The 45255-nt window shown below is 65.2% G+C and carries 38 protein-coding genes and 2 pseudogenes; 30 read left to right on the plus strand and 10 right to left on the minus strand.

What is annotated here, in order from left to right; genetic code table 11:
- Positions 1–131: 131 nt before the first annotated feature.
- The 3 genes from EJ903_RS22945 to EJ903_RS22955 all read right to left on the minus strand — a co-directional run bounded on the left by EJ903_RS22945 (position 132) and on the right by EJ903_RS22955 (position 3428).
- Positions 132–1301: a DegT/DnrJ/EryC1/StrS family aminotransferase gene (locus tag EJ903_RS22945; RefSeq protein WP_126619848.1), complete on the minus strand. Its 1170-nt coding sequence runs from the start codon at positions 1299–1301 to the stop codon at positions 132–134.
- Positions 1302–1414: 113 nt separating this feature from the next.
- Positions 1415–2485 carry an alpha-ketoacid dehydrogenase subunit beta gene (locus EJ903_RS22950; RefSeq protein WP_126619850.1) on the minus strand — a complete coding sequence of 357 codons (1071 nt, stop codon included), beginning with the start codon at positions 2483–2485 and terminating at the stop codon, positions 1415–1417.
- Positions 2472–3428 (minus strand): thiamine pyrophosphate-dependent dehydrogenase E1 component subunit alpha, encoded by a 957-nt coding sequence (locus EJ903_RS22955; protein ID WP_126619852.1) that lies wholly within the window; start codon positions 3426–3428, stop codon positions 2472–2474. Before EJ903_RS22955 ends, EJ903_RS22950 begins: the two co-directional genes overlap by 14 nt.
- 349 nt (positions 3429–3777) lie before the next feature.
- Between EJ903_RS22955 and EJ903_RS27075 the strand changes: the two genes are divergently transcribed.
- A complete protein-coding gene (locus tag EJ903_RS27075; protein WP_158627991.1) occupies positions 3778–3927 on the plus strand; it encodes a hypothetical protein in 150 nt (49 codons plus the stop codon).
- Here EJ903_RS27075 and EJ903_RS22960 read toward each other — a convergent pair.
- On the minus strand, positions 3909–4856 hold the full coding sequence (locus EJ903_RS22960) for an NAD-dependent epimerase/dehydratase family protein (protein WP_174237352.1): 948 nt from the start codon (positions 4854–4856) through the stop codon (positions 3909–3911). The two genes, EJ903_RS27075 and EJ903_RS22960, sit on opposite strands and share 19 nt — an antisense overlap.
- Before the next feature lie 297 nt (positions 4857–5153).
- Between EJ903_RS22960 and EJ903_RS22965 the strand changes: the two genes are divergently transcribed.
- A complete protein-coding gene (locus EJ903_RS22965; protein ID WP_126619854.1) occupies positions 5154–6431 on the plus strand; it encodes an HAD-IIIA family hydrolase in 1278 nt (425 codons plus the stop codon).
- Between the two features lie 22 nt (positions 6432–6453).
- On the opposite strand, the gene EJ903_RS22970 is transcribed toward EJ903_RS22965, so the two are convergent.
- The 4 genes from EJ903_RS22970 to mobI all read right to left on the minus strand — a co-directional run bounded on the left by EJ903_RS22970 (position 6454) and on the right by mobI (position 11620).
- Positions 6454–8439 (minus strand): O-linked N-acetylglucosamine transferase, SPINDLY family protein, encoded by a 1986-nt coding sequence (locus EJ903_RS22970; protein ID WP_126619856.1) that lies wholly within the window; start codon positions 8437–8439, stop codon positions 6454–6456.
- Positions 8440–8464: 25 nt separating this feature from the next.
- Positions 8465–9967 carry a tetratricopeptide repeat protein gene (locus EJ903_RS22975; protein WP_126619858.1) on the minus strand — a complete coding sequence of 501 codons (1503 nt, stop codon included), beginning with the start codon at positions 9965–9967 and terminating at the stop codon, positions 8465–8467.
- Between the two features lie 86 nt (positions 9968–10053).
- Positions 10054–10914, minus strand: a complete 861-nt coding sequence (locus EJ903_RS22980; protein ID WP_126619860.1) for a class I SAM-dependent methyltransferase — start codon at positions 10912–10914, stop codon at positions 10054–10056.
- Positions 10915–11068: 154 nt separating this feature from the next.
- Positions 11069–11620: a conjugative transfer protein MobI(A/C) gene (gene mobI / locus EJ903_RS22985; protein ID WP_126619862.1), complete on the minus strand. Its 552-nt coding sequence runs from the start codon at positions 11618–11620 to the stop codon at positions 11069–11071.
- A 570-nt stretch (positions 11621–12190) separates the two neighbouring features.
- Between mobI and EJ903_RS22990 the strand changes: the two genes are divergently transcribed.
- The 8 genes and pseudogenes from EJ903_RS22990 (at position 12191) to EJ903_RS23025 (ending at position 18637) form a co-directional block, all read left to right on the plus strand.
- On the plus strand, positions 12191–12661 hold the full coding sequence (locus EJ903_RS22990; protein ID WP_126619864.1) for a hypothetical protein: 471 nt from the start codon (positions 12191–12193) through the stop codon (positions 12659–12661).
- Between the two features lie 53 nt (positions 12662–12714).
- Positions 12715–12933 (plus strand): annotated as a pseudogene (locus EJ903_RS22995) (IS3 family transposase); the annotation flags it as partial.
- 92 nt (positions 12934–13025) lie between these two features.
- Positions 13026–13783, plus strand: a pseudogene (locus tag EJ903_RS23000) (IS5 family transposase).
- A gap of 191 nt (positions 13784–13974) precedes the next feature.
- Complete coding sequence (locus tag EJ903_RS23005) at positions 13975–14631, plus strand: PI-PLC domain-containing protein (protein ID WP_126619868.1); 657 nt, start codon at positions 13975–13977, stop codon at positions 14629–14631.
- Positions 14621–15271, plus strand: a complete 651-nt coding sequence (locus EJ903_RS23010; protein ID WP_126619870.1) for an HAD family hydrolase — start codon at positions 14621–14623, stop codon at positions 15269–15271. Before EJ903_RS23005 ends, EJ903_RS23010 begins: the two co-directional genes overlap by 11 nt.
- A complete protein-coding gene (locus tag EJ903_RS23015) occupies positions 15268–16779 on the plus strand; it encodes a glycosyltransferase family 2 protein (protein ID WP_126619872.1) in 1512 nt (503 codons plus the stop codon). Before EJ903_RS23010 ends, EJ903_RS23015 begins: the two co-directional genes overlap by 4 nt.
- Positions 16776–17522 carry a glycosyltransferase family protein gene (locus EJ903_RS23020; RefSeq protein ID WP_126619874.1) on the plus strand — a complete coding sequence of 249 codons (747 nt, stop codon included), beginning with the start codon at positions 16776–16778 and terminating at the stop codon, positions 17520–17522. The genes EJ903_RS23015 and EJ903_RS23020 overlap by 4 nt, the downstream gene beginning before the upstream one ends.
- Positions 17519–18637, plus strand: a complete 1119-nt coding sequence (locus EJ903_RS23025; protein WP_126619876.1) for a WavE lipopolysaccharide synthesis family protein — start codon at positions 17519–17521, stop codon at positions 18635–18637. The genes EJ903_RS23020 and EJ903_RS23025 overlap by 4 nt, the downstream gene beginning before the upstream one ends.
- A 30-nt stretch (positions 18638–18667) precedes the next feature.
- On the opposite strand, the gene EJ903_RS23030 is transcribed toward EJ903_RS23025, so the two are convergent.
- Together EJ903_RS23030 and EJ903_RS23035 are read right to left on the minus strand one after the other, a co-directional pair.
- Positions 18668–20365, minus strand: a complete 1698-nt coding sequence (locus EJ903_RS23030; RefSeq protein WP_126619878.1) for an O-linked N-acetylglucosamine transferase, SPINDLY family protein — start codon at positions 20363–20365, stop codon at positions 18668–18670.
- Positions 20365–20952: a D-sedoheptulose-7-phosphate isomerase gene (locus EJ903_RS23035; protein ID WP_126619879.1), complete on the minus strand. Its 588-nt coding sequence runs from the start codon at positions 20950–20952 to the stop codon at positions 20365–20367. Before EJ903_RS23035 ends, EJ903_RS23030 begins: the two co-directional genes overlap by 1 nt.
- 201 nt (positions 20953–21153) lie before the next feature.
- On the opposite strand from EJ903_RS23035, the gene EJ903_RS23040 reads away from it, so the two are divergent.
- The 20 genes from EJ903_RS23040 to EJ903_RS23135 all read left to right on the plus strand — a co-directional run bounded on the left by EJ903_RS23040 (position 21154) and on the right by EJ903_RS23135 (position 45102).
- Positions 21154–21702 carry a hypothetical protein gene (locus tag EJ903_RS23040; protein WP_246015868.1) on the plus strand — a complete coding sequence of 183 codons (549 nt, stop codon included), beginning with the start codon at positions 21154–21156 and terminating at the stop codon, positions 21700–21702.
- Between the two features lie 43 nt (positions 21703–21745).
- The gene (locus EJ903_RS23045; RefSeq protein WP_126619881.1) at positions 21746–23344 is read left to right on the plus strand and encodes a tetratricopeptide repeat protein; all 1599 of its coding nucleotides are present in this window, start codon (positions 21746–21748) and stop codon (positions 23342–23344) included.
- Positions 23345–23425: 81 nt separating this feature from the next.
- Positions 23426–26416, plus strand: coding sequence for a glycosyltransferase family protein (locus tag EJ903_RS23050; protein ID WP_126619883.1), 2991 nt, complete (start codon positions 23426–23428; stop codon positions 26414–26416).
- Positions 26417–26636: 220 nt separating this feature from the next.
- Positions 26637–29522 carry a M10 family metallopeptidase C-terminal domain-containing protein gene (locus EJ903_RS23055; protein ID WP_246015870.1) on the plus strand — a complete coding sequence of 962 codons (2886 nt, stop codon included), beginning with the start codon at positions 26637–26639 and terminating at the stop codon, positions 29520–29522.
- Positions 29523–29992: 470 nt separating this feature from the next.
- Positions 29993–30973 (plus strand): thiamine pyrophosphate-dependent dehydrogenase E1 component subunit alpha, encoded by a 981-nt coding sequence (locus tag EJ903_RS23060; protein WP_210211527.1) that lies wholly within the window; start codon positions 29993–29995, stop codon positions 30971–30973.
- A gap of 16 nt (positions 30974–30989) precedes the next feature.
- Entirely contained in the window at positions 30990–32069 is a 1080-nt protein-coding gene (locus tag EJ903_RS23065; protein WP_158627992.1) for an alpha-ketoacid dehydrogenase subunit beta, read from the plus strand.
- A gap of 55 nt (positions 32070–32124) precedes the next feature.
- Positions 32125–33228, plus strand: a complete 1104-nt coding sequence (locus tag EJ903_RS23070) for a DegT/DnrJ/EryC1/StrS family aminotransferase (RefSeq protein ID WP_126619889.1) — start codon at positions 32125–32127, stop codon at positions 33226–33228.
- 4 nt (positions 33229–33232) lie between these two features.
- Positions 33233–34342 carry a DegT/DnrJ/EryC1/StrS family aminotransferase gene (locus EJ903_RS23075; RefSeq protein WP_126619891.1) on the plus strand — a complete coding sequence of 370 codons (1110 nt, stop codon included), beginning with the start codon at positions 33233–33235 and terminating at the stop codon, positions 34340–34342.
- The gene (locus tag EJ903_RS23080) at positions 34332–35045 is read left to right on the plus strand and encodes a PIG-L deacetylase family protein (RefSeq protein ID WP_126619893.1); all 714 of its coding nucleotides are present in this window, start codon (positions 34332–34334) and stop codon (positions 35043–35045) included. Before EJ903_RS23075 ends, EJ903_RS23080 begins: the two co-directional genes overlap by 11 nt.
- A 181-nt stretch (positions 35046–35226) precedes the next feature.
- Positions 35227–35844 (plus strand): SIS domain-containing protein, encoded by a 618-nt coding sequence (locus tag EJ903_RS23085; protein WP_126619895.1) that lies wholly within the window; start codon positions 35227–35229, stop codon positions 35842–35844.
- Positions 35841–36395, plus strand: a complete 555-nt coding sequence (locus EJ903_RS23090) for a D-glycero-alpha-D-manno-heptose-1,7-bisphosphate 7-phosphatase (protein WP_126619897.1) — start codon at positions 35841–35843, stop codon at positions 36393–36395. Before EJ903_RS23085 ends, EJ903_RS23090 begins: the two co-directional genes overlap by 4 nt.
- Positions 36392–37135, plus strand: a complete 744-nt coding sequence (locus EJ903_RS23095; protein WP_126619899.1) for a transaldolase — start codon at positions 36392–36394, stop codon at positions 37133–37135. The genes EJ903_RS23090 and EJ903_RS23095 overlap by 4 nt, the downstream gene beginning before the upstream one ends.
- Positions 37136–37170: 35 nt before the next feature.
- Complete coding sequence (locus tag EJ903_RS23100) at positions 37171–38169, plus strand: NAD-dependent epimerase/dehydratase family protein (RefSeq protein WP_126619902.1); 999 nt, start codon at positions 37171–37173, stop codon at positions 38167–38169.
- A 2-nt stretch (positions 38170–38171) separates the two neighbouring features.
- Complete coding sequence (locus EJ903_RS23105; protein ID WP_210211528.1) at positions 38172–39170, plus strand: NAD-dependent epimerase/dehydratase family protein; 999 nt, start codon at positions 38172–38174, stop codon at positions 39168–39170.
- Entirely contained in the window at positions 39167–40717 is a 1551-nt protein-coding gene (locus EJ903_RS23110; protein ID WP_210211529.1) for a PfkB family carbohydrate kinase, read from the plus strand. Before EJ903_RS23105 ends, EJ903_RS23110 begins: the two co-directional genes overlap by 4 nt.
- Entirely contained in the window at positions 40714–41676 is a 963-nt protein-coding gene (locus EJ903_RS23115; protein WP_210211530.1) for a Gfo/Idh/MocA family protein, read from the plus strand. The genes EJ903_RS23110 and EJ903_RS23115 overlap by 4 nt, the downstream gene beginning before the upstream one ends.
- 10 nt (positions 41677–41686) lie before the next feature.
- Positions 41687–43000: a nucleotide sugar dehydrogenase gene (locus EJ903_RS23120; protein ID WP_126619906.1), complete on the plus strand. Its 1314-nt coding sequence runs from the start codon at positions 41687–41689 to the stop codon at positions 42998–43000.
- Positions 43001–43039: 39 nt separating this feature from the next.
- Positions 43040–43924, plus strand: a complete 885-nt coding sequence (locus EJ903_RS23125; protein WP_126619908.1) for an NAD-dependent epimerase/dehydratase family protein — start codon at positions 43040–43042, stop codon at positions 43922–43924.
- Positions 43921–44409 carry an NUDIX domain-containing protein gene (locus tag EJ903_RS23130; RefSeq protein WP_126619910.1) on the plus strand — a complete coding sequence of 163 codons (489 nt, stop codon included), beginning with the start codon at positions 43921–43923 and terminating at the stop codon, positions 44407–44409. The genes EJ903_RS23125 and EJ903_RS23130 overlap by 4 nt, the downstream gene beginning before the upstream one ends.
- A gap of 15 nt (positions 44410–44424) precedes the next feature.
- Positions 44425–45102, plus strand: a complete 678-nt coding sequence (locus tag EJ903_RS23135) for a class I SAM-dependent methyltransferase (RefSeq protein ID WP_126619912.1) — start codon at positions 44425–44427, stop codon at positions 45100–45102.
- The last annotated feature ends 153 nt before the right edge of the window (positions 45103–45255 follow it).

Below are 45255 nucleotides of genomic sequence, written 5' to 3' on the forward strand. Positions count from 1 at the left end.
CGGGTCTGCTTCACGTACTGCTCCTGTGGTCGCGCTACTTATAGGAGCAGGACCCTCGCTTCGCCACCTGTCTCAAATTCCGGGGCCACCTCACCCCCGCTCTGAACAGAGTGGGGGTGTTTGGGTTGGCTTCAGCGGCAGACGGTGTTGAGAACCTGATGCAGGCGGGTGATCTGTTCGTCGAGCGGGAACGGGTGATTGCCGACGAAGAAACCCTGGTCATGGGCGAGGTTGGCGTTTTCAACCCCACCGACCACCTCATAGTCGTAATGCCTGATCACATCGTGCCGCAGGAAGCAGCCGCCGGTGATGATGCGGAAGCCGATGTCGGCCTCGGTCAGGGCGGCGAACACCGCCTTGCGGTCCTGCGGTCGCTTCGGATTCAGGATGATGGTGAAGCTGAAGCAGGAGCTTTTGCCGTTTTCGCGCTGGATGATGAAACGCTCGTCCCCCGCGAACAGCGACTGGAACAGGGCCAGGTTCTTGCGGCGCGCTTCGGTGAAGCCGGGCAGCTTTTTCAACTGCTCCAGGCCGACGGCACCCTCCATCTCCAGCGGACGGACGTTGTAGCCGGGCAGGATGAAGCGATAGGCCTCGAAATGGTCGTTGGTGCCGCGTTCGTACAACGGGGTGTCGTGCGGCAGATCGCGCGTCCAGCCATGGGCGCGCATCGCCTTGACCAGATGATACAGCTCCAGATCGTCGGTCAGCACCATCCCGCCTTCCATGGTCGAGATGTGATGCGAGAAGAAGAAGCTGAAGGTGTTCAGATCACCGAAGGTGCCGGTCTTCTTGCCAGCCAGCTCGGCATCCATCGATTCGCAGTTGTCTTCAATGAAATACAGGCCATGGGCGTCGGCAAAGCGGCGCATCACGTCGAGCGCTGCCGGGTTGCCCAGGATCGACACCGCCATGATCGCGCGGGTGCGCGGGGTCAGCGCCTGTTCCAGCTTCGACACGTCCATGTTCAGCGTGTCGAGTTCGACATCGATGAACTTCAGCTTCAGGCCGTATTGTTGCAGGGGGTGGTAGGTGGTGGCCCAGGAGATGGCCGGAACGATCACCTCGTCACCGCGCTGGAGGGGACGTTCCTTTTTGTAGAACAGGGCGGCGACAGCGACCAGATTGGCCGATGAGCCGGAATTGACCATCACGGCGTGCTTGGCACCGAAGTAGCTGGCAAAGGCCGCTTCAAAAGCGGCCACATTTTCGCCCATGGTGAAGCGCCCGCTTTGCACCACGCGCTGGATCGCCTCGATTTCCTCCTCACCCCAGGTCGGCGCGGCAAGTTCATAAAACATGGATCATCCCCGGATGGTTTGGACGGCAGGGCACCCATCCCCGCGCGCCGCAGACGTGATTGGAAGGGGGGAGGACGCGAAGGTCGACGCGACCATCCCCCGGAAAAGGCTGTTCAGAACGGTCCCTTGAACTGCGCCTGGTAGGCCAGCTTGGCGTGTTCGGGATCGGGACGCCAGGACGCGCCGTTCGGGCGTGCCATGGCATAGGCCGCTTCGGCGATGGTCGAGGGGTTGGGGTAGAAAAGCTGTTCCAGCGCCGGGGTGGTCGGGCAGGTGGTGGGCGCGAATCCCATGCGGCGGACCTGAAGCGGCCCGGAGCCGCCCAAACGCTCCGTCACCTGCGAGGCGATCTCGGCACTGGCTCCGCATGAGGTCCAACTGTTGTCGACCACCAGAAGCTTGCGGGTGCGGGCCACCGATTGGGCGATGGTGTCGATGTCCAACGGGACCAGGGAGATCGGGTCGATCAGATCGACGCTGACATCCACCTCGCGCAGCAGCTCGGCGGCGCGCAGGCATTCGACCGCCATGTTCGACACACCGACGACGGTGATGTTGTCCCCCTCCAGCATGCGCCGTGCCCGACCGAATTCGACGGTGTAGGGGTCTTCCGGGACCGGTGCCTCGGTCGAATAGAGCAGGCGGTGTTCCATGAAGATGACCGGGTTGTCATCGCGGATCGCCGCCATCATGCATCCCTTGGCGTCATAGGCGTTGGACGGGGCCACCACCTTCAGACCGGGCACATGCATGAACATCGAGTGCAGGCCCTGCGAATGCTGCGCGCCCTGACCCCAGGATTTGCCGATCATCGACCGCACGACCATCGGCACCTTCACCGCACCGCCATACATGTAATGGGCCTTCGCCGCCATGTTGACGATCTGGTTCATGCACAGCAGCAGGAAGTCCATGCGGATGTGGACATGGATCGGGCGCATTCCCGCCATGGCGGCCCCGATCGCAACGCCGGTCATCGCGTCTTCGGACAGGGGGGTGGTGAAGATGCGCTCCGGTCCGAAGCGGTCGAGGAGACCACGGGTCGAACCTTGGATCGATTTGTGATCGTCCACATCGAGGCCGAAGACAAAGACGCTGTCGTCCCGCGCCATTTCCTGGGACACGGCTTCGGCCAGGGCGTCGACGTAGCGGAGTTGGCGCGTCGCGGCGTTAGGCGAAGACATGGCGGTACAGCTCCTCGGGGGCGGGGAAGGGGCTTTGTTCGGCGAAGACGACGGCGGCTTCGATGGCGACCTCGGCCTCGGCCTCGATGGCGGCGCGTTCGGCCTCGGGCAACAGGGCGGCGATGCGCGGCACTTCGTCGCGGGCCTCCCACGGCTCCATTTCCGAACGCGGGCGATAGCCCTGGTCGTAATCCTCGTTCGGGCCGACATGTTCGCGCCAGCGGTAGGCGTGGCATTCGATCAGCGCCGGTCCTTCGCCCCGACGCAGCTTGTCCACCAGTTCTGCGGTCGTGTCGCGCACCTCGAACAGATCGCCGGAGGTGATCTTGCGGGTTTCGATGCCGAAGGTCGCCACCCGTTCACAGAAACGATCCGTGGCCCAGCGCTTCGATTGCGGTTCGTGAATGGCGTAGAAATTGTTCTCGCACACGAACAGGATCGGCAACTTGTGCAGCGCCGCGAAGTTCAGCGTCTCGTAAAAGCACCCTTCTTCCGATGCGCCATCGCCAAAGAAGGCGGCCACGACCCGGTCGGTCTTTTGCCGCTTGAGCGCAAGCGCATAACCGGCGGCGATCGGGATGGTCGTGCCGACGACGGCGGACGCACCCAGCACATTCGCCTTGGTGTCGATCAGATGCATCGACCCGCCGCGCCCGGCGGCGGAACCGGTCACTTTGCCATACATTTCGGCCATCATCGCGGCCGGGTCGCCACCCTTGGCCAGATAGGCCGCATGGCCGCGATAGGTGCCCGACACCGCGTCGTCCGACCGCAAGGCGTCACAGACACCGACCGATATGAATTCCTGGCCGATGGAAAGATGAACCGGGCTTTTGATCTTGTCGGAAGGGTAGATCGCCGCCACCCGTTCTTCAAAACGACGGATGAAGTACAGGGAGCGATACAGCCGAGCGACGATCTCCGGGGTATACTGGGATGTCATTTGCGCGGATCTCGCGAAGAGATGAAGAGAAGGCCCGATCTAGTCGCGACTATGGAATCTCGTGCAAATATCTTTGAGACATCGAAAGCACGACACCGCATCTCACGCCACATCGAACAGCATACGCCAAAGGCCCCACGCTTTTAGCCTGTTATTCGGCAATAAAGCAAGATCTGCCATGTGGGCGGGATTTGTCCACCCAGGTCCCCATTCTGAGGTCGGAGACGTTCGGTTTTGGCAACATCTGAATTGTTACGATATCGTAATGAAAAAAGCATCGAAACGATCAACCGGTCTCTGTGGACTCGGGTGTTCTGCATTTCATACCGGAACCAAAACGGTGCGCTGTATGGCGTTCAAACCCCACACCGATTCCGCGCGATCATGTGGCCGCATCACCGCCACCGCCACCGCCACCGCCATCACCGGCGAGCGCTTGCAACGGTCTGTTCAAGCGCTCGCCGGGATCAAACGGCTGGATCAGACCACGTTGCCGTAAACGGCGTTGCGGACCATGCGGTAGCCCTTGATCAGCTCACGGATGCCGTCATCCAACGAGAAGGCGGGCTTGTAGCCGGTCGCTTCGATCCGTTCGTTCGACACGATGTAGTCGCGCTTGTCCGGATCCTCGCCGATCGGAGCCTCCAGGAAGACGAACTTCGGCAGATGGCTGTGAATGCGTTGGCACAGCTCCCACTTCGACAGGTTCGCGTCGGAAAGGCCGACGTTGTAGGGGCGGCCCTGCATCGTCTCGAAATGCTCCAGCCCATGCAGGAAAGCGCGGGCGACGTCGCGGACATGGATGTAATTGCGCTTGAAGTGTGGTTCGAACAGAACCACCGCGCGGTCGTTGACGGCGCGATAGACGAAGTCATTCACCAGCAGGTCGATGCGCATGCGCGGGGCCATGCCAAACACGGTGGCCAACCGGAAGCTGATCGAATTGCCGCGATCCAGCACCGCCTTTTCCGCATCGACCTTGGTGCGGCCATAGAGCGAAATCGGGTTCAGCGGGCTGTCCTCGGTGCAGAACTTGCCCTGTTCCCCCACGCCGTAGCCCGAGTTGGTGACGGGCATCACCAGCCGCTGCGACGGCGACAGGATCTTGGTCAGGGTGATGACCGCCTCGCGGTTGATCGTTTCGGCTCCGATCTTATCCGCGTCGCACAACGGCGCACCGACCAGAGCCGCCAACGGGATGACCACGTCGGCGTTCTTCACCAGGGGGCGGAGCGTTGCCTCGTCGCGCGCATCGCCACGGGCCAGATCAAATTTCGGGTGGGCGCAGACATGGCTCAGAGACGCCTGACGGAACATGAAATTGTCGAGCACCGTGACCGAATGGCCGGCGTCGAGCAGCGCCGGCACCATGACCGACCCGAGATAACCGGCGCCGCCGGTGACGAGGATGTTCAGGGACTGTGACATTGAGAAAACCTCTACCGACAAGACAGAACGATCACCATCGGCGCAGCGCGGCAGAGCCTGTGCGGCGGGGCGGGGTTTGGCCGGTCGAACATCGGTCAAACCGCTGTGGACGCGGAGGACATAGGTAGTCCGGCAATCATCCAAGGCGCAAGAACTGTGTGGGATTCTGCGGCCCGAACCATTGCGTGTGTTTGATCCGATCCGGTCTGCGTGACGGTGTGGGGCCTGGACGGATGGAAAGACGTCATGATAGGTCCATCGTCCTCATCGCCTTCGGCACAGGACCCGAACCGTCCCATGAACACGCTTCCCTCCAGCACCGTTTCCGCCCCGGCCATGCCCGCCCGTCAATGCGTGATCCTGGTTGGAGGTCTTGGCACCCGGCTGGGGGAGCGCACCCGCCTGACGCCCAAGCCGTTGCTGGAGGTGGCGGGCAAGCCGTTCCTGGATCATCTGATCGGCAATCTGGCCCGGTTCGGCTTTGAGCAGGTGTTGCTGTTGGGCGGCTACCGGGGCGAGGTGCTGCGTGACTATTGCGCGGCGGCCAGCAGCGACGATGGCCGGTCCAGCCGTTTCGGGGTTGCGTTGTCCTGTGTGATCGAGGCGGAACCGGCTGGCACCGGAGGAGCGCTGATCCAGGCGCGCGCGGCGCTGGATCCGCAGTTTCTGCTGCTCAATGGAGATTCTTTTTTTGATATCAATGTGTTGGATTTGACGGCTCCGCTCGGTGATGGTGTGTTGGCGCGTGTGGCGCTGCGCCGGGTTGAGGATGCAACGCGTTACGGTGCCGTGCGGGTGGAGGGCGATCGGATCCAGGCTTTTGCCGAACGTCCGGATCAGGCGGGCGCGGGGCTGATCAATGGTGGTCTTTATTGGATGGATCGCCGCATCCTTGACCATATTCCCGCCGGTCCCTGCTCGTTGGAGCGCGATGTCCTGCCGGGTTTGGCCGCGCAAGGGGCATTGGCCGGGCGCTGTTACGATGGGGCCTTCATTGACATTGGCGTTCCCGAGGATCTGGCCCGTGCGGATGGTTTGTTGAGCGATTGGCTGCGCCGACCCGCCGCCTTTCTGGACCGCGACGGGGTGCTCAACCTTGATCATGGCTACGTTCACCGGCCCGATCAGTTCGTGTGGGTCGAGGGGGCCATCGCGGCGATCCGGTTGTTGAACGAACGGGGGTACTACGTCTTCCTCATCACCAACCAGGCGGGCGTTGCCCATGGTTACTATGATGAGGCGGCCATCCACGCGCTGCACGGCTGGGTGCAGGAGGAGTTGCGCCGCAACGGTGCCCATCTCGATGACATCCGGTATTGCCCCTATCATCCGACCGGTGCGGTGGAGCGTTACCGCCGCCTGTCCGATTGGCGCAAGCCGGAGCCGGGCATGCTGCGCGACCTGATGGCGCGATGGCCGGTTCGCATGGCCGGAAGCTTCGTCATCGGCGACCGTGACACCGACATGGCGGCGGCGCAGGCGGCTGGTCTGCCCGGCCATCTCTTCACCGGGGGCAATCTGCTCGACCATGTCCGGGCGGTGCTCGATGCGGATGGCGACCGCCGCGCGCCGTGATCGGCGCGGGCGGTCGCAAGCGTCATTCCGATGGCAGAATGAATCCCTGTGGCGGACGTCCTGCCTTGTGCAACGCCCACATCGTCTGATAGGCGCGCTCCAGGTTGCGGGTGAAACGGTGGCTGTCGAACAGCGGCACCGTCATCCGGCCATCCTCCAACCGGCGGCGCAAAACCGCGCGGCGGTCGGCGTCGGTGGCAAGCGCCACGGCCAAGCCCTCATACTCTTCCAGCGACCGGGTGATGGTGTCGGGCATCGCCGCCGCGCTCAGCAGGCTGGCGGCCACCCGTGAGGCGAAGGTGTCGCCCAGGCAGGTGACAACCGGGCAGCCGGCCCACAGCGCGTCGCTGGTGGTGGTGTGGCCGGTGTAAGGCAGGGTGTCGAGCGCCAGGTCGGCAACGCGGTAGCGGGCGATGTGATCGGCCAGCGGGCGCGACGGTGCGAAGACCAACCGGTGCGCGCCCACACCAGTGGCGTCGGCGGCCGCACGCAGATGCGCACCGGCCAACGGGTTGGCTTCGAACAGCCACAGCACCGATCCAGGAACCCGCTTCAGGATGCGCATCCACAGCGCGAACATCGTCGGGCTGATTTTGTAAGCGGTGTTGAAGGCGGCAAAGACCACCCCCTCTTCCGGCAGGCCGCATTCGGTGCGCGACGGGATCCGGTCGGGCAAAGGGCGGTGGCGGTCGTTGATCTGATAGGCGTCGGGCAGGATGGCGAGCCGCTCGGCGTAGAAGGGCTGGTGCTCCGGCGGGGTGACGAAGCGGTCGCCGATCACATAATCCATGTGCGGGCACCCGATGGTCCCGGGATAGCCCAGATAGCTGACCTGGATCGGCGCGAGCCGACGCGAGAGCATGTCAAGGCGGGCCTGCTTCGTGTAGCCCTTCAGATCGACCAGGATGTCGACACCATCGTCGACCATCCGCTGGGCGACGCTGTCCAACGGCACGCTCCGGATGTCGTGGAAGCGGTCGAAGGCCCGGACCAACCGCTGGCGCATCGCGCTGCCATCGTCTGGACCATAGGAATAGGCCAGAATTTCGAACCGGTTGCGGTCATGCAGCTCGAACAGTTCGGCGGCCAGATAGGCGGTGGCGTGTTCGTGCAGGTCGGCCGAGGCGTAGGCCACGCGCAGGCGCGCGCCAGGCGACGCCGGACGGGCGGGCAGGGTGGGGGCGTCGCCACGGCGGACCATCCGGTCGAAGAGCAACCGGGCGGAGCGGTCCTGCTGCGCCGCGCTGGTGTTGATCGACAGGGTGGCCAGCGGAATGACGACACCGGCGTCGCGGTCGATGATGTCCAACACCCGCGCGCACAGACCGTCATAATCGTCCCAGTCGCACAGCGTCTGTTTCAGGAAGAGCTGGTAGCACAGCGCTTCGGTGCGGGCCGGAGCCTGGGCCACCGCGCGGGCGTAGGCGGTCTGCGCGTCCCCCAACTGCCCCAATTCGCGCAGGACGTGGGCAAGCGCAAGCATCGCCTCGGCGTGGCCGGGGTCGACCACCAACGCGCGCCGCAGCGCGCGTTCCGCCTCCACCATCCGCCGCCCCTCGCGCAGGGCCGTTCCCAGGTTGGTGGCGGCCAGGGCGTCGAGGGGACGCAGACGCAGCGCGGTGGCGAAATCCTCCACCGCACCGTTGCGATCGCCGAAGGCCAGACGGGCGGACCCCCGGTTGATCCAGCCTTCCGGCGTGTCGGGGGACAGGCGGACGCAACGGTCATGCGCCCGCAGCGAGTCCGCCATCCGCCCCAGCGACTGCATGAGGGTCCCAAGGTTGCCATGGCAGTCGGCCAGATTGGGCCGCATGGTGATGGCCTTGCGCAGGACCTCCATCGCGTCCTGCGGGCGGTTCTGGCCCATCAGCGCCACGCCCAGAAGCTGGGCGATCTCTCCGGTGTCCGGGAGCGCGTGCAGAATGGCCCGGCACACCCGCTCGACCTCCGTCATGCGTCCGGCGCGGAAATGCGCAAGCGCGAGCTGCGCGGCCTCATTCAGCGTCATCGCCCGATCCTCACCCCTGCCGCCTTTACCGTGTCATCGCGCCGGTCGCGAGCGCAGCGACCTGCGTCGTCACCCGGCCCATCACCTCCGCCCAATCATTCGCGCGGGCCTGACGGAACAGGCGCATGGTCGGGTACCAGGGGCTGTCCAACCGATGCTGCATCCAACGCCAGTCGGCGAACCATTTCAGGACCACCCAGGTCGGTCGACCCATGGCCCCGGCCAGATGGCAAACCGATGTGTCGCAGGTGATGATCAAATCCATGCTGGTGATCACGGCGGCGGTGTCGACGAAGGCATCCGGGCCGCTGTCGAAATCCGCCCCCAGTTCGGTCACGCGGACCCGGTCGCGCAGCTGCTCCAACTGGTTCAGGCCCGAGACCTTCTGCAGGCTGTACAGCCGAACGTCAGGCAGGCGGCCCATGGCTTCGAAGCATTCCAGCGGGATCGATTTGCCGGTTTCGTTGCCGTGCCAATTGATCCCGACGCGCAGGCGCGGGCGTTCCCCACCTTCCAGCCGGTTCAGCCGGTCGGCCCAGTCGGCGACCCGTTCCGGTTCGGCGCGCAGATACGGAACCCCGCCGGGGGCGGTGTCCGGCGTCGTGCCCAGCCGGTGCATCAGGCTCATCAGGGAAACATAATAATCATAGGGCGGCAGCGCTTCGCCAAACGCGAACAGCCCATCCAGATCGGGCGCTGTGGACAGCACCCGCTTCAGGGCGGGTTGGCATTCGTAGATCACGCGCGCGCCCATCCGCCGCAACACGCTGGCGTAGCGGATGTATTGGAAGGAATCTCCCAGGCCCTGTTCGAAATGCACGAGCAGGGTTTTCCCGGCCAACGGCTGGTCCTGCCACAGGACGCCGGGCATGTTGCGCTTGCGCCAGACCCCTTGCTCCAGCCGCCCTTCATAAGCGGCGGTCCCGTTGGGATAGTCCCCGGCCATCATCAGGCAGGTGCCCAGGTTTTTCCGATACTCCGGTCGACCGACATCAATGACCAGAGCGCGGCGGTAGTGATGGGCCGCCTCCGCCGGATCGCCCAGGCTGAGGCAGACGGCCCCCAGATTGTTGTGGTTGGTGGCGATCTCCGGCTCGACCAGGATGGCGCGCCGGTAGGCTTCCCGCGCCCGGTTCGCGTCGCCGGTGAACATGTACAGATTGCCCAAGGCCAGCAGGGCCGACGGGTAATCCGGTTTCATCCGGACCAGTTCCTGATAGGCCAGCAGCGCGTGATCCAGATTGCGCTGATCCAACAGGATGCCCCCCAGCGCGTTCAGCGCGTCGGGGTAATCGTTGCGCAACCGCAACGCTTGGCGCAGCGGCTCCAGCGCCTCGTCCGGTCGTCCGGCGGCGCGCAACGACAAACCGAGATTGCCGTGCAGATTGGGAATCTCAGGACGTTCGTTGGCAAGCCGACGGAACACGTCCGCCGCTTCGGTGAAGCGACCAGCCTGGAAATGGGCCGCACCGCTGTTGAAGGCCTCAATGAAGGCCGGCGAAAACTCGGAAATGGCACTTCCCCCCAACGCGTCGCCGCGTGCATGAACCCATCACGCGGATCCCGGCGCTTCTTACCCCAGGACCCCCGGTGTCAGCAACAAAAGGGCAGGCATCACGCGTCGGCCTTGGTCCCGATGGCGGCCCAGGAAATTTCGTTGACCCAGGCCAACCGCACATCCACCAACCCGGCGTTCGTCATCAGCGCCTCGACCTCGTCACGCCGCCAGTAATGGGCGATCTTGGGCAGCATCTGATCGAAGACGATGGAGCGCAGGTGCGCGAAGTCGAAACGGCGGATCAAGCGGAAATATTCCAGGCGATCCAGCCCCAACCGCAAGGCCAGCCACAGGGCGGCGGTCGGCAGCGCCGACAGCGTGTGCACGAACCCGATCGGCAGGCGGCTGAACAGCGCCTTGCGCAGGGGGTCGGCGAACCGGACGATCCAGCCGTTGTTCTCGCGGCCATAGACCCAAATCATCACCCGTCCGCCTGGCTTCACCGCGCGGACCATGTTGGCGAGCGCCAGTTCGGGATGCGCCAGATGGTGAATGACGCCAATGGAGAAGGCGAGATCGAAACGGGCCGTTTCGTTCAGGTCGTACGCGCTCTGGCGGCGAACCTCCATCGCCGGGTGCGGGGCCAGGGTCGCCCGCGCCGACGTCAGGCTGCGTTCGTCGATGTCGATGGCCAGCCCACCGGCAGCCCCATAGCTCATCGGCCAGTGGCTGTTGCGCCCCATGCCGCAGCCGACATCGACGAAGGTCAGGCCGCGCCAGTCCGCTGGTGTCAGAAACGGGGTCCAGCGGCGGAACTGCTCCTCATAGATGCCCTTCAACTCGGCGTACCGGCCCCATTCATAACCGAACCGATCCGCCGAACCGCTGTGGATGGCCGACTCGGTGTCGGGCGTGGAAAGGCCCGCAGGGGATGCCGGAGGAGCCGCAGAAGAGGGGGGATGCGGCGCTTCGCTCATCGCGGCGGTTCCGTCTGGTGAAAGGGGAGAAGGGATCGAAGCGGTTATCGGTAGAAGCCGAGGGGCGGTCTTGTCAAGAAAACCGCTCCGCTCCCACAGGGCAACTCCAGGGAGTTTATCAGAGGTGTCCACTGATTCGGGGTAGGATCAAGCTCTACTCCCCCTGCTCTGGCTCACATTGAAGTCTGCTCGGCGGCACCCAGTCATCGAGCACGCTGCGGTAGCCCTCGGCCTCTGTGTTTATGGCGGCAGTGCGGCCCTCGGCTTTTCCGGCGAGGCGCACCCCCTCCGTTGCCGCAGCCCCTTTCGTCACCTGCACGATCTTCGCCAGAAACGCGGTCCGTCGCCGCACCCGCTCAAAGACTTCTTCCGCCTTCTCTATCGCCTCGACCTCCCACGCTTTCGCGTCTGGGAACTGCGCTGGGGTGTACCGCCATTTCGCTTTGCGACCGAACTCCTTGAGCCGCACCTGTCGCTTCGTCTGCGGACCGTGAAAGGTCATGATGCCCCATAAGCACCCTATTCCCGCCGCCCTCATCCGGAGGTACGGCATGTAGGTCCCCCATTCCTTCCAATGGAGTTGGCTGCGCGCTCGAAAGTGCGCTTCGCGGAACTCATGTTCTGCTCCCTTTGCGGCGGTCAGAAGCCGCTCTTGTTCGACCCTGACGACCGCGAGCAGATCGCGATAGACTGCACTCTCGATCATGGTTGAGGCCCCTCAGAGCAACGCAGGCATTTACCCCTACTCGCGGCACATATCTAAATGTATGTCGTAAGGGGGTATCCCACCATACAAGAAACATACTTCCTGCCGCCGCTCGAAGCGCACGTCAAGACGTGGTGTCACCGACCCCTCGACCCGATCTAGCGGCAATGCGTCCGACTCACGTCCCACACCGCATCCTTGATGCGTTCCACCTGCCGTTTCAGCTGTAATTCCAGGCGCAATGCCTGCTGCCGCCGCACCGCATTTCCGTCCCACGAGGAGGCGCGGGTTCCGGAGCATTCTGGCGTAAGTCACCTTGAGCGCCCACCGCGATCTGCGACGCCTGCCCACAAGGCCACCGACCATTTTGCAACCCGTCGCTTGTCTGTAACACTGCCGCGCCGCGTTGCGCGTCCCATTGACCGGCGATCAAACGCCACCCGCCGGTGACGGCGGCTTCCCACACCACGAGCGAAATGTTCGCTGTCGGGCCATCTAGCCGGGGGAGACTTACCGTGCGGTGGTGCCCTAGTTTCCGCACCAGGCGATCATTAGCGCGGTACAGAAAACATGCCCGAAGCCGTGAAGATTTCCGTCTTGGAGGAGGCCGCGAAGCGGCTCACCGAGCTTGATCCAAAGGTGCCTGAGGCCATTCCCATCCGTGAGGCCGTGCAGCGTCTCCAGCCACAAATCAAAGCGTCCCTCGACAAGGGCTACAGCTATGACGACATTCTTACGCTGCTCTCCAAGATCGATGCCGCGTTCGGTTCCGTCGCAGCGTCCACGTTGCGGAAGTACCTTGCGCCGCCCCGCGAGAAGTCAGCGTCCGGGAGGGCGCGCACCGCTCAGCGCCGGACTGGTCCCGAGCGGGACCGCTCCGTTTCCGCCTGCAAGCAGCGCCCCTCGCCCCCTCCCCATCCGTCGGGCGTTCCGCCGGAGGCATCGGCCCCACGGCTGCCTGTGGCAACGCCTGCACCGTCGCCTGTGCGGAATGCATCCCAGCCCGCGTCCGACAATGCAGCATTTCGAGAGGATATGTGAATGACAAAGACACTCGTACTTGTCGTCAGCGACAAAGATGAACTGAGGTTCAGTACCAACCGGATCACCATCATGCCGGGATCAGCCTGATGACCCCAGATCAGGTTCATTACGGGCAAGCCGACGCCGTCCATGCCGCCCGCCAGGAAACCCTCGACCGCGCATTTCGCCTCAACCCACAGCGATTCGTCCGAAAAGTGCCCGAACCACCCGCAAAGCCCATCGAAGCCTGGATCAATCCGCCGACAAAACCGGAAAGCATCCAAGCCTAATTCATCGCTCGGGCTGTCTCGGGTCCGGACCCATAAAGAGCCTTTCCGCCAGAGAGCCGTTGTGATTCAACGCCCTTGAAAGGGGCTATGCGATGAACGACGGTCAGTTCTGGTTGACTGTGGAGCAGTTCGGACGGCTTGAGCCGCACCTTCCGCGCGACACCTGCGGCAAGCCGCGTGTGGATGATCGTCGTGTGATCAGCGGAATCGTCCATGTGCTGAAGTCGGGTGGGCGCTGGGCGGATGCTCCGCCGGTCTACGGCCCCCGCAAGACGCTCTACAACCGCTTCGTCCGTTGGGCGGCCAAGGGCGTGTGGGAGGACATCTTCCATGCGTTGGCAGCGGCAGGTGGCCCACCGGCCCAGGTGATGATCGACTCCACGGCGATCCGCGCCCATCGTTCGGCGAGCGGCGGGAAAGGGGGGAGCGCGCTCAGGCCATCGGACGGTCCCGTGGCGGACGAACCACCAAAATCCATGCCCTGAGCGATCCGCGTGGGCGGTCGCTTGCCTTCCTGCTGACAGGCGGTCAGGTTGCCGATTGCACCGCCGCCGACCGTCTGCTCGACCGGATGCCCGCCACCGATCTCCTGCACGGCGACAAGGGGTACGACAGTGCCGCTGTTCGCCGGAAGATCGAAGAGGCGGGAGCCGCGCCTAACATCCCGCCACGCGCCAACAAGCGCTGGAAAAACTGCTTCTCTCCCTACCTCTACCGGAACCGCAACGTCATCGAGCGCATGTTCGGACGTCTCAAGGACTTCCGGCGCATCGCCACCCGTTACGACCGCTCCGCAACCGACTTCATGGCCGCCGTCCACATCGTGGCGACCGTCGCATACTGGTTATGAGTCCGGACCCTCACAATCGTTGGCACGTTCCGTATCCCCGTCCGGTCGCCGATGCGTTGCCGCCCTCCTCATGGCGCGCTGTCCGCTTGTCGCCGCCCGCCGGTTTGTGCCAAACAGGGGGGCGCGTCGGCGGCCTCGGCTGTCCGGCATCGCCGCCACAGGTTCCCACAGTCCATCAGGGTTCGAGCGAGATGATCGCGATATTGGCGCACCGGGGCTTTTGGACGGAACCGGCCGAGAAGAACAGCCCGGCGGCGCTCGAACGGGCGTTCCGCGACGGCTATGGTATCGAAACCGACATCCGTGACCATGACGGCACCCTCGTCGTCAGCCATGACCCGCCGACCGGCGGCGGGCTGATGAGCGTCGATGCGTTGCTGGAGCTGTACGGACGTCACGCCCCGCGCGCGGGTGGCCGGGCAGGCCCCCTGGCGCTGAACATCAAGGCCGACGGCTTGCAGGCTCCCTTGCTCGCCGCCCTGTCCCGCCATGGGGTGGAGGATTGGTTTGTGTTCGACATGGCGGTGCCCGATGGCGTCCTGTATCTGCGGCGAGGAGCCATCGCGTACACCCGGCAGAGCGAGTATGAGCGGGTACCGTCCTTCTACGAGCGGGCGGCGGGGGTCTGGCTGGACGCTTTCGACGGCGAATGGTTCGACAATGATGTGATCCGGGACCATTGGCGGGCCGGAAAGCGGGTTGCGCTCGTGTCACCCGAATTGCACGGTCGCCCGCATGGTCCGGCCTGGGACGCCTGGAAGGCCGTGGCCACCGAGGCCCCGCCCGGTTTCCTGGCGCTCTGCACTGATTTTCCCGACAAGGCGCGCGAGTTTTTCGATGTCCATTGACACGCCCACCCGGATCAAAGCCATCTTTTACGACATGGATGGCGTGTTGATCGACGCCAAGGATTGGCATTACGAGGCGTTGAACGACGCGCTTGCCCTGTTCGGCATGGAAATCGCCCGGGACGAGCATCTGGCCCTTTATGATGGTCTGCCGACCCGCCGCAAGCTGGAGATGCTGAGCGCCAGCCGCCATTTGCCGCCCCGCCTGCACGGTTTCATCAATGAGATGAAGCAACGGCGGACCATTGAGCTGGCCTATTCGCGCTGCCGTCCCTTTTTCCACCATCAATACGCGCTCTCGCGTCTTCAGGCGGAGGGGTACCGGCAGGCGGCCTGTTCCAACTCGATCCGCAACACCGTGTCGGTGATGCTGGGGCAGGCGGCGCTGCTGCCCTATTTCGAGTTCTATCTGTCGAACGAGGACGTCGCCCATCCCAAGCCGCACCCGGAGATTTACCAGGCGGCGATGGAGCGGATGGGGCTGGCCCCAACGGAATGCCTAGTGGTCGAAGACAACGATCACGGCATCCGCGCCGCCAAGGCCAGCGGTGCCCATGTGATGGAGGTGGCCGACATCCATGGTGTGACCTATGACCGCATCCGTCGGCACATCGCCCGCGCGCAGGGAGAGACGCCGTGAACATTCTGATTCCGCTGGCCGCATCCGACCGCTATTTCCCGGTCGAGGAGTTCCATTTTCCCAAGCCCCTGATCGAGATCGACGGGCGTCCGATGATCGAACGGGTGGTGGAGCCGTTCCGCGCCCGTTTCCCCGACGCCCGTTTCATCTTCATCGTGCGGGACGAGGACTGCCGCCGCTTCAATCTGGGGGATGTGCTGCGCCAGATCGCCGGACCCGACGTGATCGTCATCCCGCTGCGGGCGCGCACCAGCGGGGCGGTCTGTTCATGCCTGATGGCCATTGAGCACATCGAAACGGACGAGGAGCTGCTCATCGTCAACGGCGATCAGGTGATTGACGCGGACATGGCCGCCATCGTCGCGCGGTTCCGCCGCCAGCGGCTGGATGCGGCGGTGATTTCCTTTGATTCCGTGCACCCCCGCTATTCCTACATCCGCCCCGGCGACGACGGGCTGGTGGTGGAGGCGGCGGAGAAACGGGTCATCAGCCGGCACGCCATCGCCGGATTCTATTATTTCGCCGCCGGGCGGCTGTTCGTGGAAGCGGCCATGGATTCGATCCGGCACGATGTGCAGATCGACGGGGCCTTCTACATCGCTCCCACGCTGAACGAGCTGGTGCTGACCGGTCGCCGCGTCGGCCATTGCCCGATTGCGGCGGATCGCTATCACAGCTTCTACGCGCCCAAGCTGATTCCGCAATATGAACGGCTGGTGCAGGGCCGTCGGCTTGCCGAGGCCGCCGCCGGGCCGCAGCGGTTGAATGTGCTGATTCCAATGGCCGGGCGTGGCAGCCGCTTTGCCCGCGTCGGGTACACCAAACCCAAGCCCTTCATCGATGTGGCCGGGCGTCCGATGATCGAACGGGTGCTCGACAATCTGGCGATTCCGAACGCGCGCTACATCCTGATGGGCCGGACCGAGCATTTCGAGGCCGAACCGGAGCTGACCGCCCGGTTGGAGGCGCGCGCCGATGTGGTGCTGTGCCCGGTGGAGCGGGAAACGGAGGGAACGGCCTGCACCGTCCTGCTGGCCCGCCGCCTGATCGATGGCGATGATCCGCTGTTGATCGCCAATTGCGATCAACTCGTCGATTTCAGCGCGGGGGCCTACATCGAGGACGTCGTCCGGCGCGGGCTGGATGGGTCGATCCTGGTGTTCCGCGACCGCAACCGGGATCCGAAATGGTCCTTCGCCCGCGTTGGGGACGATGGGCTGGTCCGCGAGGTGCGCGAAAAGGTGGCGATCTCCGATCTGGCGACGGTGGGCATTTATCATTTTGCCCGTGGGCGCCTGTTCATCGACGCGGCGGTCGACATGATCGCGGTGAACGACCGGACCAACAACGAATTCTACACCTGCCCTGTCTACAACTATGCCATTGCCATGGGCGCGCGGATCGGCGTGTTCGAGGTGGCCGCCGACGCCATGCACGGGCTGGGCACGCCGGAGGATCTCGACCGGTATCTGAGCATGGCGGGCAAACCGGCGGAGCATGGGGCGTGAACGCCATCATTCCGCTCGCGGGGCCGGATTTCATCCATCCGCGCTTTGGCGTGCGTCCCCTGGTGTCGGTGGAGGGGGAACCGCTGATCCGCCGGGCGATCACCAGCCGCCCCTGGTGGCGCGACGGCAGTCTCGGCCCGAGCGATCTGGTGTTTGTGTTGCGGGATCTGCCGGAGGCGCACGCGCTGCGCGGCACTTTGCTGGACTGGTTTCCTGGCGCGCGCGTCGTGTTTCTGTCCGACCTCACCGGTGGTGCGTTGCTGTCGGCCTTGGCGGCGGTCGCGTTGCTGCTCCGCCCCCGGGCACCGCTTTGCGTCGATCTGGTGGACATCCTGTATGACAGCGCCGACGCGCCGTCCGCCCTGTTCGCCGATCCGGCGGTGGGGGGCGTACTCCCCTGCTTTCCGTCGGATGAACCGTGTTACAGCTACGCGGAGATCGGGGCCGATGGCGCGGTGATCCGCACCGTGGAAAAGCGGGTGATCTCGTCGCACGCCTCCGCTGGAACCTATGTCTTCCGTGATGCGGCGGTGTTCCTGCACGCGTGCGCGCATTCCCTCGACCATGCCGAAACGCTGGCCCACAAGGGGGCGCTGTTCCTGTGTCCGGCGATGAACGGCGTGATCGCCCAGGGCTTGCGGGTTCTGGCCCCGACCGTCACGGATGTCCGCCCGGTCAGCAAACGCTTTGGCGAGGGGCCGCCCCAAGGCCGACAGGGTGACGCGGGGGGCGACGCGCCATGATCGCCACCCGCGACATCGCGGTCGTCGTTCAGGGGCCATGGCATCCTGAACAGACGCCGGAATGCCTGGCCAGCCTGCGCCGCCTGATGCCCGACGCGCGGATCGTCCTGTCGGTGTGGAAGGACGCGCCTGATTTTCCGGCCCACCGGGTCGAGGCGGACGTCGTGGTGCTGAACCCGGATCCGGGTGGGGTGGATCTGCGCGGCTTGCTGGCTCCGGAGATCGAGCGGGGAACCGCCATCACCGCGTCCAACTTCAACCGCCAGGCCGAGTCCACCCTGGCCGGGTTGCGGTTGGCCGACCGGCCCTATGCGTTGAAGCTGCGCACCGACATGGTGCTGGAGCACACCGGTTTCCTCGATTGCCCGGACCGCTTCCGCAACATCCCCGCTCCGATGGCGGTGTTCAAGGAGCGCATCATCACCACGAACGCGCGCTCCCCGCGTCGGTCCTTCGCCATGTTCGTGCAGGATTTCTGTTCCTTCGGGCGGACGGAGGATATGGAAACCCTGTGGCGGGCTGACCGCCATCCCTCGCGCGAGGCGTTGCTTGCCCTGCCGCGCGCGGCGCGCGAGGCGCGGGTCCTGGTTCCCGAACAGCAGCTTGTGGTGTCGGCGCTGCGCCGGAACGGCCCGCTGCCCATGGACAACGCCCTGTCCAACAGCCTTGAGCTGGCGGAACTGACCGAACGGGCCGTGACCAGCAACTTCGTCTGCCTCGATGTGCGCCGCTTTGGCGTGCGCACGCTCAAACCCTCGCTGGCCTGGGTCAACGAGCCGACGGGCTATCGCCTGTCCTGGCTGTGGGCGTTGAAGGCCGATTACGAGGAGTATCTGTTCTGGGCACGCCGCCATTGCGGGGCGGCGGTCGATGACCTGATCGCGGCCTGTGGCGACTCCTATGGCCGGGCAATCGCCGACATCGCCGTCAAAGACCGTGTGCTATCCGCCCCGAATGTGCTGGCCCCGCAGGCGCTGTTCGAGGAGGCCCTGCGCAGCTTCGTGGAAAACCGGCCTGAGGAGGCGTTGAGCGGCTGCATCACTCTGCACCGCGCCGGTTTGCGGGACGAGGCGTTGGCCATGCTGTTCCAGAAAATGGGCTATCGGATGCCCTGATGGGATCGGGGTGCGGTGGGCCGCCGCGTTTCAGGCGGTCCGGGACGCGCACCAACGCCGCCACATCATCCGATACGCGGTTTCCAGATTGCGCATGAAGCGTGCTTCGTCGCACAGGGCGGAGGCGCGGAGCCGTTCCCGCATGCCCATGCGCAGCGCCATCAACCGCCCCAAATCCCCCGCCAAGGCTGCGGCGATGTCGGCGTAGCGGGCGGGCGTGTCGGCGACCAGTTCGGGCAGGCCGATCGCGGTCATCAGGCTTGCGCCCACGCGGGCGGCATGACGGCTTCCCGCGAGCGTGACCAGCGGGGCACCCATCCACAGGGTGTCACAGGTGGTGATCGTCCCGTTGTAGGGGTGGGGATCCAGCGCAATGTCGATCCGGTTGTAGGCGGCCAGATGCCCCCCCGGATCCTTGATGAACCCGACCAGCTCCAGCCGTTCCGGATCAACCCCCGCCGCCGCGAAACGCTTCCGCATCAGATCGGCGGTGTCGGGATCGGACAACGGGCGGTCCTTCAGCAGCAGCCGGGCGGATGGGACGCGCCGCAGCACCTCGGCCCACAGGGACACGGTCTGATGGGTGATCTTGGCCAGCTTGTTGAAGGAACCGAAGGTGATCCGACCGGTGGATCCGGCGGGCAGCGGGACCACATCCGGTGCGTTCGCCGGGGGGCGGAAGCACAGGAACGGAGCGGGCAGCCGGACCAGCGTCTCCGCCGCATGCCCATCGGTGGCCCCCGCCGGATCGCTGATGGGATCGACGATGCGGTAGTCGACGGCGCGCATGCCGGTGCTGTTGGGATAGCCAAGCCAGGTCACTTGCACCGGTGCCGGGCGGCGCGCCAGCATCGGCAGGCGGTTCAAGCCCGAATGACCGGCCAGATCGACCAGGATGTCGATGCCGTCGGCGCGGATTTGTCTGGCCAGTGCATCGTCGTCCATCTCGCCCACCGTGCGCCAACCGTCGGTCAACGCCTTGAAACGGCCGGTGTGGGAGTCGGCAAGGGCATCGGGCAAAATCGAATAGCAAATGATCTCGAACCGGTCCCGATCCGCGTTCTCAAACAGGGGGGACAGGAAATAAGCCCCCAGATGCTCGCGGAACTCGACCGACAGATAGCCGATGCGCAACCGGCGTTCGGGAGCGGGGTGGTTGCCGTGCGGGGGTGGTGGGGTGGGCGACCGGCCAAAGCGTTCGTCGAAACGGCGGTGTTCCGCCAGAAGCTGTTCCCCCGGCAGCTCCAGGTAATTCAGGCAAAGCAGCCGTTGGCTGGCGACGCTGGCGATGTGGGGCAGCCGTTGTTCGGATCGGCTGAAGCTCAGGGCGGCGGCGGCGGCATCGCCGAGCATCTGCTGGGCGACCCCCAGATTGAACCACAGCGCGGGATCCGGCTGCGGGTCGGTGGCGAGCGACCGGCTCCAGAGCCGGACCGCGTCGCCCAGCCGATTGTCGTTGTAGGCGGTGCTGCCCAGGCTGGCCCAGGGTTTCGCGTAATCCGGCCGAAGAGCCAGGGCGCGGTGCATGGCGGCCAGACTGTCGCTGAACCGCTTCATCCCGGCCAGGGTCTGGCCGAGATTGTTCCACAGTTCAGCGGCTTCGCCGTTGCGCGTCAACAGATCGCGGTACAGGGTCTCGGCGTCTTCCGGTCGTCCGGAGGCCAACGCCTCCAACGCGCGGCGCTTGATGGCGTCGACGTCCGACGAGGGAAGAGCGGGGGGATGCATCAGGCCAGCCGGGCTTCGATCTGTTCGCACAGATAATGATACAGGCAGATGTGAACCTGCTGGATCAGAGGGGTCGAGCGGGACGGCACATCGATCAGGATGTCGCTGACCGCCGCCATCTTGCCGCCGCCTTCGCCCGTCACGCCGATGGTGGTCATGCCCAGGCTCTTGGCGACCTCGAACGCGGCGATGACGTTGCGGGAGTTGCCGCTGGTGGACAGGCCCAGAATGACGCCCCCGGCCTCGCCATAGGCTTCGGTCTGGCGGGAGAAGACCGTGTCGTAGGAGTAGTCGTTGCTCCAGGCGGTCAGGACCGCCGGATTGGAGCTGAGGCAGATGGCCTTCAGGCCGCGCCGTTCCTTCAGGAACCGTCCCACCAATTCGCCGGTGATGTGCATGGCGTCGGACGCCGAACCGCCATTGCCGCAGACCAGCAGGGCCTTGCCAGCCCCCAGGGCCGTGGTGCAGGCGGCAACAGCCGCTTCCATCCGGGCCGGGTCGAGCGTTTCCGTGGTGCGCTTCAGAACCTCTATGGCGCTGTCGAGATAACCCAGAAGAGACGGTGCGGTGGATGCCTGAGCGACCATGGACGATGACCTTGCTGTCAAGCGGGTGGGGCAAGCGGGTGAGGCGGGGCAACGATCGGACGCGCGCTGCGCGCAGTGAATCCTACGGATCGTGTGGGGCTGTCAACTGCGGCCCACACAATGTTTGCTTTGCCGCATCAGGGAAGGCGGACTATTTTCCAAATGCGCCCTTTCGATGGGCGAGGATGGCGGGGTTGACTCATGACGACACCCACGACGACACGCACGGTGCGGCTCGGGCCGCTCAGCGTGAAAATGTACTGTGCGATTGGCATGATCGCGGTGTCCTGGGCGCAGTTGGAGGACATGGTGTCGTTGTGCATCTCCCGTCTGCTGGGAACCGATCACACCACCTTTCTGCCGATCGCCTCGAACATGCAGATCAAGGCCCGTTTTGACGCCTTGAAAACGGTTGCCGGTCTGCGTCTGCCGCCCGATGAGGCCAAGACCATGATCGCGCGCTGCGATGAGGCGCTGGAGTTGGGGCGGGAGCGCAACAAGATCCTGCACGGTTCCTGGCTTCAGGGCGAAAGCGACGATGTCGCCATTCGCTTGAACTACCGCGCCCACGGCCGCGTGTCGGCCGATGCGCCCATGATGTCGGCCCGTGAGATCGCGGAGATCAGCGACCGCATCACCATGTTGACCGAAGGATTCGCCCAAATTCTGCAACGGTTGGGGTTGTTCGATCCGAAGGATCCGATGCGGTCTCCGGGCAAGCCGTCGGATCGACGGGCCACACCCAATTGATGGTGGTGGTTTCTGAACTTCTCATGTCCGGTCTCTGACAACGATGATCAACACGCTCTTGCAGCGCGCCGTCGCCCTGCACAACGCGGGAGACACCGCGCAGGCGATGGCGCTTTACCGCCGCGTCCTTGCGTTTGAACCGGGCAACGCCGACGCCCAACATCTTTTGGGGCTTCTGGTGCGCCGCGAAGGGCGTGTGGAGGACGGGGTGGCGATGCTGGCGCGCGCGTTGCGGCTGGTCCCGCAGCTTGAACCGGCCATCCTCAACCATGGGCTGATGCTTCTGCAACTCGGTCGGCTCGACGCCGCCGCCGAGTCTTTCCGCCGCAAGCTGGCGCTGGAACCGGTCTGCGTCTCCAGCCTGTACCGGTTGGGCACCAACGCCCTCTCCCTTGGCCGCCCCGGAGAGGCCGCGCGTTTGCTGCGCGTGGCTCTGGATCTCGACACCGACCGGGGACCGATGCTTCCGCTGTTGCGGCGCGGTGTGGAGCGCTGCGCCACCATGCGCGAGATTGCCGCCGACTCCCTCGATCCATCGCTGCCGATGGGGTTGGTGCTGCGCGGTGTGTTTCGCGACAGCAGCGGTTACGCCCTGGTGGTGCGCCGTTTCGCGCGTGGCCTGACGGAGGCCGGGATCCCGGTCCGGTTGGTCGATCTGAACTATGAGGACAGCGACAATCTGGCCGATGGGCAGTTCGATCCGCTTTTGGCAACGCTCAACCGACCGGTGCGGGCCAAGGCGGTGCTGACCATCAGCACCCCCCTGGCCGTGGAGCGGGTCCCAGGGTTGAAGAGCATCGTCTACACCATGTTTGAGGCTTGCGGGATTCCCCCCATCTGGGCCGCGCACAGCCGCCGTCACGACCATGTCATCGTCGCCACCGATTCCTCCCGTCAGGCGTGGTTGCGCGCCGGGCACCCGCCCGACCGCATCCACATCACCCCCGCCGGGGTCGAGGCGTTGGAGCCCGACCGCGTGCGGTGCGCCGACATCGTCGACCAGGCGGGCCGCCGTTTCACCGATTTCCGGGTCCGTGTCCTCAACGTGTCGGATCTCAACACCCGGAAAAATCTGGATGGGCTGCTGCGTGTCTGGTTGCGCGCGACCCGGGCGGAGGATTCGGCGGCCTTGCTGCTGAAGCTGGGCAAAGGGAGGGGGGTGTTCGGGGATGTCCGCGACCTGTTGACGCGGGTGCAGAACGAGACCGGGCGCACTTTGACGGAAACCGCCCCCATTTTCCTGGTGGAAGGCAAGCTGTCGGACGCGGAAATGATGACGCTCCACGCCGCGTCCTCCCATTACTGGAGCATGTCGCATGGCGAGGGGTGGGATCTGCCGATGGCCCAGGCCGGGGCGATGGGCCTGACCCTTCTGGCCCCCGACCACAGCGCGTACCGCGCCTATCTCGATGGGGACGTGGCCCACCTGATTCCGTCGTCGGTCGAACCCGCCACCGGGGGGTATGCCGGACAGGACTGGTGGACCCCGGACGAAGCGGCGGCGTGCCGCCTGCTGCGCGGGATCCTGGACGATCCCGATGGCACCCGCCGCTCCGCCCAGGCGCATCTGCGTGAGCGCATGACCTGGGAGGCCGCGACCCGCCGCCTGATCGCGCTGCTGCGGGATCTCGACGCGCTGTAACCGCAGACCTCATGAAAGGCTGGCCTTGAGACGGGTGGCGGTGCAAAGAAAGGCCATCCGTCGCCCGGAGTATCGCCGTCCATGCCGCTGTCCAATCCCATCACCCTGTTCTGCTGTCTGGCTCCGCCCGACTATTACAGGCACCCGCTGTTTTCGGAGCGGGAGGTGTTCTGTGGCCCGGATTGCCCAACGGAGGAGCGGGAGGGCGGTTTTGCCTCGCTCAACACCCCGCCGGGTGAATTCGACCTGCCTGCGGTCGTCGCCCGTCTGCCCGCCCACCAACGGCCGGACCTGATCGTTGTCAAGGCCGACGCCACCCGGCGCAACCTGCCGCGTGGGTTGGACCGGCTGCCGGGAACCAAGGTTCTGCTGGTGGGCGATACCCATCATTTCACCGGGCCGTTGCGCACGCTGCTGGCCTATGGGGCGATGGAAAGCTTTGACGCCGTGGTTCTGGACCACACCCGCCAGCACGGGCACGCCTTCCTCGAAGCCGGGTTCGACCGGGTGTTCTGGATTCCGGCGGTTGATTACGCCCTGCGCCGTCGGGACATTCCGGCAGCCGCGACTCATCCGTTGACCTTTGTCGGGCAGGTGGGGGCCTTCCATCCCTGGCGGCGTCATGTGCTGGGCCGGTTGACCGCCGCCGGTCTGCCGCTGACCGCGCTGCGCGGAACCCCCGAAGAGGCCGCCGACATTTACGCGTCCTCGGCGATCACCCTGAACTGCTCCCTGAACGGCGACCTGAATCTGCGGGTTTTCGAAGCGCTGGGGGCGGGCGGCTTTCTGCTGACCGACGCGCTCAGCCCGGACGCCGGGTTGGACCGCTGTTTCACCTCCGGCCACCATCTGGTCACGTACCGCAACCCGGACGAGTTGGTGGAACTGGCCCGCCATTACCTTGCCCATCCTGCGGAGGCGATGGCCATCCGTCGGGCCGGGCAGGCGCATCTGCTGGACTGCCACAGCCCGGACATCAAGCGCGCCCAGTTCCTGGCCGCCGTGTTCGACGGGCGGGTCGATCCGGCGCTGGATCTGCGTGACGCCCGGCGCGGGTTGACCGCGTTGCCGCCGCGCTCCGTTCCGTTCCGCCGCCGTCTGGAGGTTTATGAGGCGGTGCAGCGCCTGCATCTGGTGGCAGAGCGGGTGATCCTGCGGGGGGCGGATGCCGATCTGCGGGCGATGGTCCGTGATCTGCCGCGTGTGGGGACCGCTGGCCCGGACGGATGCGAGGCTGTTTCGCCGGTGGTGCTCCCCTTGCCGCCGTCTGGCGATGGCGCGGTGCGGGTGGAAACGGTGACGGTCCTGCCCTGGCCTGATCGCGACGCCACCGACCGGGCGATGGCCCGCCTGTCCGGTGCCTTTGCCCTTTGCCCGACGGTGTCGGGTGCGGATCACAGAGCCGCCGCGCTCCACCTGTCCGCCTGGGGTTTCGCAACGGACGAGGTGGGAGGGATTCTGTTCCGGTGCGCCGATCCGATCCGCTACGCCGCCCGCTCCCAGATGGATGGCGCGCTTCCGGCGGACCTGCGGCTTGCCCGCGTCCAGGCGCTGGAGCCTTTGTTGCGAACCGCCCCCCAGGCGATGGACGCCGCCCGTTTGGCCAATGGGCAGGGCAACGCCGCGCTGACCGAGCGCTTTTTGCGGCGGTGTGTGGCGCTCGACCGGCGGCAACCCGATGCGCTGGTTGGGTTGGCGCGTCTCTGCCTGCTGTCCAACCGTGTTGCCGAGGCGGTGATTTACGTGGAGGAGGCCAAGCGGATCGCCGCTTTGGCCGGAGCCTCCGATCCAGCGCCGGATCTCGATTCCAACCGTTTGGGCGATGCCTTGCCGACGGGATCGGGGGATCGGGCGGCGTTGGCCCGTTACCGCTCGCTGTTTGAACCGATCACCGCCCCGTCCAGTGGGCGGCCCCGCCGCATTCTGGTCGTCACCAACCTGTTTCCGCCGCAGGAGTTCGGCGGCTATGGCCGCAAGCTGTGGGAGTTTGCCGCCGGGTTGATCCGGCGTGGGCACGCGGTGAAGGTGTTGACCGCCGATATGCCCGAACTCACCCGTTCCGGTGTGGCGGGGACGGAGGACATCGAAGCGCATGTCGAGCGGAGCCTGTCCCTGTACGGCTGTTGGCGGGATGGGCGCGCCTTCATGCATGAGGACCCGGCCCGCTGCGCCGCTCTGATCCGCGACAACGTCCGCCGCATCCTGGACACCGCGCGGGCGTTTCAGGCGGACGCCTGCCTGGTGGGCAATCTGGACCTGTTGGCGACGGAGTTTCTGGAACCGCTGACCGCCGGGTTGGGGGTGCCGGTGCTGCATTGCCTGGGCAACCAGCATCCAGGCTATGGCAGCGGTGCGGCACCACGGTCCCCGCTCTACCGCGCCGGCCCGGCGAGCGGTTGGGTGGCGGGACGGTTGGTCGACGGCGGTTATGCGTTGGAATCCACCGTCATTTCGCCCGGTGCCCGCGTCGATTACTTCCACCGCGCGGTCATGCCCGCCGCCGATCGGCTGCGCATTGCCTTTGCCAGCCTGTTCGTGCCCTACAAGGGTCCCCAGACCCTGGTCAACGCCATGGGCATTCTGCACCGCGAGGGACTTGATTTCGACTGCACCCTGGCGGGGGAGGAGGCGGACACCGGGTTGTTGGAGCGGTGCCGCGCCTACGCGGTGCAGCAGGGGATGGGCGGCAAGATCCATTTCCCCGGCTTCCTGGATCGGCGTGGTTTGTCCGCGTTGTTTGACCGTTGCAACGTTCTGGTGTTTCCCAGCGTGTTCCAGGAACCGTTCGGCATCACCCAGGTGGAGGCGATGGCGGCTGGCCTGACCGTGATCGGCAGCGGCACGGGCGGAAGCGGCGAGATCGTGCGCGACGGCGTCGATGGTCTGTTGTTTCCGGCGGAGGATCACGCGGCCCTGGCCGACCGCCTGCGCCGCCTGATCGCCGATCCGGCAGGGTGGCTGCGCATGGCGCTGTCGGGTCGCGAACGCGCCCGTGACTTCACCGTCGCCCGCTCCATCGATCGGATCGAGGCGGTGTTCGAGGAGCTGATTGCCCGCAAATCGGGAGATTGAAGGCCTCCACACCCGGCGGTTTCCGCTCTTCCGTTTGCGGATCGAGAGGTTGTAGGGTGCAGATCTCATCGCGACCAGCCCGGCCAAGGCCATGACGATCCCATCCGCTGATCCCGCGCTCCTCGATGGGGCGTTGCCGTGCGCGTGCAGATTCTGCAATCCGGCGGCCTGGCGTGATGTTTCCCTCACGGCGGCGGTGGAGCAGGGTGATGACGTCGCGGTGGACCCTGCCCAAGGGGGGGCCTTCCAAGGGGCCGTCTCCGCCAGCGTTGCAGCCCTTGTGGCACCGGGGACACCGCGCTGGGGCAGCGGCAGCGTCGGCACCGCCGCCACCGTCACCTACAGCTTCATGGAGTCCGCCCCCTCCTACGCTTCGACGGCGGACAAGACCGGCTTTGCGGTCCTGTCCACGGTTCAGAGGGCGGCGGTGCGGCTGGCGCTTGCCGCCTGGAGCGAGGTGGCCAACATCTTCTTTGTGGAAACCGCCGACAGCGCCAACAGCGGGCAGGGCGGATCGATCCGTTTTGGTTCCAATCGACAGACCAGCAGCGCCGCCTATGCCTATTACCCGAACGGATCGGTGTATGGGACCGGCGGTGACGTCTATCTGGCCAACAACGCGTCGACCAACACCAGCCCGACCGCCGGCACCTATGGTTTCCTGACCATTCTGCACGAGATCGGGCACGCCATCGGTCTGAAGCACCCCGGCAATTACGACGCCACGGGGAGCGGTGGGACCCCTCCCTATCTGTCCACGAGCGAGGACAATTACCGCTACACCCTCATGTCCTACAATTCGCACCCCAGTCTGGGCCTGAACGGTCTGGCGACGGGACCGGCGCTGTACGACATCGAGGCGGCGCAATATCTGTACGGTGCCAACACCGACACCCGTTCCGGCGATGACCGTTACCTGTTCGCCAGCACCACCAGCGCGGTCAGCCGGGCGATCTGGGACACCGGCGGAACCGATACCATCGATGCGAGCGGGCAGACCGCCGCCGTCTCGATCGACCTCAACGCCGGTGCGTTCAGCTCCATCGGCCCCAACGGGTCGGGCGCGCGCGCGGTGGACAATGTGGTCATCGCTCCGGATGTTGTCATCGAGAATGCCATCGGCGGCATCGGCAACGACATTCTGACCGGCAACGCGGTCGGCAACCTGCTGTCCGGTGGCGAAGGCAACGACACGTTGACCGGCGGCAGCGGTGACGACACCCTTTCGGGGGGCAGCGGTCTCGACACAGCCGTGTTCAGCGGGGCGCGGGCCTCCTACACCATCGCCATCACCGGGGACAGCGCGGTGGTTTCCGCTGGCGGTGAAGGCACCGACAGCCTGACCGACATCGAATACGCCCTGTTCGCGGACGCGCGGGTCAGTTTGCGCCCGGCCTCGGTCGTGGTTCGCCTGGGAAAGGTGCGGATCAGCCAGTCGTTGAACATGCCCGATCTGGTGACGGCCACGGATCCGGCCGGGGGCACCGTGAGCGGCTATGAGATCATCGACAACACCAGCGGTTCCGGTCGGCTGGTCCTGGACGGGGTGGAGCGGGCGGATGGCCAAACCCTGGCCCTGACCCCGGCCCAATTCGCGGCCCTGACCTTCAAGGCGTCCAGCCTGACCGGTGTCGATGAGCTGTCGGTGCGAGCCTACAACGGCGTGACCTGGAGCCGCTGGTCCAGCTTCACCATTTCCACCGTCCCGCTCAACCGTGCTCCGGTCGTCCAGGTTGACCGCACGATTCCCGTGCAGGCCGGAGGGGCGGCCGTCGCGCTTGGAATCGCAACGCCCATCGATCCGGACGGCGACACCATGACGGTTCGGGTGGCGCGCCTGCCGGGAAGCGGGACCATCCGGTTGGCCAACGGGACCACGGTGACGGCAACCACCACGCTGGCGCTCACCGATTTGCCCGGCCTGACCTATCAGGCAGCGGCCAGTGCGGTGGGCACCAGCGACTCCTTTGCCTACACCGTCACCGACAGCGAGCAGGCGTCTTCGACCCAAACGATCACGTTGCGCGCGTTGTCGTCGGCGGAGGTGACGCCTCCCTTCGATCCGTTGATCTATCTGGCCTCCAACCCGATCCTGGTGACGGTGTTGGGGGTGAACGAGGCGGCGGCGTGGGCGCATTACGACGCCTTCGGGCGTTTGGAAGGCCGCCCCACCGCCAGTTTCGACCCGTTCGCCTATCTGGCGGCGAATCCCGATCTGGCGACCGCTTTCGGTGCCAACACGGTCGCCGCCACCCGCCATTACGTGACCATTGGTTTCAAGGAGGGGCGCGGGACCAGTTTCGACAGCGTGGACTATCTGGTTTCAAACCCCGACCTGCTGAAGAATTTCGGTTTCGATGCGCGCGCGGCGGCCCGCCATTACGTGACCCTGGGGCGGACCGAAGGGCGGTCGATCAGCTTCGACAGCCTGTCCTACCTGGCCGCAAACCCCGATCTGGCGGCGGTTTTCGGCACCGACACCGCACGGGCGGCGGAACATTACGCGTTGAACGGGATCCGGGAAGGGCGATCCGTCAGCTTTGATACCCTTGCCTATCTGGCGGCGAACCCTGATCTGGCGCGGGCCTTTGGCACGAACACGACGGCGGCGGAAACGCATTACATCAGCCTGGGGCGTGGCGAGAGCCGTCCGACCACCTTCGATGCCCGTGAGTATCTGAGCGCACACCCTGACCTGAGCGCGGTGTTTGGCGGCAGCGCTGCAAAAGCAACCCTGTACGCCGCCTTGTCCAACAGCACGACCCGGCGCGACACCGGTTTCGACCCCTTGAGCTATCTGGCGGCGAACCCCGACCTGGCGGCGGCCTTCGGCACCGACACCGCCGCCGCCACGCGGCACTATCAAGCCCTGGGGCAGGCGGAGGGGCGCTCGATCCGTTTTGACGCTCTGGCCTATCTGGCGGCGAACAGCGACCTGTACGCCGCCTTTGGCAACAACCAGCAGCAGGCGTTGGTTCATTTCATCACCTATGGCCGCACGGAACCGCGCGCAAACCCGATTGGCTACAGCGTGCCCAATTCCAGTTCAGCCCTCTTGGTGACGGCTCCGGACAATCCCGGCCTGCTGGCGGTTGGTCTGGGGTGAGTGATCCCCTCCTTCATGTCTCAACCAAAAAATGTGATGTGTCGTGCGCAGATGCTGATACCAGAGGCGCGCGCCGCCATGGGACATGGCGGCCCGTCGTTTCGTCGAGTCAGGTTTTTCCGTTTCGACGGTGGGGGGTACTGTGGCCCCTTGTCACCGGCAACGGTCGGTACCGTCAACGTGCTGATTGGGCGGTTGCTGGAGTTGACGGTGCCAGCGAAAGCGCTTCAAGGACCCTGCCCAAGTCCAGCGCTTTCTCTCCATCCACGATCCAATTGCCAGCCTTTTCCACCGTCGTCGCGACCACCGCCCCGCCGCGGACCATCGGATGGCTCGCTCCCAGGTGTTCCAGGGAATTCATAGCCTTTTAACCTGGAAAGTAATAAAAGCGAACGTCGGATGATGGATTGTAGACAGCTGATCCAACCAGCCATTACAACCGTTCGTTGGCAGGTACGGGGAGTGAACGCGTGACGGAAACACTGGATCGCTTTGCAAACGTAAGGCTCGCGCTTCACCACAGCATGCTTTATGTGCGCTTGGTAGAGGAAGCCATCGCAGCACGTTATGCCGAGCAGGAAATGCGCTGCCCCGTCCACCTGTCCATCGGGCAGGAGGCTGCTGCGGTGGGCGTCTGCCATGCCCTGTCTGAGGGTGACCGTGTCTTCAGCACTCACCGCTCCCATGCCCATTACCTCGCCATGAATGGCGACCTCGACGCGATGATCGCTGAGATGCACGGCAAGACGACCGGCTGCATTGGCGGTCGTGGTGGTTCTATGCACCTTCAGGCTCCTGAGCGTGGCTTGATCGCCAGCGTGCCAATCGTTGGCGGTTCGATCCCGCTCGCCACTGGTACTGCCCTGTCCGACAGCCTGGACGGCAACCGTCGGGTCAGCGTCGCCTTCTTTGGCGATGCGACTCTGGAAGAGGGCGTCTTCCACGAAAGCGCCAACTTCGCCGTCCTGCGTTCGCTGCCGGTTCTTTTTGTCTGCGAGAACAACCTCTATTCCGTCTATACCCCCCTGAAGGAGCGCCAGCCGGCGCGACCGCTCGCCGACGTCGCCCATGGCCATGGCCTGTCGGCCGAGACCGTTGACGGCAACGATGCGGAAGCCGTGTTGGCTGCCGCCGGACGGGCGGTGGAGCGCGCCCGCGCCGGAACCGGACCGACCCTTTTGGTGCTCGACACCTACCGCTGGCGCGAACATTGCGGTCCCAACTTTGACAATCACCTGGGCTATCGGACCGAAGCCGAATATCTGGCCTGGCGGGAGAAATGCCCGCTGGAGCGATCCCGTGCGCGCCTGTTTGACCGTGGTCTGCTGTCTGCGGAAGCGGAACAGTCGATGATCGCCGATCTGACCGCCCGGATCGAAGCGGCCTTCGATGCCGCCCGCGCCGCGCCGTTGCCCGATCCGGCGACCGCCGCCCTCCACGTCTACGCATGAGAAGGAGGCCCGGCGCATGAGCGAGCGGACCATCAGCTACGCCGAAGCGGTGCGGGAAGCCCTGATCGAATCGGGCCTGCGCGATCCCTCCGTCATCTTCCTGGCCGAGGGGGTGGCCGATCCCTCTTCAATCTACGGCACGACCAAGGGGCTCGCCGAGCATTGCGGCGCACAGAGAGTCATCGAGATGCCGATCGCTGAGAACGCGCTGACCGGCGTCGCCGTTGGGGCCGCTCTGGTCGGCAAGCGGCCGGTGATCAGCTTCCAGCGGGTCGAGTTCGCGCTGCTCGCCATGGAACAGTTGGTCAACAACGCCGCCAAGAGCCGCTACATCAGCAATGGGCGCCACAAGGTGCCGTTGGTCGTCCGTATGGTCATCGGCCGCGGCTGGGGGCAGGGGCCGGAGCATTCCCAGAGTCTGGAGGCGGTGTTCTCCCACTTCCCCGGGCTGAAGGTGGTGATGCCGGCCTTTCCGCGTGACGCTAAGGGCCTGATCGCCGGTGCCATCGCCGACGACAACCCGGTCGTGGTGATCGAGCACCGCTGGTGCCACTATGCAACCGGAAGCGTCCCAGAAGGTTATTATGCGGAGCCGCTGGACGGGCCGCAACTGGTCCGTGATGGCAGTGACGTCACCATTGTCGCCGCCTCCTACATGACGCTTGAGGCCGTGCGCGCCGCCGATGCGCTCGCGGCGGTCGGCTGCTCCGCCGCAGTGGTGGATCTGCGGGTCCTGCGTCCGCTCAACCCTGCGGCTATCTTCGCTTCAGTGGAGCGCACCGGTCGGCTGATGACGGTCGATACCGGCTGGTGGCGTTACGGTGTCGGCGGCGAAGTGGTGGCGGAGGTAGCCTCCAAGCGCTTTGCCGCGCTTCGGGCGGCTCCCGTCCGCCTCGGCCTTCCCGAGCATCCGGTGCCAAGTTCTCGCGCTTTGCTGCCGGGCGTCTACCCGAATGCCGAACGCATCGTCCGCGAGGTGGGGGCGATGACCGGCCTGTCGGCGGAGCGGATCGAGGAGGCTACCTGCGCCATCGCTGTCGCCCGCGGCAGCCTGCCAGCTGACGTTCCCGACCCCTTCTTCAAGGGTCCGTTCTGACCTGTCGGCTTTGTACCCGCACCGCTGGAACGCTCCAACCGAAAGCCTCGCCCTCATGCATGTCCGTTACTCGCCCCTCGCCCAGCAGTTCGCCGACCCTGAGGAGATCTTTGCCGAACTGCGGGAGCTGGTCCGCTCGGGCGACTTCACGCTCGGCAAGCCGGTCGCCGAGTTCGAGGCGATGTTTGCCGAGGCGGTCGGGGTGCGCCATGCCATCGGGGTCGGCTCGGGCACCGATGCACTGAAACTGCCGCTGAAGGCGCTGGGCCTCGGGCCGGGTGACGAGGTGATCACATGCGCCAACACCTTCTGGGCGACGGTCGGTGCCATCGCCGAGATTGGGGCCAAACCGGTCTTCGTCGATTGCGATGACAGCTTCGGCATGGATCTGGATCAGATTGAAGCGGCGATCACCCCGCGCACCAGGGCGATCATGCCGGTTCATCTGACCGGCGACGTGCTGGACATGCCGCGCCTGATGGCGATCGCGGAGCGCCACGGACTGCCCGTGGTCGAAGACGGCTGTCAGAGCCTGCTGGGCGAGATCGACGGCAAGCGGGTCGGCACCTTCGGCGTCGCCGCCGGTTTTTCCATGCATCCGCTGAAGATCATCAACGTCTGGGGCGACGCTGGCATCGTCGTCACCAACGACGACGAAATGAATCGACGCCTGCGCCTGCTGCGCAATCATGGCCTGAAGAACCGGGATGAGATGGAGATCCTGGGCTACAACTCCCGCCTCGATTCGGTGCAGGCGGTGGTTGGCAAATGGATCGTCCGCCAGCTTCCCGACATCGCGCACAAGCGGGGTGAGGCGGCCCGGTACTATGATGTCGGCTTCGCTGACCTTTCCGGCGTACGGATTCCACCGCGCAACCTGCGGACCCGCAACGTCTACCTTCTCTACATCCTGTTCGCCGAGCGGCGGGACGAACTGCTGGCCCATTGCGTCGCCAACGGGGTCGAGGCCAAGGTCCACTATCCGATCCCGGTCTATCGACAGAAGGCGCTGGAGTTCCTGGGCCATCGCGACGGCGACTTCCCGGTAACCGACCGCCACGCCCGCGAGGTCATCACTTTCCCGGTGGACCAGCACCTGTCGCGCGCCGAGCTGGACCACGTCATCTCCACCGTCCGAAACTTCTACCGGCAGGCCTGATCCCATGACCGAAGTCAAAGTCCCGTTCATCGACCTGCGCCAGCGTTTCGAGGAGGAGAAGACCGAACTTCTCGCCTGCGTGGAGCGGGTGCTGTCGCTTGGCCATTTTGTGCTGACACAGGAGGTCGACGAGTTCGAGCGGCAGGCCGCCGCCTATGCCGGGGCCAAGCACTGCATCGGGCTGAACTCCGGTACCGACGCGCTGATGATCGCGCTGTGGACGCTGGGCATCGGTCGGGGGGACGAGGTCATCACCACGCCAGTTTCGTTCGTCGCGACCACCGGCTCGATCGTCCATGTCGGTGCCACGCCGGTCTATGCCGACATCGGCGACGACATGAACATTGCCCCCGAACAGATCGAACGACGGATCACCCCGCGCACCAAGGCGATCATGCCGGTCCACTGGAGTGGTCGCATCGCTGACATGGACGCCATTCTCGACATCGCCCGGCGGCACAACCTGATCGTAATCGAGGACGCCGCCCAAACCATGGGCGCGCGCTACAAAGGTCGGCACGGTGGCACTTTTGGTGCGGCCGGTGCCTTCTCGGCGCACCCGTTGAAGAATCTCAACGCGCTCGGCGATGGCGGCTTCCTGATGACCGACGACGACGAGATTGCCCGCAAGGCGCGGCTCTACCGGACGCACGGCCTGCAGGACCGCGATAATTGTGTGCTCTATGGCGTCAATTCCCGGCTTGACTCACTGAACGCCGAGGTCCTGAAGTTCCGGCTGGAGCGGTTAGATGGGGTTCTGGCACGGCGGCGGCGCAACGTCGAACTCTACCGCAGCCTGATCAAGTCCGGCCCGGTCCGCATCTTCGAGGACAAACCCCACGAGCAGAACGCCCACGTCATGTTCCTGGTCCAGGCCGAGAACCGCGACGGGTTGAAGCAGCATCTGGCTGCCCACGGGATCGAGAGCCTCGTCTATTACGGTCGCGCTCTCCACCTGCACAAGGCGGCCGAGAAGCTGGGTTACAAGGCCGGCGACTTCCCGGTTGCAGAAGCCCATTGCGACCGAGTGCTCGCTCTGCCCCACCATCAGCACCTGAGCGAGGAGCAGATCGCCTATGTGGCTGAGACGGTGAACCGCTTCTATGGCGTCTGAAACGGAGACGGTGGTCGGCGGTCCCGTTCTGGTCGTGGCTCCCCACGGCATGGACGAGGTGCTGGGTTGCGGTGGCACCATCGCCCGGCTGACTGCCGCCAACCGCCGCGTGGAGGTGCTGGTCCTGTTCGGCGGCGGAATCGGCGGCAACACTGCCATCCGTGCCGCCGGACTGCGGGTGGCCGCGCTTCTGGGATCGGAGCCACCCCGTTACGCCGACTTTCCGGAGAACCGTAGCGATACGCTTCCGCTTCTCGACGTGGTCGGAGTGGTGGAGCGCACGGTGACGGAGCTTCGACCCGCTGAAGTCTATGTCAGTCACGGCGGCAATCTGAACATCGACCACCAGACTGCTTTCCGCGCCGTCGCCACCGCTCTACGACCGGTGCCAGGCACGCCAGTCCGCCGACTGCTAGCCTACGAAATTCCGTCCAGCACCGATTGGGCACCGCCTGGCTTCGGCGAGCCGTACCGTCCGACCTGTTTTGTCGACATTGCCGACCATCTTGACCGCAAGTTGGCGGCTCTCGATGTATACGGTCCAGTAACCCGACCCTGGCCGCATGCCCGTTCGCGCAAGGCGGTCGAAGCGCTCGCCCGCAGCCGTGGCGCTTCGATCGGTCTGGCTGCGGCGGAGGCGTTCGTCCTTCTGCGGGAAGTGTTAGTGATAGACAATCCAGCGGATAAGGTTGTGGCAAATTAAGGATTTGTTCGCTATGACCCGACTAAGGTTTCAGCGAAGTTCCGATTTGGTTGTGGAATATGTTTTTCAGTGGAAGCCGGTTGCGTGCGCGTCCGGTCTGAAAGAGCTGTGGATCAGTCCTTCGACTGCCGGGCTTATTCGGACGACGGCAGAGACAGGCTCAGAGGGGGTATAGGACGCAATGCCGCACGCCAGTCAGTTCTTTCAGGAGGTTCGGCAGATTGCTGAGCGGATCGATCAGGACCGTATTGAACGGATGGTGTCCGCTCTTGTTGACCTGCGCGAGCGTGGCGGGCGTCTGTTTCTGGTCGGCGTCGGCGGCAGTGCGGGTAACTGTTCTCATGCCGTCAACGATTTCCGCAAGTTGTGTCGGATCGACGCATCCGCTCCAACCGACAACGTGTCCGAACTGACCGCCCGCACCAATGACGAGGGGTGGGAGACGGTGTTCTCCGAGTGGCTGGCGGTCAGCCGCGGCAACGAGCGCGACGGGCTGTTCGTGCTATCGGTCGGCGGCGGCGATGCCGAACGTGGGATCAGCGTCAACATCGTCCGGGCCGTCGACGAGGCCAAGCGCCGCGGCATGACGGTCTTCGGGATCGTCGGACGCGCGACCGGCCATACCGCCAGAACGGGGGATCACGTGATCGTTGTGCCGGAGGTCAATCCGGCTCACGTCACCCCCCTGTCGGAAGCCTTCCAGGCGGTGGTCTGGCATTGCCTGGTTTCTCATCCCGCCCTTCAGGCCTACGGCACGAAGTGGGAGGGGGCGGTCGCCGGGCAGAAGGCCGCTCCATGAGCCATGCCGCCGTCTTCCTCGACCGGGACGGGGTGATCAACCGCGCGATCGTGCGGAACGGCAAACCCTATCCTCCTCCCGATCTCGATTCCTTCGAACTCCTGCCGGGGGTCGCTGACGCGCTCACCCGCCTGAAGGGGGCCGGCTACCGGTTGGTCGTCGTCACCAACCAGCCCGACATCGTGCGCGGGACGCAGGATGGCAAGGTGGTGGAGGCGATGCATGATCGCCTGCGGGCTGAACTGCCGCTCGACGGCATTGAGATGTGCTGCGACGAGACATCGGACCGCTATAAGCCGCAGCCGGGCATGCTGCGGGATGCCGCGCGCGACCTCGGGATCGACCTGTCGCGCAGCGCTATGGTCGGCGACCGCTGGCGCGACGTCGACTGCGGTAAGGCCGCCGGATGCTTCACGATCTTCATCGACCGGGGCTATGCTGAATCCCTGCGCGCCGCTCCAGACGCCGTGTGCGACGGGCTGCCGGCTGCGGTCGACGTGATCCTCGACCGGATTTCCCAACCCACCACCCTGACGCAGGTGCCGCAATGACCGCGCTGAACGACCTCTCCATCAAGATCTTCGCGGACGGGGCGGACCTCGGAGGGATGTTGGCAATGGCCGCGAAGCCCTGGATTCAGGGTTTCACCACCAATCCCACCCTGATGCGCAAGGCGGGCGTCACCGACTACAAGGGGTTCGCCCTTCAGGTGCTGGAGGCGATCGCCGACCGGCCGGTTTCGTTCGAAGTCTTCGCCGACGACCTGCCGACCATGGAGGCCCAGGCGCGCGCGATCGCGTCCTGGGGGACTAACGTCTACGTCAAGGTCCCCGTCACCAACACCAAGGGGGTCTTTACCGGCCCCATCTTGACCCGCCTGTCGCGCGACGGGATCAAGCTGAACGTTACCGCCCTGATGACCGCTGCCCAGGTGCGCGCGGTCGCCGAGGCCCTGGCACCCGGAACGCCCGCCGTGATCAGTGTCTTTGCCGGTCGGATCGCCGACACCGGAGTCGACCCGGTCACGGTCATGTCGGGCTGCGTCGCCGACCTGACGGACCGGCCAGAACTGGAGCTGCTGTGGGCAAGCCCACGGGAATTGCTGAACCTGATCCAGGCCGATGCGGTCGGTTGTCACATCATCACCATGACCAATGACCTGCTGGGCAAATTGCCCTTGCTCGGCAAGGACCATGACCAGTATTCGCTGGAAACGGTCGAGATGTTCCACCGCGACGCGACCGCTGCGGGTTACGACATCCCGGTCGCCGAAGCGGTCGGGGCCGTCTGACCCTCTGACCCACCCCGTAAGAGAGAAGCACGTCGATGAACCGCAACGTTCTGATCACCGGAGGGGCCGGCTATGTCGGCAGTCTGCTCGCCCCGCAGCTCCTGGCCGCCGGATACAGCGTCACCGTCTACGACACCATGTATTTCGGCTGCACTCATGCCCCGCATCCCCGGCTGCGCGTGATCGAGGGGGACATCCGTGACACCGCAGCGCTGCGCGAGGCGCTGTGGGGCGTGGACACCGTGATCAACCTCGCCTGCATTTCCAACGACCCCAGTTTCGAGTTGGACGAGGGGCTCAGCACCTCGATCAACTACGACAGCTTCGAACCGATGGTGGTCGTCGCCAAAGAGCGCGGCGTCAGGCGTTTTATCTACGCCTCCTCCAGCTCGGTCTATGGCGTCTCCGACGCTCCCGACGTCACCGAAGACCATCCGTTGGTTCCACTGACCCTGTACAACAAGTACAAAGGCATGTGCGAGCCGCTGCTGTTCAAGCACCAGTCGGACGATTTCACCTGTGTGACCATCCGTCCGGCCACCCTGTGCGGCTACGCCCCGCGCACCCGGCTCGACCTGTCGGTCAACATCCTGACCAACCACGCGGTCAACAGCGGCAAGATCACGGTGTTCGGCGGCAGCCAGTTGCGTCCGAACCTGCATGTCCAGGACATGTGCGACCTCTATCAACTTCTGCTGGAGCTGCCGGTCGAGAAAATCGCCGGGCAGACCTTCAATTGCGGGTTCGAGAACAAGTCCATCATGGACATCGCCCACATCGTCCACGACGTGGTGCGCCAGGAGTTCCCGGATCGCGGCGAGATCGAGATCGTCACCACTCCGACCGACGACATCCGCTCCTATCACATCAATTCGGACAAGATCACCCGCGTGCTCGGCTTCAAGCCCAAGCACGGGATTGAAGACGCGGTGCGCGACCTCTGCCGAGCCTTCCGCGAAGGGCGGTTGCCGAACAGCATGACCGACGAGCGCTATTTCAACGTCAGGACGCTGAAGAGCAAGCAGGCGGCATGAATATGAAACCCCTCGCGGTCGTCACCGGTGGAGCTGGCTTCATCGGCAGCCATGCAGTGGACCTGCTGGTGGAGCGCGGGTTCCGCGTCCACGTGGTCGACAACATGACCGGCGGTCGGGTCGCCAATCTCGCGCAGCATGCAGCCAACCCCGACGTGACGGTGGCCGAGCGTGACATCCGCAGCCTGGAGCCCGGTGATTCCCTGTTCGACGGCGCGCGCTTCGTCTTCCACTTCGCCGGCATCGGCGACATCGTGCCGTCGATCGAACGGCCGGCGGAATACATGTCGGTCAACGTGCAGGGCACGGTGGCGGTGCTCGAGGCGGCTCGGGCGGCGGGGGTGCGCAAGCTGGTCTATGCGGCCTCCTCTTCCTGCTACGGGCTGGCGGTGACGCCAACCCGAGAGGACCATCCGATCGATCCGCAATACCCCTACGCCCTCAGCAAGTATATGGGTGAGCAGGCCTGCTTCCACTGGCATCGGGTCTATGGGCTGCCGGTCAACACCATCCGCATCTTCAACGCCTATGGCACCCGCTCGCGCACCTCGGGAGCCTATGGTGCCGTGTTCGGGGTCTTCCTGCGCCAGAAGCTGGCTGGCAAGCCGTTGACCGTGGTTGGGGACGGGACACAGCGCCGGGACTTCCTCTACGTCACCGACGTGGCGGCAGCCTTCTACGCCGCAGCCGACACCGCGAGGACTGGCGAGACCTGGAACGTTGGGGCGGGCAATCCGCAGCCGGTGAACCGACTGGTCGACCTGATCGGTGGCGAGACCGTGCACATCCCCAAGCGGCCAGGCGAGCCGGACTGTACCTTCGCCGACATCGGCAAGATCACCACCGAGTTGGACTGGCGTCCTGTCGTCTCCTTCGAGGAGGGGGTTGGTCGGGTGCTGGCCAACATCGACTATTGGCGCGAGGCACCGCTGTGGGAGCCGTCCTCCATCGCCACGGCGACCAGGACATGGTTCGAGATGCTTGATCGGGGGCAGCCATGATGCAGGAGCACACCAATTTTGCCTTCCGGCACAAGGTCAAGACCCCGACCGAGGTGCGCGAGCTGATCGGCCCGCGCCCGCGCGAGCGCAAGGTGATCATGTGCCACGGCGTCTTTGACATCGTGCATCCCGGACATCTACGCCACCTGATCTACGCCAAGTCGAAAGGCGACGTGCTGGTGGTCAGCATCACCGCCGACAAGCACATCACCAAGGGCAACACCCGCCCTTACGTGCCGGAGGAACTGCGCGCCATAAATCTGGCCGCCTTCGAGATGGTCGATTACGTGGTGATTGATCAGGAGGCGACGCCGATCGCCAACATCAGAACCATTCAGCCCGACTATTTCGCCAAGGGCTACGAGTATGTGAAGGCCGGTCTGAACCCCAAGACCGCCGACGAGGTGGCGGCGCTGGAGAGCTACGGCGGCGAGGTGCTCTTCACGCCGGGAGACATCGTCTATTCCTCTACCCAGTTGATCGAACTGGCGCCGCCGGCCATCGGTTGCGAGAAGTTGCTGATGCTGATGGAGGGCGAGGGGATCGGCTTCTCCGATCTGCGCGACGCGCTCGCCCGGCTGGAGGGGCGTAAGGTCCACGTGGTCGGCGACACCATCGTCGACAGCTACACCCAGTGCAGCATGATCGGCGGCATGACCAAGACGCCGACCATGAGCGTGCGCTACGAGGAGCGGCAGGACTATACCGGCGGTGCCGCCATCGTGGCCAAGCACCTGCGGGCGGCCGGTGCCGACGTCACCTTTTCCACCGTGATGGGCGACGATGCGCTGCGCGACCATGTGCTGAAGGATCTGGAGGAGCAGGGCATCCACTGCCTGCCGATCATTGATCCGACCCGACCGACCACCAACAAGAACGCCATCGTGGTCGGCGGTTACCGGCTTCTGAAGATCGACACGCTGGACAACCGGTCGATTTCGGAGCGGATCCTGCGCGAACTGACCGCCAACTTGCGCGACACGCCGACCGACGCGGTGATCTTCAGCGATTTCCGCCACGGCATTTTCAACCGCACCACCATTCCGGAGCTGACGGCGGCGATCCCGTCCCGGTGTTTCCGGGTGGCCGACAGCCAAGTCGCCAGCCGCTGGGGCAACATCCTGGAATTCCAGGGCTTCGACCTGATCACGCCGAACGAGCGGGAGGCCCGCTTCGCGCTCGGCGACCAGGACTCGACGATCCGCCCGCTGGGCAGCGAACTCTATGCCCGCGCCAACTGCAAGACGCTGATGCTGAAGATGGGCGACCGCGGGATGATCACCTTCCGCAACGCCAGCCCGGAGACCCGTAACTTCTTCACTCTGGAAAGCTTCGCCGACACCGCTGTCGATCCGGTCGGTGCCGGCGACGCCCTGCTGGCCTACGCGACCCTTGCCCTGATGGTCACCGACAATGAGGCGATTGCCAGCATCCTCGGTGCCTTCGCCGCCAGCGTGGAGTGCGAGCTGGACGGCAACATCCCGGTCACGCCGCAGGCGGTGTCGCGCAAGATCGACGCGGTCGAGCGCGAGATCCAGTACCGATGAGCGACGGCATGCGGGTCGTCGTCGTCGGGCTCGGCATCCAGGGAGCCAAGCGGCTGCGCGTGGCAGGATCGGATGCGGTTGCCTCCGTTGATCCGTTTCGCGCTGAGGCCTCCTTCCGCGACATCCGCGCAGTGCCCCTCGACTCCTACGACGCGGCCCTGGTCTGCACTCCGGACGGGGTGAAGATGGAGGTGCTGAGTCATCTGTTGGGTCATGGCAAGCATGTGCTGGTGGAAAAGCCCCTGATCGACGAGGGAGGGCCGCAGGCGCTGCTCCAGCTTGCCGAACTCGCCCGAACCAATGCCGCCGTCTGCTATACCGCCTACAATCACCGGTTCGAGCCGTATTTCATCCGAATGAAACGGCTGCTCGACAGCGGGTCTCTCGGCCGTATCTACCGCTGCAGGATGTTCTACGGCAACGGCACGGCGCGTGACGTGCGCAATTCGGCCTGGCGTGACCGCGATCCCGGCGTGTTGCCCGACTTGGGATCACATCTGCTCGACACCGTGCTGTTCTGGTTCGGTCGACCGGACACCCCGTTGCGCGTCGTCTCCTGCAACCGCTTCGAGAACCGGGCCTTCGATCATGTGGTGGTCGGTGCCCCGGCCGGGGCGATGCCGGAGATCGAGCTGGAAATGACCCTGCTGTCGTGGCGCAATCACTTCACCTGCGACATCTTCGCGGAGAACGGCTCGGCCCACATCGAGTCGCTGTGCAAGTGGGGGCCCAGCACCTTCACCCATCGCCGACGCAAGCTGCCGAGCGGTCGCCCCGATGAGGAGGCGACGGTCCTGGTCCAGCCCGACCCGACCTGGGAGGAGGAGTACGCTCACTTCAAGGCGCTCTGCGCCGCGGCACCGCAGGCCGGAGGGGGCGGCAACATCGACAACGACCTGTGGCTCAACGACCGGCTCAACGCGTTGGCAGCCATGGCCCTGGAGAAATCTCCCCCATGAAGTCTTCCGCATGACCGCCCCTGCCACGGGCGTCCTGGTCATCGGCTTTGCCGGAATGACTCATCTCGGCGTCAATTCCGCCGCCGCCGCCGCCGCGCGCGGGTTTACGACTGTCGGCTTCGATCTGGATCCGGCGCGCGTCGCCGCCCTGGCCCGGGCCGAACTGCCGGTGCTGGAACCCGGACTGCCGGAGCTGTTCGCCGAACACGGCGAGCGGCTGCGCTTCACCGCCGACGCGGCGGAACTGGGGCGGTGCGATGTCGTCTACATCGCCTGCGACGTCCCGACCGACGATGTCGGCGGCAGCGACCTGACGCCGGTACGCGGGTTGATCGCCACGGTGGTGCCGACCCTGCGCCCGGATGCCACGCTTGTCGTGCTTTGCCAAGTGCCGCCCGGCTTCACCCGCGCGCTTGGGGCGGAACTGGGCCGCGTCGACGGCAGCCTGATCTATCAGGTCGAGACGCTGATCTTCGGCCGTGCGGTGGAGCGCGCGCTCCACCCCGAACGCTTCATCGTCGGCACCGCCGATCCGGCCCGGCCGCTGCCCGCCGCCTTCGCCACCTTCCTCGGTGCCTTCGGCTGCCCGATCCTGCCGATGCGCTACGAGAGCGCCGAGCTGGCCAAGATTTCGATCAACATGTGTCTGGTCGCCATGATCAGCACTGCCAACACGCTGGCCGAACTGTGCGAGCGGATCGGTGCCGACTGGTCGGAGATCGCTCCCTCCCTCAAGCTCGACCGCCGCATCGGCCCTTACGCCTATCTCCAGCCCGGTCTTGGCATCGCCGGCGGCAACCTGGAGCGCGATCTCGCCACCGTCTGTCGGCTCGCCGACGAGCACGGCAGCGACGCCGGCATGGTCCGCAGCTGGATCGCCAACAGCCGCCACCGCCGCGACTGGGCGCTGCGCACCGTGCAGGAGCGGGTAGTGGCGCGGGTCGCCGACCCGGTGTTCGCGGTGTGGGGGCTGGCCTACAAGCAGGACACCCACTCCACCAAGAACTCGCCGTCGCTGGCCCTGTTGAGCGGGCTTGGTCCCTTCGTGGTCCAGGCCTACGATCCGGCGGTGGCTGCGGACCCGGCCTTCCATCCCCGCATCGTCGGTGCCGCCGATCCGCTCGACGCCTGCCGGGGGGCCGACGCCCTGCTGGTGATGACCCCCTGGGACGCCTTCCGCGCGGTCGATCCCCGGGAGATCGCCGCAGCCTTGCGCGGTCGGGAGGTGATTGATCCCTACGGCATCCTCGACTCTGCGGCTTGCCGCACCGTTGGCCTGACCCACGTCACGCTGGGCTGCGGGACGGATGCCGACGAAACCTGACGAATCCCCTTCCGACGAACCAGACGGACGAGTGCTGCGATGCTAACCCACCATTTTGCCGATCCCGCCGACCCCGCCCGTGTCGTCGTTTTGGGAGCGCGGGGCTTTGTCGGCGGCACCCTGGTCGCCGCGCTGGAGAATGTCGGTATTCCCGTGCTGGCTCTGGGCAGCGCCGACCTCGACCTTGCCGCCGAGGGAGCTGGATCTGCCTTGGCTGGGAGGCTACAGCCGGAGGATTCGCTGGTCTTCCTGTCGGCGCTGACTCCCGATAAGGGCCGCGGCATCGCTTCCTACCTGGCCAACCAGCGGATGGGTGCCGCGGTTGCCGAGGCGGTGGAGCGGGTAACGCCGGCCCATCTGGTCTATCTCAGTTCCGACGCCGTCTACCCGATGACCGCCGGTCTGGTGAACGAGGAAAGCCCGGCCGACTGCACCGACCTTTACGGCGTGATGCACCGGGCACGCGAGTTGATGATGGCGGCCTCGTGCCGGGCTCCGCTGGCGGTGCTGCGACCGACGCTGATCTACGGTGCCGCCGACACCCACAACTCCTACGGTCCCAACCGGCTGCGCCGCGCGGCCCGCAAGGACGGGCGCATCACCCTGTTCGGCGAGGGCGAGGAAACGCGCGACCATATCCTGGTCGACGATGCCGTCGCCCTGATCCTGCGCGTCCTGCGTCACCGCAGCGCCGGCCTATTGAACCTGGCGACCGGCCGGTCGGTGTCCTACCGCGACCTGGCGGACAAGGTGGCGGCTCTGTTTGACACGCCGGTGGAGGTCGTCGGGACCTCACGCCAGAACCCGGTGACCCATCGTCATTTCGACGTCACCGCCCTGCTGCGCGCCTTTCCCGGTTTTGCCTTCACTCCACTGGACGAGGGGTTGGCGAAGGCCCACCGCGAGATGATGGCCGGAGCATGAGCATCGGGGACGGACATCCCCACCTCGACCTGACGCGGATCCTGCGTCCCGGCGATGGGGTCGGTGCCCTGCTGCTGCTGGAGGACGGACGCTATCTGTTGCAGCGGCGTGACTGCATTACGGGAATCTTCTTTCCCGATCATTGGGGTTGCTTCGGCGGTGCCATCGATCCCGGCGAGACGGCAGAGCAGGCCCTAGTGCGCGAGTTGGCGGAGGAAACTGGGCTGGACGCCGACTTGCTGCCGGTGCGCTATTTCTCCCGCTTCGATTTCGATCTGTCGTTTGCTGGTTGCGGTCGCATCTTCCGCACCTTCTTCGAAGTGCAGGTGAGCGGCGACGCGCTGTCCCATGCTCGGTTGGGGGAGGGGCGCGAGATGCGCGCCTTCAGCGCCGCCGAGGTTCTGTCATTGTCGCCCGTCACACCCTACGACGGGTTCGGGTTGTGGATGCATATCAACCAGGGCCGCCTGCGGCCCGCCGTTTGAACCGGGGCGACCACCATGGCCGAAGTCAATCTGCTGAACAGCATTCCCAGGATCGCCCGTGACGTCGGTGCCCGGCTCATTGACAAGGAGGAGAACCGACGGCTGGCGATGAAGTTCGGGTGGGAGTATTTCGACGGCCCGCGCGAGCAGGGATATGGCGGCTACCGTTACGACGGGCGTTGGGTCGCGGTGGCACACCGGATTATCAACCATTTCGGGTTGAAGCCGGGCGACCGGGTGCTCGACATTGGCTGCGCCAAGGGCTTCCTGGTCAAGGACCTGGCCGATGCCCTGCCGGGACTGGAGGTTTGGGGGATGGATGTCTCATCGTACGCGCTGGAGAACGCCCATCCCGATGCTCGGACGCGTCTGCTGGGCGGAAGCTGCGACCGGCTGCCATTTGCCGATGGCAGTTTCACCGTGGCACTCGCCATCAACTCTATCCACAACCTTGACCGCGACGGCTGCCTGATGGCATTGCGTGAGATGCAGAGGGTGGCACCGCGTGGAGGCTTTGTTCAGGTTGATGCCTATCGCTCAGAGACGGAACGTCTTCTCCTTGAAGATTGGATGCTGACTGCCCGGACTTATCTCGATCCTGAAGGATGGAAAGCGATGTTGTCGGAAGCCGGCTATTTTGGCGACTGGTACTGGACCATTCTGGAAGCCGATCCGGCGTTTATCCGGCGCTGATGCCATACGGACGTAAGCGTCGTGGAGTTGCCCTGGAGAAGTGGAGAGTATCCGTTTTGATCAAGCTGTTTTCTGCTTCCAGTTTGTTCCTTTTCGCAGGAGTGCGTTGGCGATGGTGACGAGCTTCCGCATGACGGCGGTGATGGCGAGTTT

It is taken from the genome of Azospirillum griseum (assembly GCF_003966125.1).
In the GTDB taxonomy this organism is placed as follows: Bacteria; Pseudomonadota; Alphaproteobacteria; order Azospirillales; family Azospirillaceae; genus Azospirillum; species Azospirillum griseum.

Bases quoted from the DNA above. Each gene is read 5' to 3' on its own strand.
- EJ903_RS22945 (WP_126619848.1), bottom strand. From the start codon at position 1,301: ATGTTTTATGAACTTGCCGCGCCGACCTGGGGTGAGGAGGAAATCGAG.
- EJ903_RS23095 (WP_126619899.1), top strand. From the start codon at position 36,392: ATGACCGCGCTGAACGACCTCTCCATCAAGATCTTCGCGGACGGGGCG.
- EJ903_RS23130 (WP_126619910.1), top strand. From the start codon at position 43,921: ATGAGCATCGGGGACGGACATCCCCACCTCGACCTGACGCGGATCCTG.
- EJ903_RS23115 (WP_210211530.1), top strand. From the start codon at position 40,714: ATGAGCGACGGCATGCGGGTCGTCGTCGTCGGGCTCGGCATCCAGGGA.
- EJ903_RS22980 (WP_126619860.1), bottom strand. From the start codon at position 10,914: ATGAGCGAAGCGCCGCATCCCCCCTCTTCTGCGGCTCCTCCGGCATCC.
- EJ903_RS23075 (WP_126619891.1), top strand. From the start codon at position 33,233: ATGACCGAAGTCAAAGTCCCGTTCATCGACCTGCGCCAGCGTTTCGAG.
- EJ903_RS23125 (WP_126619908.1), top strand. From the start codon at position 43,040: ATGCTAACCCACCATTTTGCCGATCCCGCCGACCCCGCCCGTGTCGTC.
- EJ903_RS22965 (WP_126619854.1), top strand. From the start codon at position 5,154: ATGAACACGCTTCCCTCCAGCACCGTTTCCGCCCCGGCCATGCCCGCC.
- EJ903_RS22955 (WP_126619852.1), bottom strand. From the start codon at position 3,428: ATGACATCCCAGTATACCCCGGAGATCGTCGCTCGGCTGTATCGCTCC.
- EJ903_RS23135 (WP_126619912.1), top strand. From the start codon at position 44,425: ATGGCCGAAGTCAATCTGCTGAACAGCATTCCCAGGATCGCCCGTGAC.
- EJ903_RS23070 (WP_126619889.1), top strand. From the start codon at position 32,125: ATGCATGTCCGTTACTCGCCCCTCGCCCAGCAGTTCGCCGACCCTGAG.
- EJ903_RS22960 (WP_174237352.1), bottom strand. From the start codon at position 4,856: ATGTCACAGTCCCTGAACATCCTCGTCACCGGCGGCGCCGGTTATCTC.
- EJ903_RS23035 (WP_126619879.1), bottom strand. From the start codon at position 20,952: ATGGTCGCTCAGGCATCCACCGCACCGTCTCTTCTGGGTTATCTCGAC.
- EJ903_RS23005 (WP_126619868.1), top strand. From the start codon at position 13,975: ATGATCGCGATATTGGCGCACCGGGGCTTTTGGACGGAACCGGCCGAG.
- EJ903_RS23025 (WP_126619876.1), top strand. From the start codon at position 17,519: ATGATCGCCACCCGCGACATCGCGGTCGTCGTTCAGGGGCCATGGCAT.
- EJ903_RS23050 (WP_126619883.1), top strand. From the start codon at position 23,426: ATGCCGCTGTCCAATCCCATCACCCTGTTCTGCTGTCTGGCTCCGCCC.
- EJ903_RS27075 (WP_158627991.1), top strand. From the start codon at position 3,778: ATGGCGTTCAAACCCCACACCGATTCCGCGCGATCATGTGGCCGCATC.
- EJ903_RS23010 (WP_126619870.1), top strand. From the start codon at position 14,621: ATGTCCATTGACACGCCCACCCGGATCAAAGCCATCTTTTACGACATG.
- EJ903_RS23080 (WP_126619893.1), top strand. From the start codon at position 34,332: ATGGCGTCTGAAACGGAGACGGTGGTCGGCGGTCCCGTTCTGGTCGTG.
- EJ903_RS23085 (WP_126619895.1), top strand. From the start codon at position 35,227: ATGCCGCACGCCAGTCAGTTCTTTCAGGAGGTTCGGCAGATTGCTGAG.
- EJ903_RS22990 (WP_126619864.1), top strand. From the start codon at position 12,191: ATGCCCGAAGCCGTGAAGATTTCCGTCTTGGAGGAGGCCGCGAAGCGG.
- EJ903_RS22970 (WP_126619856.1), bottom strand. From the start codon at position 8,439: ATGACGCTGAATGAGGCCGCGCAGCTCGCGCTTGCGCATTTCCGCGCC.
- EJ903_RS23105 (WP_210211528.1), top strand. From the start codon at position 38,172: ATGAAACCCCTCGCGGTCGTCACCGGTGGAGCTGGCTTCATCGGCAGC.
- EJ903_RS23090 (WP_126619897.1), top strand. From the start codon at position 35,841: ATGAGCCATGCCGCCGTCTTCCTCGACCGGGACGGGGTGATCAACCGC.
- EJ903_RS23045 (WP_126619881.1), top strand. From the start codon at position 21,746: ATGATCAACACGCTCTTGCAGCGCGCCGTCGCCCTGCACAACGCGGGA.
- EJ903_RS23120 (WP_126619906.1), top strand. From the start codon at position 41,687: ATGACCGCCCCTGCCACGGGCGTCCTGGTCATCGGCTTTGCCGGAATG.
- EJ903_RS23065 (WP_158627992.1), top strand. From the start codon at position 30,990: ATGAGCGAGCGGACCATCAGCTACGCCGAAGCGGTGCGGGAAGCCCTG.
- EJ903_RS23040 (WP_246015868.1), top strand. From the start codon at position 21,154: ATGACGACACCCACGACGACACGCACGGTGCGGCTCGGGCCGCTCAGC.
- EJ903_RS23030 (WP_126619878.1), bottom strand. From the start codon at position 20,365: ATGCATCCCCCCGCTCTTCCCTCGTCGGACGTCGACGCCATCAAGCGC.
- EJ903_RS22950 (WP_126619850.1), bottom strand. From the start codon at position 2,485: ATGTCTTCGCCTAACGCCGCGACGCGCCAACTCCGCTACGTCGACGCC.
- mobI (WP_126619862.1), bottom strand. From the start codon at position 11,620: ATGATCGAGAGTGCAGTCTATCGCGATCTGCTCGCGGTCGTCAGGGTC.
- EJ903_RS23110 (WP_210211529.1), top strand. From the start codon at position 39,167: ATGATGCAGGAGCACACCAATTTTGCCTTCCGGCACAAGGTCAAGACC.
- EJ903_RS23100 (WP_126619902.1), top strand. From the start codon at position 37,171: ATGAACCGCAACGTTCTGATCACCGGAGGGGCCGGCTATGTCGGCAGT.